We start from the raw sequence: 56077 nt of genomic DNA on the forward strand, positions 1-56077 counted from the left end.
GCTTTTCTCATTCCAAGCTGTTCATCGAACAGCTTGAAGAACTGTTACTTTACACCGATCTAATATTGCTTGATTTGAAACATATAAACAGGAAAAAACATATCCAGTTGACCGGTATGGCCAATGACCATATTCTCGAGTTTGCCAAGTTTTTGTCAGACCGAAATGTCCCGATTTGGGTTCGTCACGTTTTAGTTCCATCTGTAACTGATGAACCGGAAGACTTGAAGAATCTTGGCGAATTCATTGGAACACTTGAAAACGTTCGAAAAATTGAAATTCTTCCTTACCACAAACTGGGCGTTTATAAATGGGAAGCGCTCGGCCACGAATACCCTTTAAAGGATGTGGAACCGCCAAGCGAAGAGAAAGTTGATTTTGCCTATTCGATGTTAACTGCACATTGGCAAAAACCTAAAGAACACTAATTCCTTCCGGGAGTAAGTGTTCTTTACTTTTCATGAACATTTAGACCCAAACATTAACATCACAACAATAATTGATTATTTGGCTATTCTCTTATATACTCATATCATTGGTTACCTGATGCGAGGTGAAATGTTTGTTTCAATTATTAATCGATCATTCGGATATTAATACCTTAACAGCCCTTTATATGAGTCTTTATCTAGGACTGGTTTTAAAAAATTTGTGGGCTTTGGGTGTAGATTCCTCATCAATTGGTTCGCTTTCGAACCCATACGGCTCAAAAATTATTCACCCGCTGTTTTTTTATAAGAAAAAAAGCAGTTTAACAATTAGTATTATTTTAATAAGAATCGTTAAATTTATCCGAAGAAAAGCGTGTTTCCGGGACGATGATTCTGAAAAGCCAATTTCCTTCTTATTCTCTACTTTATACTAAATCATACTTTTAGGAGGAAATATGAAAAAATATAAATCATCGTTACTATTAATTATTCTATCTTTTTCTGTATTACTATTATCTGCATGCTCTTCCCAGCAAAGCGGGAAAAATGATGGTTTCTTCCATACGTACTTTGTTGAACCATTTGCAAAAATTATTCACTTCTTCGCAGAAGTTTTTGGCGGAAACTATGGACTAGCAATTATTTTCGTAACTTTGATCATCAGGCTTGTGTTAATGCCATTAATGCTAAGACAATATAAAAATCAAATGCATATGAAAGAAAAAATGGATGCCTTAAAGCCTGAGATGGATGCAATTCAAAAGAAGATGAAGGCCGAAAAGGATGCAAAGAAAAAACAAGAACTGCAAGCTGAAATGATGGGTCTATATCAAAAGCATGGTGTTAACCCATTAAATATGGGCTGCCTTCCAATTCTTATTCAGATGCCGATATTAACAGGCTTTTACTATGCAATTCGCGGCTCCCAAGAAATTGCTTCTCATAAATTTTTATGGTTTAGTTTGGGGCATCCTGATATCGTTATCACTATCATTGCAGGGGTTATTTATTATTTCCAATTTAGAGTTTCTCAGTCAACCATGCCAGAACAGCAGCGTCAACAAATGAAATTTATGGGGTTAATGTCCCCACTTATGATTGTCATGTTCTCTTTCAGTGCACCTGCCGCTCTGCCGCTTTACTGGGTTGTTGGGGGAACGTTCCTGACTGTTCAAACCTTGATTAGTCAAAAGCTCTATGCAAAAAAACCTGCAGAAGCGCAGGCAAAATAATCTATTCTCTAAAGGAAGCATCGACACAGATGCTTCCTTTTTTCATTGGATAGTTTATTTCCATGTTTGGCAACCTAATTTTGTACAACCTATAAAAAAGGAGTGCAAAAAAGTGAAATTGAGACTGTTCCTTACTGCTACTATCATGTTTAGTCTCTGCCTAGTTGGCTGTGCGCGAAATGATGTGAATGACGATACCGCCACCCGCAATGAGCTAAATCCAGCAAAAGCAAATTATAATATTCCAAATCACGGCGGGCCGGCCATTTCAGGTGTTGATGTCAGCGATCAAGAATTGGATAGAAATATTAACAAACAAGATATCCGTGGGACAAATGTGCAAAGTACTACGGGTTCCAAGATGCGTGTTGCAGAGGAAGCAGCCCGCAAGGTATCCGACCTGCCTGAGGTAAATCACGCCAATATTATCGTCTCGAATCATAATGCTTATGTTGCCGCAAAACTGAACCGTACGGCACGGAATGGACTTACAGCCAATGTCAAAGATACAATTTCTAGAACAGTTAAATTAGTGGATCCAGATATTGATAACGTCTATGTTTCCGTTAATCCAGATTTTTATGAACGAATGAATCGTTTTGAAAGAGACGTACGGAAAGGTCGGCCAGTTTCCGGTTTTTTTGACGAATTTACAGATACTATCCGACGTGTATTCCCGGATGCAAAATAGAAAAATGCCTGGCTTAAAGTGCCAGGCATTTTTTATGCGTCTTGAAAATAATCCTTGTAAAATCCGCCTACCTTGCCGGAGTTGTCAATAATGTAATAGAATTCTTCCGTTTCATTTTTTACATCGTACACTTTTCCAACAGTCAACATGTTTTTTACCATATATTTTTCAGCGTTTGTATGCACACATTTAACTTTCTTAACTGTTTCGCGTTCACGCCATGTCAGATGAATCATGCTTTCACCGCCCTTTTTCCTCAATTGTCCAAGTTTAAGTATAATCAAAAGGGCCGGTATCGTGCAACAACATTGAAAATATTATCTTTTCACTACTTCTTTTGCCTTCTCCCTTAACCTGTATTTTTGTATTTTTCCGGAGGCTGTCATTGGATAAGAGTCTGTAAATTCTACATATCGCGGGATTTTATGTTTCGAGATTTTTCCTTTGCAGAATTCCCTGAACTCCTCAGCATCCGCCGACTCCCCTTCTTTTAATATGATCCAGGCCATTACCTCTTCCCCATACACTTCATCAGGGATCCCTACCACCTGGACATCTAAAATTTTGGGATTTGTATATAAAAATTCTTCAATTTCACGGGGATAGATATTTTCTCCGCCTCTTATAATCATATCCTTCAATCGGCCGGTAATTTTGCAGTAGCCGTTTTCATCCATGACCGCCAAGTCTCCTGTATGCAGCCAGCCCTCTTGGTCAATCGCTTCTGTCGTTGCCTCAATATTTTTGTAGTAGCCTCTCATGACATGATAACCTCTGGTGCAAAGCTCCCCCTGAATACCGCGCGGCACTTCCCTACTCGTTCCCGGTTCAACAATTTTCACTTCGACATTTGGCAGAGCTTTTCCGACTGTTTCCACCCGTAATTCAATAGGGTCATCTGTCCGCGTCTGGGTAATGACCGGTGAGGACTCTGTTTGTCCATAGGCAATCGTAATTTCCGTGGCCCCCATCCTTTCGATAACGGCTTTCATGACTTCAATTGGACAATTTGATCCAGCCATGATACCGGTTCTTAAGGACGACAGGTTATACTTTTCAAACTCAGGATCATTCAATTCCGCGATAAACATGGTCGGAACACCGTGAAGTCCCGTGCATTTTTCATCTTGAACCGTCTGAAGTACCTTTTTCGGGCTGAATTCCTGTACCGGTACCATGGTAGCTCCTACAGTCATGCAAGCCATTGTACCAAGAACACATCCGAAGCAGTGAAAAAATGGAACTGGTATGCAAAGGCGGTCTTGAACTGTCAACTTCATGCAATTTGCAATATTTAAGGCATTATTGACAATATTATTATGGGTCAGCATAACCCCCTTGGGGAAACCTGTTGTCCCGGAAGTATACTGCATGTTAATCACATCATCGGGTTCAAGTGAGTTCATCCTGTTATCCAGTTCTTGATCTGAAACCAATTCACCTAAGCGAATAATATCTTCCCATGAAAAGGTACCTGGGTATCTCTTCTCCCCTAATACGATGACATTCTTAAGGAATGGCAGCTTGCTGCTTTTCAACCTGCCCGGTTCTGAAGTTTTTAATTCAGGTGCAATTTCGTAAAGCATATCGACATAGGAAGAATCCTTCATTTTATCCATTAAAATAATCGTAGTGGAGTCTGATTGTTTTAAAAGATATTCCAATTCTGCTGTTCGATAGTTTGTGTTTACCGTAACCAGTACTGCCCCCATCTTTCCTGTAGCAAATTGGGTAATCAGCCACTCAGGAGTGTTTGTCGACCATGCTGCAAGATGCTCTCCCTTTTCGATTCCAAGCTTCATTAAGCCTTTTGCAGCGGTCCGGCAAACTTGGTTGAACCTGCTATAGGTCCATCTCAGATTCCGGTCTGAATACACGACTGCTTCATGCTCTGGGTGTAATTTTGCTTTTTCTTCTAACAGCTCTCCAACTGTTACAGTTAATAATTCCGACATCCTTACAACCCCCTAAAACACTTTACAATCCAATAAAGTAAAACGCTTACAAAATGTATGTTAACATATTTTTGCGAATATTCAATATTTTTTAAATATAATATTTCCAATTATAGTAAACATAGCCCGTAATTAAGAATGACAAATTTGTGAAAATTTTATCAGTTAGGGTTCTCAAATCAATTGTAAACCATTACAATAGTAAAAACTGAATATTCAATCCACTTTCCGAGGAGGGCATTCTTAATTGAAGATTATGAGTAATGAACAGCTAATTCTTTCGTATCGGGATGCATTGAAGTCTGGTAAGGAAAAGGAATGGATAAAAATTCTTAAAGATGAAATTGAACGACGTGGATTAAGGCCATTAAAAAATCGCTAGACATTAAAAACCGCTGATCCGATTATCAGCGGTTTTCCTAATTTATTTTGACATATTATCCTTCAAGCAGTAACGTTTCCGGGTCCTCAAGGAGTTTCTTAATTGTACTTAAAAAGCTTACAGCCTCTTTGCCATCGACAATTCGGTGATCATAAGAAAGGGCAACATACATCATCGGACGATTCTCCATTTTGTCCTTGTCAACCGCAACAGGGCGAAGCTGGATTGTGTGCATGCCAAGAATCCCTACCTGAGGCCCGTTTAAAATTGGCGTTGAAAGTAATGACCCGAAAACCCCGCCGTTCGTGATCGTAAAGGTGCCTCCTTGTAAGTCCTTTAATGATAATTTATTTGTTCTTGCTTTTTCAGCAAGCTGCATAATATCACTTTCAATTTCAGCGAATGATTTTCGGTCGGCATCTCTAACAACCGGTACGACTAGACCCTCTTCTGCCGCTACAGCAATGCCAATATCATAAAACTTTTTAACTAAAATTTGGTCGCCTTGAATTTCGGCATTTAAATAAGGGTATTTTTTCAATGCAGCAACTACAGCTTTTGTGAAGAAGGACATAAAGCCCAGCCGAACATCATGCTCTTCGAAAAATTTATCCTTCCGGCGTTTTCGCAGGTCCATTACCGCTGTCATGTCAATTTCATTAAAAGTTGTTAACATGGCGGTTGACTGCTTTACCTCGAGCAACCGCTTTGCAATGGTCTGGCGGCGTCTGGACATTCTCTCATTGATAACTGGTTTTGCCGGATTTTCAACTTTCATCGGTTCCACTGATGCTTCCCTTTTAGGAACTGACGGCCCAGCCGGGTTCATACCAGGCTGAAATGATGAGACATCTTGTTTTCTTAATCTTCCTAAAGGGTCGGATGACGGAATTTCTTGTAAATTGATACCTTTCTCCCTTGCTAGTTTACGGGCAGCAGGCGAAGCGATTGGGCGCTTTCCTGATTCCTCTTTTCTATCCTGCTGTATACCAGCCGTCTCAACCGAACCTGTATTATTCGGCGGTGCAGGCGGAACCTCTGTTGGGACTGCAGCTGGAGGCTGTGGAGCCTGTTCTGAGACAGCAGCAGGAGCAGCTTGCCCCACGCCCTCTTCAACCACAGCAATCGTTTCTCCGACGCGTACGGTGTCTCCTTCAGAAAATTTCTGTTCTGTCAGTGTGCCGGAAAAATCGGATATGATTTCGATATTGACCTTATCCGTTTCCAACTCAACTAAATATTCACCCTTCTCAACCTGTTCCCCTGTGTTTTTTAGCCACTTAGCAATTGTTCCTTCTGTGATTGATTCGGCTAACTCTGGGACTTTAATTTCAGCCATGGCTAGATCCTCCTTCTTCAGCCCTTGAAAGTGCAGCACCAAGAATTTTTGATTGGATTAATTTATGAACGTTTGGTTCGCCCTCAGCAGGGCTTGACCGGCGCCTGCGGCCAATAAATTCAACCCTGATTCCAGCAGGGATTAGTTCATTAATCCGTGGTTCTACGAACGTCCAGGCACCCATATTTTTAGGCTCTTCCTGAACCCAAAGCACTTCATTTATATTCGGGTATTTTGCAAAAATAGTTTTCAAGTCCATTGTTGGAAACGGATAGATTTCCTCCAGCCTAATCACCTGAAGCCAGTCAAATCCGCTTGGATCCTTTGTTTGCTCGGCGATGTCAATGGCTATTTTTCCCGAACACATAACAATCCGCTCGACCTTTTGATGATCCCTGGAGTGTGTAAAGTGCTCGATTACCGGTCTAAATTCCCCTTCACTTAAATCATAGCCGGACGACGATACTACCGGATTCCTTAATAAGCTTTTTGGAGACATGACCACAAGGGGCCTTACTTCCTCCTTACCGAGCATGGCAGCCTGACGGCGTAAAAGATGGAAATACTGTGCTGCTGTGGTTAGATTGACAACGGACCAGTTTTTTTCAGAAGCAGACTGTAAATATCGCTCCAGCCTCGCACTAGAATGCTCCGGTCCTTGGCCTTCATATCCATGTGGAAGAAGGAGAACCAATCCAGATTTCTGTCCCCATTTTGCCCTCCCGGCCGCGATAAACTGATCAAACATAACCTGGGCCGCATTAGCAAAATCCCCATATTGGGCCTCCCAGATCACTAAAGTCTCCGGTGAAAAGACATTATAGCCATACTCAAAGCCAACCACCGCTGCCTCAGTTAATGGACTGTTATATACGGCGAAGGAAGCCTTTGCCATTGATAATTGATGAAGAGGAAGAAACATCCTACCTGATTGATAATCGTGCAGGACTAGATTTCTTTGAGCAAAGGTTCCGCGTTCAGTGTCTTGTCCTGATATGCGGATTGGGACCCCATCTGCCAAGATAGAGGCAAAAGCAAGTGACTCTGCTAAAGCCCAATCGACTTTCCCTGTTTCATCAAATGCTTCTATTCTTCTTTTTAAAATCTTTTCAAGTTTATTAAACACTTTAAAATCCTGCGGCCACTGCAGCAGCTCTTCGTTCATTTTTTTCAAAGTTTCAAGCGGCACCTTTGTTTCATATGTTGCTCTCTCTATATTGAATAATGGCGGTTCCGGTATCGTAATTTCTTCATCATGCTTAATTTTAGACACCTTATCATTTGCCTTAACAAGCCGTTCCTTAATATCCTTTTGAATTTTTGCTATGTCCTCTTCCGTTACAAGCCCTTCATTGCCAAGTTTCTTTCCGTAAAGTTCCTTCACGGTAGGATGCTTTTGAACAATGGTATACATTTGCGGGCTGGTTGTCATCGGCTCATCCATCTCGTTATGACCAAAACGACGATAACCAATTAAATCAATCAAGAAATCCTTTTTAAACTCCGACCTGTATTCGGCAGCTAAAACAGCGGCGGCGATGCAGGCATCCGGGTCATCAGCATTAACATGGATGATTGGAATCTCAAACCCCTTTGCCAAATCACTTGCATACCTTGTTGAACGTGAGTCATGGGATTCAGTTGTGAATCCAATCATATTGTTGGAGATAATATGAATCGTTCCGCCGGTACGATAACCTCTTAAACTGCTTAAGTTTAAGGTTTCAGCCACAATCCCTTCACCAGGAAAAGCAGCATCGCCATGAATTAGAATGGCCAAGGCAGCCTTATAATCTTCAGTTGGATATCCCGATGCACTTCTATCATCCTGTGCTGCTCTCGTGAACCCTTCTACCACAGCACCAACATATTCCAAGTGACTAGGATTATTAGCCAATGTAATTTTTGCCCTTACTGCATTTTCACCTGCAAGCTGCCGGTTTAACCCGAGGTGGTATTTAACATCACCGGTCCAGCCGAAGTTAATCCCAACTGACCCCTCAGAAGGAACAAGTTCCTTATTTGGCGCATGCTGAAATTCCGCGAAAATCATCTCATATGGTTTGCCTAGAACATGGGCAAGTACATTTAATCTGCCGCGGTGCGCCATTCCAATATTAATAGCTTCAGCTCCATCCCGTACGGTCTCGGCGATTATTTCATCGATTAAGGGAACCATTACGTCCAGTCCTTCAATGGAAAATCGCTTCTGACCTACGAAAGTTTTATGAAGGAATTTCTCAAATTCTTCCACTTCAGTTAGCCTTTTTAATATGTCTATTCGTTTTTCTTTTGGAAGCGGGGACTGGAGCCTTCCATTTTCAATCCTTTCGATTAGCCAGTTTCTTTCCGCAACATCATGGACATGATCGAATTCATATGCAATCGATTTTGTATACACTTCTTTTAGTTTCATATATGCATGAAATGCAGTTTGGCCCGATACCGGTCCATTTTCTGAAATAATCTGCCCGGGAAGACTCCTTAAATCTTCTTCTGTCAAACCATAGCTATTGAGATCCAGATGAGAAATATCAGGTGTATAATTTCCTAATGGATAAATATTGGCAGCCAAATGGCCAAATGTTCGGATATTTTCAGCAAGTTTTATGGCAGCATATATTTTTTCTGTTTGTAACGTTTTACCCTCATGAATATCAGGCTTAATAGCTGCGAAGGAGGAAAATTCCTCATCATTCATTTCTTCAAAAAACATTCTCATTTCCGGTTCAATTGCCGTTGGGTCCTCTTTATACCTTTCAAATTGGTCAATGACATAACCTAAATTTGGACCAAGGAATTCATCCAAAATAGCCTTTCTATTTTCATTAGGCCCCTTCATCCATCAATCCCCCTTAAAACATATGTAAATTTCACTTTGACAAAATACAGCATGAACCAAAATCACTATATCTTTATGTAATGTTTACATTTTAGTGTGTGTCATTCACGAGCAAAAAATTTCTTAATTAAAGAAAAAAGCACACGTTCGAAAACGTGTGCAAAGTTAAGACAATATACTTATGAATTAACGGAAATAACAGGAGAAAAAGATAACTCTTCCAGCTTTAGCGCAATTTTTTCAGCAGCATCCGAAGGATCTTCTGCAAAAATATCATAAAAATCCCCTATATAATCCTGTCTGGCATGAGTGTATCGGGGATCATAATAGTGCTCGAGCAAAATGGAGATCATATCCCGATAATTCCGTTCTTCTAAATATTCCAAAAGCGTGTTTTTAATTTCTATATCCTTGACACGCTTGATGACTTTTTCAATTCCAAGCGAGATTTTTTCATGGAACCAAGGCTCCTGCTTGTATGGTAAAACATACTCGGATACCAGATGTTTTACTCGCTGCTCGAGAGGGGAATGGATATAAATGTTTAGGCCTTTAAATTTAATATCCATCAATTCTTCAGGCTGTACAGCCTTTCCAATCCGCTTACTTTCAGCTTCAACCAGGAAGTAATCAGCACCCTGAATTTCCCAAAGCCCAGCAAATAATAAAGAATCAAAGGTCTTTTGATTATTTCCCTCATTAAGACCGATTGTTCCAAAAATAGAACCCCTGTGTGCAGCCATTTCTTCCAAATCCAAAATGGGATAGCCTCGTTTTTTCAATTGCTTTAAAACCTCAGTTTTACCAACACCGGTCATACCGTGAATGACGACAGCCTGATTCGGAACCATCGCTGGAATTTTCTCAAGGATAAAATGACGATGGGCTTTATAACCGCCAATTAAACGCCATGCATATATTCCTGCAAATTCCAAAAAGGTTGCGACGGCTTTACTGCGCATACCGCCGCGCCAACAGTAAACAACAAGTTCTCCTTTTTCGGAATAGGATTTAATTTCATTCAACATCCGGGGAAGCTTTGGCGAAACCAGTTCCATTGCTCGCCATTTTGCGGCTGCCTGGCCCTCGTGCTTATAAATCGTACCTATTTCCTGACGCTCCTCATTCGAAAACAAAGGCACATTAATCGCTCCAGCAATCGCTCCATCGTTAAATTCAATTGGTGAACGTACGTCAATAATGATTGGGTTAGATAAATTCAATAAATCTTCTACTGTAATTTCCTTCATGTTTACATTAAACTCCTAGCTACTGTTTTACTAAATTTTGATAAAAAACAAACAAAACTTCCTCAATGCGGGAAGTTTTTTGAAGTCAAGTTCATTAAAGTAATTATATACAAATTATATAGGAGTTAAGCAAGCCTATCAAGAAATTAAGATTTCCATCCAACATTTTACATTATACCAATTTACCAAACGGTACTCCAACCAACATCTCCAATGCCTTTAGAAACCTTCCCCAATTAGCCGGAAAGCTCTCCATTCCGCCAAATTCGTAGATTTTTTCCTGTGTTTTCAGGGTTACTGTCCAGAAGTTTCCGTCAAGAACAATTCCATTTTCCTTTTGATAGGTTTGTTCCCATTCCCAAATTCTCATTGAGTAAATTTTTCTTTTAAATTGCTCTAGGCTTCCTGGCTTAAACACGGGAAGGGGTGAAACCGGATGCTGCTTCGGTTGATTTCTCCATTCGGTATAAACAAACCTTTCTTTAAGAAAATTTATGCTGACATGATGAGAAATCCCTTCAAAACACTCCAAAGAAACGCTTAAAGAATATAATTGTTTGGTTGTTTCAGACACTCTCATACTTTTCTCATCCTCAAGAATATTAATTTCTTATACCCATTTGAGCAAATTATAATCAATATAAAAAAAAACGGATGTAACAATTGACACATTTTTACTTAAAAAGAGGAGGCATCTCGAGACGCCTCCTTCATTTTATGCGAGTGTTTGTTTATAAATGGACATGAATTCTTCCATCTCTTCCAGCTGGTCATTGGCAAAGTACTCGACAATTTTACTGCCAACTACTACTCCATCGCAATACTTCGTAATTTCCTTTATCTGCTCTTGATTTGAGATGCCAAAGCCCGCTAATACAGGAATCGGACTAACTTCCTTAACAGCTTGTAAAAATGAATGCAGTTCATTACCAAACTCGTTTCTTGTTCCTGTAATCCCTTTGACAGTAACGGTATATAAGAATCCCTTACCTTTATTAGAAATCTCTCTGATCCGTTCGATTGGTGTAGTCAGTGTTACGAGTCGAATCAATTCCACTTCCGCTTGTTCTAGCAGCGGGGCAATGATTTCCTCTTCCTCCACAGGCAGGTCCGGAATAATGCAGCCTGCGACACCTGCAGTTTGAACGTCATGGACAAATGTCTCGATTCCGTATGAATAAACTGGATTTAAATAGGTCATGAGAATAATAGGAGTAGTGACTGATTCACGTGCTTTGGTGATTTCTTTTAAAATCCCTTTTAATGTGGTTCCATTTTGTATTGCTCTAATACCCGCGCGCTGAATGGTAGGACCATCAGCAACCGGGTCAGAAAAAGGAACACCCACTTCAATCGCCGTTGCCCCGAATTTTTCTAACAGTGCCAGCCTTTCAGGCAGGTTCTCCAAACCGCCATCTCCAGCCATTATATAAGGCACAAAAGCTTTTTTGTTTTCCTTATTCAATTGTTGAAAAGCTTGTTCAATTCGGTTCATTTTCCGTTGCCCCCTTTAAGTCTTGATTTGACTGCATCCACATCTTTATCTCCACGCCCTGATAAGCAGACAACAATATTTTGGCCGGCTCCAAGCTGACCAGCCAATTTTACAGCGAACGCAATGGCATGGGAGCTTTCAAGTGCCGGTATAATTCCTTCAAGCTTCGATAATAGCTGAAAGGCATCAAGGGCTTCTTTATCAGTTATCGAGTGATAGCTAGCCCGCCCGCTGTCCTTTAGATAGCTGTGCTCCGGCCCCACACCCGGATAATCGAGCCCGGCAGAAATGGAATGTGCTTCTTGAATTTGGCCATCTTCGTTTTGCAAGACGTACATTAAGGCTCCATGCAAGACTCCCGGTCTCCCTTTTGTCAGCGACGCAGCATGAAATGGTGTATCAACGCCATGACCGGCGGCTTCCACACCAAAGAGTTTTACCTCTTCATCTTCGATAAAAGGATAGAACATTCCCATCGCATTACTTCCGCCCCCAATACAGGCTACGACCGCATTAGGAAAGCTCCCGTTCCTTGCTAAGAATTGTTGTTTTGTTTCCATGCCAATGACACTTTGAAAATCCCTGACAATGACCGGAAATGGGTGTGGGCCGGACACGGATCCCAATAAATAGTGGGTATCATCGACATTGGCGACCCAATACCTGAGGGCCTCATTTACGGCATCCTTTAAGGTCGCGCTGCCCGAAGTTACACTGACTACCTTCGCACCTAAAAGCTCCATCCGATACACGTTCAAGGCCTGCCGCCTGATGTCTTCCTCTCCCATAAAAATGATGCAATCAAGGTTTAACAGTGCACAAACGGTGGCTGTGGCAACTCCATGCTGGCCGGCGCCAGTTTCCGCTACAATTTTTCTTTTTCCCATACGGACAGCAAGCAGCGCCTGACCGATCGCGTTATTGATTTTATGGGCACCGGTATGGTTTAAATCTTCTCTTTTTAAATAAATATTGGCCCCCCCGGCATGCTTTGTCAGGTTTTCCGCAAAATAAAGCGGGGTTTCCCTGCCAACATATTCCTTTAGTAATCTATCAATCTCAGCTTGAAATTCCGGGTCATTTTTTGCCTCGTTGTATGCCTCATTCAGTTCTGTTACAGCCTTCATTAGTGTTTCAGGAACAAATTTCCCACCATATATGCCAAAATGACCTTTTTCATTCGGTAATGTATAAGTACTCATATAATATCCTCCTAGTGTTCGCTTTTTGCTTTTTCTAAAAATACTTTTATTTTCGCCAGATCTTTTACCCCATCGGTTTCTACCCCGGAACTCACATCGACCATATATGGTTGAATGGTGTTGATGGCAGCCTCTACATTTTCCTGATGCAGCCCTCCTGCCAGGATGACCTTTTTCCCCTCAAGGAGTCCGGTATTCACCTCACTCCATGTGAATGCTGTCCCATTTCCCCCGTGATATTTCCCTTTGGGGCCATCAAGAAGAATATACTCAGCAGGAAAATTCCTAAGTTCCGCTAATTTCTCATTTCCTTCAAAACTGGCAGCCTTGATCACCGGGAGCGAAAGGGATTCACTAAAGTTTTCCGATTCCTCTCCGTGCAGTTGAATATGAGTCAGGCCGGCAATTGCAGCAATCCGTTCAATTTCAGCTTGTGATTCATTGACAAAAACACCGACCTTATATACTTCCTTAGGCAATTCGGAAATGATTTCTTGTGCCTTCTCAGCGGTTATTCTCCGCTTGCTTTTTGCAAACACAAAGCCAAGTGCATCAGCACCATACTCCACTGCCGCAAGTCCAGTGTCCACATCCATAATCCCGCAGATTTTTACTTTCATGGCCGTGCACCTTCTATTAGCGGCAATTGGAAATCTGAAAAGGTTCGCTTGAGGTTTGCGCTTTTCATAAAGGCTTCCCCGACAAGAATGCTATTTGCTCCAGCATTCCTAACCCGGTTAACATCCTCCCGGCTATGAAGTCCACTTTCACTTATTAAGAAAGCACCTGATTGTTTCACCGCCGCTGCTAATTTTTCAGTAACTTCAAGTGATACTTGGAAGGTTTTTAAGTCACGGTTATTCACGCCAATCAGCTTTGCCCCGGTCTTTAGGGCCGTTTCCAATTCAGCCTGATTGTGAACCTCCACCAAAACCTCTAGACCTAAATTTGTGGCATATTGATATAATTCGGTTAATTTTTTTTCATCAAGCGCAGCGACAATCAATAGGATGATATCAGCCCCATGTGCGCTGGCGTTATTGATTTGCAGCGGATCGATAATAAAGTCTTTGCAAAGGATCGGCAGCTGCACTGTTTCCCTTACCGCTATTAAATCTTCAAAAGACCCTTTAAAAAAAGTTTGGTCAGTTAGAACGGAGATGGCGCTGGCACCGGATTGTTCGTAAATGGAAGCCTGTACAGCCGGTTCCACACCATTATTAATCATTCCTTTCGAAGGTGAAGCCCGCTTGAATTCAGCAATAATGGATATTTGCTGTGACTTTTGAAGCTTATCAAGCAACGATCTTTTTTCACGATCTATTGCCGGATAAAAATCACTCTGATTCTGCAGGAGAGCCAGTTCCTGTTTCTTTTGTTCAATAATTCGGTCTAATATCGTTGTCACTTATATCGCCTCTCTTTGCATTTTTCGTGATTTTTCAATTAATACTTCTAATTTGTGATGGGCCGCTCCAGAATCAATGACTTCTGCGGCTAGTTTTATACCCGCTTTAATGGTGTCTGCCTTTCCGGCTGTTAAAATACCAAGGCCAGCATTTAGGAGTACGGTATCTCGATAAGGACCCTTTGTACCTCTTAGCACATTCCGTAAGATTTCTCCGTTTTCCATCGCATCGCCGCCTTTTATGAAGCTATTATCATAGGTTGGCAGACCAACATCTTCAGGATAAAAGGATTGGCTTGTGATGACTCCATCTTCTAAAATAGTCAAATGGTTTTCTCCCTGCAGGGATGCCTCATCCATAAATCCGGCGCCATTTAGGACGATCGCCCGCTTGCGTCCAAGCTGATTTAACACCTCGGCAAAAACTGGCAAAAGATCTCGGCGATACACGCCTAGAAGTTGATAGTCCAATTCAATCGGATTTGTCAAAGGCCCGATAAAGTTAAAAATTGTCGGGATTTTCAACTGTCTCCTAACCGTCGTCACCTTTTTCAATTTTGGATGCACATGTGGGGCAAATAAAAAGGCAATCCCGATTTCGCTTAGGATCTCTTCCGTACTTTCTGCTGGTAAATTAAGATTGACGCCTAAGTATTCCAGAACGTCAGCGCTTCCTGTCTTACTGGAAACACTTCGATTTCCATGTTTAGCAACTGGTATTCCAGCCGCAGCGAGGACAAAAGCAGAAGTAGTACTTACATTAAAGCTTGAAGAACCGTCACCGCCAGTTCCGCAATTATCCAAAGCATTCGGAAACTTCTTTTTAAATGACAATGTCTTTCCTTTTAATGCTTTTACAATGCCAACGATTTCATCAACTGTTTCCCCTTTGGATTTAAGTCCCATTAAAAAAGCGGCAATTTCTGATTCCGATACCTCTTCACCTAAAATAAAATCAACTGCTTCCTTCATCTCGTTTTCCGAGAATGACCGTTGTTCAGCTAACTGTAGTAAATATTCCTTCATTTGTATCCATCCTTCCTATTTCAAGTAAGAAATTTTTAAGCATTTGTTTTCCTAATGGAGTCCCAATAGATTCTGGATGAAACTGGAGCCCGTAAACCGGGTAATCCTCGTGTTTAATCGCCATAACCTCGTTATCATCCATGGAATGAGCAATACACTCAAGTTCTGGCGGCATCGTATCTCTTTCAATTTTTAATGAATGGTAACGCATCACTTCCAATGGTGAGGATAAATAATTAAAAATGCCGCTGCCATTATGATTGATGAACGAAGTTTTGCCATGTTTAATTTGTTTTGCTCTATTAATCTCACTTCCGAAGGCTGCTCCAATTGCCTGGTGCCCAAGACAAATTCCTAAAATAGGAATTTTATTATAGAAGTTGTTAATGATCTCGATACAGATACCTGCGTCCTCCGGTTTACCAGGCCCTGGTGAGAGAATAATTGCTTTTGGATTCAATGCCTTGATTTCCTCTAGACTAATCTGGTTATTTCGATAAACTGCGGCTTCTTCCCCTAATTCTCCCAAATACTGATAAAGGTTGAAGGTAAATGAGTCAAAGTTATCAATGAGTAATATCATCCCGGGGTTCCCTCCAAAAATGCTTTTAATTTATTTAAGGTTTCTTCATATTCTGATTCAGGATCGGAATCATGGACAATGCCGGCCCCAGCTTGAATAAATGCCTTTCCGTCTTTTAATATCATCGTCCGAATCGCAAGGGCAAAATCCATGTTTCCATTCACTGAAAAGTAACCAATCGCTCCCGAATAGAGACCTCGTTTTGATTTTTCAAGTGTGTTAATGATTTCCATCGCCCTAACCTTTGGTGCTCCTGATACCGTCCCGGCCGGGAGGCAGGCAGCAAGCGCGTCAAGCGCGGTTTTATCTGACATGAGGGTTCCGCTGATTTCAGAAACGATGTGCATAACATGGCGGAACTTTTCAATGGCCATGTACCGGTCAACCTGAACGGTACCAAATTCGCAAACCTTCCCCAAGTCATTTCTGCCAAGATCGACGAGCATCTTATGTTCAGCCAATTCTTTTTCATCAGCCAATAATTCCTTTTGAATGGCTTCATCTTCAGCTGCGGTTTTTCCTCGTCTTTTTGTTCCGGCTATCGGATTGGCTATGACTGATTTACCTCTTGTCTTAATTAAGCTCTCAGGCGATGAACCAATCACGGTATAGCCATCAAAGTCGATATAGAACATATAGGGCGTCGGGTTGTTAGCCCGGTGTTTACGATAAAGCGATAATGGAGAGCCTTCAAAGGCTGCTTTCATCCTCCTCGATAGGACAACCTGGAAAATATCACCCTCTAAAATATGCTCTTTAGCAATTTCAACATTCTTGATAAAGGCTTCCTTGGAAATTTCCGATTCAAATCCCGATAAGCTAAAACTATTCTCCTCATCATTAACATTAGGTGTTTTTAATTCCTGAAGCCTTTTGTCGATTCTCATTTCAATACTTGCACCGTCTGAATCATCCTGAAGTGGAATACCGACGATAAATACCCTCTCCTTAAGATGATCAAAGACAATCACTTCCTCATACACCATTAGGTGGACATCTGGCATATTCAAACTGTTCGGGTATTCCTTACCAATCACTTCATACTGTCTGATGATATCGTAGCCGACATAGCCAATCGCCCCGCCGATAAACGGAAATGGCAGCTCATCAAGTTTTATCGAAGGCAGAAGATTATCGATAACCTCTAATGGATTTCCGCTTATTTCCTGCGTTTGCCCATTTCTTTTAATCAAGCGATTTTCCTTTCCTATGGAAACAAGCTCAATGGCTGGATCTGCGCCAATAAAGGAATAGCGGCCGGAATCATTATATTTATGGGAACTTTCCAATAAGAATTTCTTCTTTCCGCTGATTTTTTGCAAAATGGAAATGGGCGTTAGAGTATCACCGCTTATTTCTTTCATAAAAATAGCCATTTTAATGTTCATCGTTCAGACTCCCTTCAGAAAATAAAAAAAGTCCCCTATATCCATAACATGGTTATGAATATAGAGGACGAATCTCGGATCGTGGTGCCACCTCATTTTGAAGCAATTAGTTTGCTTCCTCGTTTCAGATACAGAGCAAATAACTCGATATCCTATCCTTTTAACGGTGGAACTCCGTACATCCCTACTCTAGTTCAAGATGTCTCTCGCAAGTCCATTCGGCAAATCCTTTCTTATCGGGCTCACACCATTCCCCGACTCTCTGGAAAGAAACAAATATGCGTACTCCTCTTGCTCATCGATTTCATTATTTTTTTGACAATAAAAAAGGGCCTCACGTCCATAAAAAGGACGGGAGACCCGTGGTGCCACCTTCATTAGCTAACTAATTAGCTCACTTTACCGATATCAAAGAAAAATACTTTAATATCTGTCTCATGTAACGATGAGATTTCGCCAAAGCCTACTGGTCCACTTATGGAAGGTTCGGTTTGGAGGCTCCGAAGTCCATTCACTTAAACGTCATCACTGATTTTCACCAACCATCAGCTCTCTTTTGAATCCGTAAAAGCTACTACTCTTCATCACTGCCGCAAGTTCATTTTGTTGTTTTTTATGTTATTACAATAACCAGTATATTGTCAAGGGATTAATTTTAGAATTATCTATTTTTTACAAAAGCAATCTAATTTCCCTTACCATTAAAAGGATTACTTCCTTAAGTTTTTTTAAATCAAAATAGTGAATATTAACAGTACAAAGAAAAAAGGCGGGATAGAGGATAAATGGAACACATTGAACAATTGTGGAATAATCCACGGACCGCTAAAAAGAAGCAATCAAAGGCTGGCCAAAATCGATCAAGTGAGATATCTAACAAGAAGTGGGCAATTCTATCTATATCTTCCATTCCATTGGTCATGACTTTAGGAAATTCCATGTTAATTCCGGTATTACCGGCATTGGAGAAGGAATTATCCATTTCTTCCTTTCAGTCGAGTTTAATTATAACTGTTTATTCAATCGTAGCCATTATCTTAATACCAGTTGCCGGCTACTTATCTGATCACATCGGCAGGAAAAAAGTAATTATCCCAAGTTTAATTATCGCCGCGCTCGGGGGATTGCTTTCGGGATGGGCTTCTTGGAAATTGGACGCTTATTGGCTGGTTTTAGTTGGCCGTGCGCTTCAGGGGGTTGGTGCAGCTGGGGCATTTCCGATTGTCCTGCCGCTAGTTGGTGATATGTTTAAAAATGAGGATGATGTGAGCACCTGCTTAGGAATCATCGAAACCTCCAATACATTTGGCAAGGTTCTAAGTCCGATTTTCGGAGCAATTTTAGCTGGGTTTATCTGGTTTTTGCCGTTTTTCTCGATCCCTGTATTTTGTCTTATTTCAGTACTAATGATGGTATTTCTTGTTAAATCACCACAAAAAAAGCAAAAAACAATCCCATTTAGGGATTTCTTTATGAATGTTAAAAAGACTTTTGCTGAAAGCGGTCGTTGGCTATATGCCATCTTTTTTATTGGCGGTATTCTTATGCTTGTTCTGTTTGGCATCTTATTTTACCTATCAGAAGTGTTTGAAAAAGAATATGGCATTAAAGATCTTAAGAAAGGGTTCTTTTTGGCATTACCTCTTGGAGCACTTTGCTTATCCTCCTTTATCGGCGGAAAGGTGATTAAAAAAAATAAAGTGTTAATGAAGTGGTTAACATTTGGCGGAATTCTTGCTGCAGGGCTTTCTATTGCGGCCTTATGGATTTCCATTAAGCTTTGGTTTATGATTTGCATGTTTCTGATTGCGGGGATTGGCATTGGTCTAGGCCTCCCCTCTCTTGATGCGCTTATTACAGAGGGAGTCGAAAAGAAAGAGCGGGGCACCATTACCTCACTTTACAGTTCTATGAGGTTTATTGGCGTTGCTGCCGGACCTCCGATTATCGCTTTATTGATGAAGTTTCCGAACCACTGGATTTTTATTTTAATGAGCAGTTTAAGCGTTTTGGCAGCCATTGTGGCTCTTTTCGCCATTAAACCGCCTCCTGAAAAAAGTTAAAAGCCGGCCAAAGATGCCGGCTTTTTCTATTATTTTACTGGTTTTTTCAGGAATCCGATTAATAACGCTGAAACAACCGCGCCAGCAAGAATTGCCAGGGCGTACATAAGAGCTCCGTTTTCTACTAATGGTACGACGAAGATTCCGCCATGAGGTGCCCTTAAGCCAATATGAAATGCCATGGATAGAGCACCGGCTACCGCAGAACCTGCCATAACGGATGGTATCACCCGGAATGGGTCTGCTGCCGCAAATGGAATCGCACCTTCTGTAATAAACGATAATCCCATTACATAGCAAGCCTTACCCGCATCTCGTTCCTCAGTCGTAAACTTATTCTTAAATAGTGTAGTGGCAATAGCAATTCCTAATGGCGGCACCATGCCTGCCGCCATAACCGCTGCCATTGGTTCGTAAACGCCACTCGCCAGCAAGCCTGTACCGAATACATAGGCCGCTTTATTAATAGGGCCGCCCATATCAAACGACATCATTAAACCTAATACAATCCCTAAAAGAACAGCGTTTCCAGTCCCGAGACCTGTCAGCCAATGAGTAATCTCTGTATTTAACCATGCTACTGGTTTGTTAACAACATAATGCATAATAAATCCAGTAATGGCGATCCCTAAAAGTGGATAAATTAAGATTGCTTTGATTCCTTCCAGCGACTTTGGAAGTCCGGCAAATACTTTCTTTAAAAACAGAACAATATAACCAGCCAAGAATCCGGCAATTAACCCGCCTAGGAAACCTGCGCCGCCGTTTGCCGCCATCATACCGCCAACCATACCGGCTGCAAAACCAGGGCGGTCTGCAATGCTGAGGGCAATAAATCCAGCTAGAACGGGTACAATCAGTTTAAATGCGTTGTCGCCGCCAATGGTCATTAATGCCGCAGCAATCGGATTATAGGATGGATCGTCCGGCTTAAAGGAGTTATAGCCAAACATAAAGCAGATTGCAATTAGGATTCCGCCCCCAACAACAAATGGAAGCATGTTTGACACACCGTTCATTAAGTGCTTGTAAAATCCCGTTTTTGAACCTTTTTGCTCTGATTTTTGAGTAACTTCAGTGCCGCTGCCTTTGTAGACTGGAGCGTCCTTTTTTAAAGCCCGTTCGATTAATTGCTCCGGGCGCCGGATGCCATCAGCGACCGCCGTCTGTATGACATGTTTTCCTTTAAACCGTTCCATTTCGACATTGATATCGGCAGCTACAATAACTGCTGTAGCATTTTCAATTTCCTCTTTAGTCAAAACATTTTTGGCTCCGCCAGAACCGTTGGTTTCAACCTTGATATTGACACCCAATTCGACAGCCTTGGCCTTTAAAGAATCTGCCGCCATATAAGTATGGGCGATTCCGGTTGGGCATCCAGTCACTGCTACAATTGAATTCTTTTTCGTATCAGATACTGCCTCCGCTTTCTCCTCTTTATCAAAACGGTTGATGGTACCTATTATTTCATCCGCAGATGCGGCCTTTAATAATTCATACCGTACTTCAGCTTTCATTAACAATCCGGACAGACGTGCCAAGGCTTCCAAATGAGTGTTATTAGCCCCTTCTGGTGCAGCGATCATGAAAAATAAATGGGCAGGCCTTCCGTCCAACGATTCATAGTCAACACCGGCAACGGATTTACCAAAGGCAATAGCCGCTTCTTTAACTGCCGCCGTTTTTGCGTGTGGAATCGCAATTCCGTCGCCGATTCCTGTTGTACTTTGGCCTTCTCTTTTTAAAATGGCGGATTTAAAATCATTTTGGTTTGTTATTTTTCCCGCCTTCAGCAGTACATCGACAAGCTGATCAATTGCTTCTTCTTTTTGTTTACCATCAATATTTAAAAGGATTGTATCTTTTGTAAGCAATTCTGTAATTTTCATTTTGGTTGTCTCCTCTACCTGATTTCCTTAATCTGAACTTGTGGAATAAGCTCAGCCACTTGATCCTTAGTACAAAGTCCTAACGAGAAAGCGGTGGCACTTCCTGAGGCAACACTATATCGGAATGCTTCGATTAAATCTCCTGTTCTTTCGTAAGCGGCCAAAAACCCTGCCACCATAGAATCCCCGGCCCCAACCGAGTTTTTAACCTTACCTTTTGGAACATTAGCGAGCAGCGTACTATCCTTATTAATGAATACCGCTCCTTGATCAGCCAGTGAAACAATGACATTTTCAGCTCCCATCGAGACAAGCTTTTTCCCAAACGGGATGACTTCCTCAGGGCTTGATATTACGGTATCAAACAGTTCTCCTAGCTCATGATGGTTTGGTTTAATTAAAAACGGCTTAAATTTTAGAACTTTTTTCAATAAGTCCCCTTCCGCATCAACAACAAATTGCGCTCCAGTTTCTTTACTGATTTTAACTAGCTCTTCATAAGTAGTTTTGGGCAATGTGCCTGGTATACTTCCCGCCAAGACTAATAAATCGGTCGCATTTAGTTGGCAAATTTTATCCTTCAACAAGCCGAAAGCAGTCTCTGATATATCCGGTCCTTTTGCATTAATTTCTGTTTCCTGGCCTGTTTTAAGCTTTATATTAATCCTAGAGTCCTCTACGACCTTCACAAAATCTGTTTCTATATTTTCTTTTCCAAGAAATTGCTCAATATATGCTCCGGTAAAGCCTCCGATAAAACCAAGCGCTTTACTGTTTGTTTCCATTTGCTTTAAAACTCTTGAAACATTAATTCCCTTTCCTCCAGGAAATTTTGCTTCGCTCTCAGTGCGATGTAATTCTCCCAACTGAAAGCTATCAAGTTTCACAATATAGTCAACGGAAGGGTTTAACGTTAATGTGTAAATCATGCTGTCACGACCTTTATTGTGGTTCTATTTAAATATTGATGTTCAATTTCTTCTTCTAGTTCATTTGTAATAATCGAGGCTTCATGAATATCGGCAATTTTGGCAAATGATATTTCCGAAAACTTAGTACTGTCTGCCAGTACAAAAGCCTCCCTTGATAAGAAAACCGCTTTTTGCTTTACCATTGCTTCTTCTTGGTCTGGGGTGGTAAAGCCGAATTGAGGATGGATGCCATTAACACCCATAAAGCATTTATCAAAACGGTAGAACTCAAGGCTTTCTAGGGCCCCCCGGCCAATTAATGCATTTGTTTTTTGTTTTGCAAACCCGCCAATTAAAAAAGTAGAAATACCTTTATTTAATAACCCCGGTAAATGCATAAAACCATTTGTTACCACGACAATATCGTTTGGCAGGCTATCAATCATTTCAAAAATAGTTGACCCTGCATCTAAATAAATGCAATCCCCTTCTTCCACTAAACCAGCCGCGTATTTTGCAATCAACTGTTTTTCATGAAGGTTTTTGGAGGATTTCTCCATCATGCTAGGCTCCTGGAGTTTTCCCTGCAGCCTTGATGCACCACCATGGATTCTTTTTAAAAACTTTTGTTCCTCAAGTTGAGACAAGTCCCTGCGAATCGTTGATTCGGAGGAACACGTTAGCTCCATGATTTCCTGGATTTTAATAATACCCTTTTCCTTTAATAATTGTAGAATAAGCCGATGACGTTCAGGAGTTAACAAGTCATCACCACCTATTTTTTTTTGTTATGTTTATATAATACTGTAACCGATTGCAAATATCAATCGTTTTCAGTCAAAAACATTCAAGTTTTTGACTGATTTTGAGCAAAAAATAAAAAACCCTTCCAAAACCATTCATGTTTTTACATACATTAAATTTTTTTCTACCACTCTTATTAGTATTATGCTATAATTATCTTGTCTTTAATTATGCGGGTGTGGTTTAATGGTAGAATTTCAGCTTCCCAAGCTGACGGCGGGGGTTCGATTCCCCTCACCCGCTCCAAATGATTTGGAGGAGTACCCAAGTGGTTATAAGGGGGCGCACTCGAAATGCGTTAGGACGGGCAACCGTTGCGTGAGTTCGAATCTCACCTTCTCCGCCATACATAGAACTAAAAACGCCAGAGATTTCTGGCGTTTTCTTATTGAAACAAAATATGTCATAATAATAAAGTCAATAATTTATGCAAAGGATGATATAGTTGAATATTACGGGTCATACATTAGAAAAATTGGAAGATCCATTTGGTTTATTATCGGGGGACCGTTACGAGATTTTTCTTGACCTTGATATAGATGAAGAGGATGAACTTTTTTCTGATAATGGGGTTGGGTTAAGGGTCCTTTTTGTAGTGGACGAGAACGGATCAAAAATCTCCAATTATCACTTTTTTGAAAAAGGGAGCGATAAAGTATTTGATTTTGCTCTTGAAGTTGATGAAGAGCAAATAGTTTTTGATTACTGCCAGAGCAGAATAAGAGCAGAATAAAAAGCAGGGGAACGACTCCCCTGCTTTTTGCCTGTTGTTACGCTTCTTTTTTGACTTTTGTCGCTGTCTTCTTTCTTGGAGGAGCTGCAGCAGTCTTTTTCGGCTTAGTACGATCAATTGAGGCCTGAAGGGCCGCCATTAAATCAGTCACATTCGTCGCAACTTCCTTCGTTGCGGCGGTTACTGTGTCTTTTCCTTGTCGTTTTGATTCGATTAATTCCAGCAAGGCTGTTCGATATTCATCTGTGTATTTTTCCGGCTCAAATTTGGATGTTAATTGGTCAATTAGCAAAATAGCTGTATCCAATTCCTTTTTCGTTACCTTATCTTCTGAAGGCACATTCGGAACATCCGCAGCCTTACGAACTTCATCGGGAAAATGAATGGTTTCCATGACTAAGGTGTTCTCATAGACGCGAATAACCGCAAGCTGTTCCTTCGATCTTATCACGATTTTAGCTATCCCAACCTTTTGGGATTCCTCTAATGCCTTTCGCAAAAGAGAATAGGCCTTACCTCCTCCCTCATTTGGTGACATATAATAACTTCTCTCAAAGTAAATTGGGTCAATTTCTTCAATTTTGACAAAGTCAATAATTTCAACAGCCTTTTCTTCATTTTCCTTCCGCAGTTTTTCTAGATCTTCCTCATCAAGAACAACAAATTTTCCTTTCGTATATTCATACGCCCTTACAATCTCTTCTGGTTTAACCTCTTCTTCACAAACAGTACAAACTTTTTCATATTTAATCGGGGCGTGACATTTCTTATGCAGTGTACGCAGCTTGATATCCTTATCTTCAGTTGCCGTATGAAGCTTGATGGGAATGTTAACAAGCCCGAAGCTGATACTACCTTTCCACATTGTATGCATAAACGTTTCTCCAATCTTTTTGTTATTAGTTTTTGTTCTCTTTGAGCTAACATTCCTAAAAACAAATGGAAATGGATGAAAGGCTTGTTTTTCAGCCAATATAATAAATGAAAACTCGCCGATTGGCGAGTCCGTTAGGACGGTTCATAAGGCGTAGTTGAATTTATGCGTTAAGAAAGGGCATTTTCCATGAAACCGATGCTCCCCACGCTGACTTTTGATCAGCCTGTTCAGAAAGACTGGCTCTTCGAAGTAAAATATGATGGATTTCGAGCCATACTCGATTGGGATTCAAACGGGATCGAATTGATAAGCCGAAATGGGAAATCCCTATTACCACAATTTCCGGAAATAGAGGATTTTTTATTACAGCATGAAAATGAATTTAAACCATTTCTGCCGCTTCGGCTCGATAGTGAACTTGTTTCCCTTGAAAATCCCTATAAAGCTAATTTTTCAGCCATTCAAATACGCGGCCGCTTAAAAGCAGCGAAAAAAATAGGTGAGCAAGCCAAAAATTCCCCCTGCCGCTTGATGATTTTTGATTTATTAGTCCAAAATGGGAAGCCGATGTATGGCCTTGAATTTTTAAAAAGAAAAGAAGAACTGAACAGATTATTTAAAAAAACAGGACTGGAATTAAATGCTGACCCATATAATAAGCAGCTTCTGCAGCCTGTTATGGCCTATGAGGATTTTAATGAAATATGGGAAAAAGTGGTGCTTTACGACGGTGAAGGGATCGTAGCTAAACAGGCCTCAAGTATTTGGGAGGAAGGAAAGCGGTCTTTACATTGGCTAAAGTATAAGAATTGGAAATATGTCAGCTGCTTTGTCACCTCCTATGATAAAACAAATGGCTATTTTTATGTGGGGGTCTATAAGGATGACTCCATTTACGGGGTAGGACAAGTTTTGTTCGGCTTTAAACCGGATGAAAAACAGGCCCTTGGGCAAATCTTAAAACAAAATATGGTCAAAGAGGATAACCAATTTATTTTTGTAGAGCCTGCCATCTGCCTGGAAGTGAAATATTTGGAGCTTTATGAAAACCAGCTTCGCGAGCCTCATTTTGACCATTTCAGATTTGATTTGGTACCTGAGGACTGCACCTATGATAAATTTATTTTTCAGCAAAAAAATCTGCCTGAAGACCTTGAAATCACTCATCCTGATAAGCCGCTGTGGGACAAGTTCAATATCAGGAAAGCTGATTATATTTTGTATTTAAGGGAAATTTCCCCGTATATGCTGCCATTTTTAAAAAATCGCTTACTTACCGTCATTCGCTTTCCGCACGGGATGTTTGGGGAAGCATTTTATCAAAAGAATTGTCCTGATTATGCTCCGGATTTTGTCCATACCCATACAGCTGATGACATTGATTATATTCTCTGCAATAACTTAAAAACCTTGATATGGCTTGGAAACCAGCTTGCCATTGAGTTTCATGTGCCATTTCAAACTACCATAAGCAAGGGGCCAAGTGAAATTGTGTTTGACTTAGATCCTCCATCACAGGATGAATTTCATTTGGCAATAAAGGCCGCTTTATTAATAAAAGAGGTTCTTGATCAGTTAAACTTGATCGGGTTTATCAAAACCTCCGGTAATAAGGGACTGCAAGTTTATCTTCCATTGCCAGAAGATGAATTCAGCTATGATGACACAAGATTGTTTACGAGCTTCATCGCCGAATATTTGATTTCAAAAGATCCCGATTCCTTTACGATCGAAAGAATGAAAAAGAAACGAGGAAACAGGTTATATGTGGATTATGTCCAGCATGGGGAAGGAAAAACGATTGTTGCGCCGTATTCGATGCGAGGGAACGAGCATGGCGGGGTTGCTACACCACTTTTTTGGGAGGAAGTAGACGAAAAGCTTAACCCTAGGATGTTTACATTAGACTATGCTTTAGAACGAATTAAGCAGTTTGGGGACCCATTTAAAAACTATTTCCAAACGAAATCAATTCAGCCCTTCGCACCAGTACTGGAAGTGTTAAAACAAAATGCACGAAAAACAGGAAATTAATATATTGGCCTTTCAAAAAGTCTGTTGATTGGCGCTCCAGGCACTTCGCTTTCCGCGCCAATCAACAGGTGTTAAATCTTTCTCGACAATTTGAGGATAAGGGGATTCCTTATCCTTTTAGCGTTGTACTTAAATACTCCTGCACTTCTCCTTGCAGCTTTTCGTAGGTTTGCTGCTCTGAGAGCTCCTCTTTGCGTGAAACTGTGAAGGTTTCGCCGCTTAGGTCAACACTTATAGCGGCTTTATATAGATATGTGGCATTGCCGATTAGATCAATCCGGTACTTGCCATCCTGCTGGTGAACAATGCAGTGAACCTTTCCGCCATTGTTATAAACCTGAATACTTGTTTCAAGTTCATTTAACCCCTGCAGGCAGGTTACTAAGGAAGAAGCAGACATCGCCGTTCCGCAGGCATCTGTAAAGCCAACTCCGCGCTCAAATGTCCGCACATAAATGGCGCCAGATTCAAGCGGCTTTACAAAACTCACATTCACCCCATCAGGGAATAATTCATTTGGTCCGTTGACTTTTTCACTTAATTCTTTTTGAAGGTTACCTTCCAGCTGTCCAGCAGTAACAATCGCCACTAAATGGGGATTTGGAACCGCCAGGGCTGTAAACATTAGATCATCCGAAAGCTCTTCAATTTTTTGATTCAGAAGCGTTGGCTGATCTAAATTCAGAGGCAAAGCACTTAATTCAAATAATACTGGTGAAATTTCTACCTGATAGGTGGGGACACCGTCATAAATTTCCGGTTTCCGGCTTACTTTGAGATTCGCCTTCATGGTTTCGATTACGGCTTCATCCAGCCCTTTTAGCTCGCAGACATGGCGGGCAACCAAGCGAAGCCCGTTTCCGCACATCGAAGCCTCAGAGCCGTCTGCATTAAAAACCCGCATTCTGCCATCCGCGTTTTCACTATTTATCACATACAATATTCCATCGGCACCAAGCTCGCCTTCCCGATTGCAAAGCAGCTTAGCAAGTTCAGCCCTTTCACTTTCGGAAAAAGAATAGCCATTCGTAATTTCATCAATAATTAGAAAATCGTTACCAGAGCCATGTCCTTTAATTAATGTTATGTCCACAAAAAAACCCCCGTCTAGCTGTTTGGTAAATTTATTATATATCATACCAAACAATAAGAAAGAGGGGAAACAAGTTGAATTTTATCTTTCAATAAAGTATTCATTTATTAAAAATGACAGCCTTAACAGCTTGTCCTCCTCTGATAATCTATCCGTGAAGGTGAGTACCGGGGTATTGGGATCCGGAAACAGGCCGCTCCATTCCATCGGCATCCAGCCTCTTCTAAGCCTTCCCACCATTTTTTCTCCTTTGTTTAAAACCTGCTCATCCATATACAACGCGGTGCCCTCAACGGCGCCAATATATTTACCGTTGGCATCCAGTAATTCTTTCTTGTATTTGTTCCAGGAAATTTTCCTTTTCTCCATGCACCCCAAGTAATTCCAATTCCTATCAAACACTTCAATTTTAAGAATTTTGCTTTCGTTTACCTTATAAAAACCAATCATCTCATCATGTGAGTTGCAGAGAGTAAAGGTTTTGTTGCGGTTAAAGTTGAAATAACCTCCGCCTGATTTTTTCACTATCGAGGCCGCTAAATGTCCGTTTGAAAAAAAAAGCTGTAACCTGGGAGAAAAGGTTTGGACATGAAGAAGTAACAAGTGACGGGCCTCAAAAAAAGACCGGGCAGGTTTTTCTTCTTTAATCAAGATCATATTTCGCTGAATCGACTGCGATTGCTTCATTCTAAAAAGATAGAGTTGAAACGCAAAGAAACTATAGAGGATAAACGGAATGGTTAAAAACATAATTTCATTTGTTTTAAAAAAGGAAAAATTCCCTGAAACAATCAGCATGGCCGGCAGTATGGCAGCAATGCTGCCGTTTAAACTAAGATTGGCGGAAGCCCGATAATGTTGGTCTATTCTCATTAAGAAAACTCCTTATCATTTCCTTTCTATATTAATCTATTTTTGCTTCCACTAAAAAATGATAGAAGTTTTTCTAGCAATCAAAAAATAGAAAAAGAAGATTCAATGTTGACCTCTTCTTTTACTCGTTTATATATTTTATGATAGAGTCTTTTAATGCTTTTGCATCCTCATAGCCTTGATTATAAAGTATTTCTAGTTTACGTGGATTACGTTCAATTCTTCCTACTTGAAGCGGTACTGTAGGGCGGATGACAAAGCTGCTCCCATTTTTCTCTTCTTCATCCAAGTAATTGAGCGTATCATTATATTGTTGATAGCGATTCCGAAGTGCTGTTAACAAACCACTATATTCAGGGTACCTTCTGTCAGCCAGAAAATGAAATTTAGATGGCTTTTTTTGATAACCGGCATTACGGGTTAAGATGACAATATTTTTTTCATAGCCATCCTGTTTTGCCTTTTTGATCGGAATGGGGTCGCTGATTCCGCCATCGAGCAGAATTTTTTCCTTAAAGCGGATTTCAGGTGCAATAAACGGCAATGAACTGGAGGCCCTTAAAACAGTCAGAAGATCTTTCCCATAATCCTTTTTATTATAATAAACAGGTTCACCAGTCATGCAATCAGTCGTCCCGATGACAAATTCTGAAGGATTTTGATAAAACCTGTCAAAGTCGTAAGGAATATGTTTGTTGGGAATTTCATCAAAAATAAAATCCATTCCAAAAATTTGCCGATTCTTAAAATAGTTTTTCCACGAAATATATCGCGGGTCAGAAGCATATTCAATCGTGACGGTTTTATTTCTGCCTTTTTGTTTCGATAAATAGGAGGCTGCATTGCATGCCCCTGCAGATACGCCAATAACATAGGGGAAGAACATTTCCTGCTCTAAAAAGTATTCGAGGACACCCGCAGTATAAACACCGCGCATCCCTCCGCCTTCCAAAACCAAACCGACTCGATGATTCATGCAGATCCGTCCCTTCTTTGCCAATTAAACAATAGAAATTATAGTTTATCTCTACCCATTTGCAAAATGAAAAGACTTTTTCAGCTATAAAAAATAGACTGTCAAAGACAGCCTATCATCCCTCACTTATTTTATTAACCGGAAAATCCATGGGAAACGGTATTCCTTTCCTTCATAAGCTTTCACCGCCGCAATGATATTAAATACTGCGGCCGCGATACCGACCACCCAAATTAGGAACAGCCCGACGAGTAGAACAATAAGGATACTGCTAATGACAAAGTAAACAATATAAGAAATTGTGAAATTAAAATATTCCTTCCCATGATAATCAATAAATGCTGATTCTTCCTTCTTTAACAGCCAAATAATCAGCGGTCCGATTACAGGCACAAAAAAATTCAACACATACATGACAGCAGCCATTGTTCTTTCCTCATTACTAACCAAACGCGGTCCCCCCTAATAAATACTCCTATATACTATTACGCAAAGCATATTTAAATGTGTCATTAGTACCAAAAAACACCGGAAAAATAATGAAAAAGCCTTTAATAACCACTTTTCCCTTGTTAAAATGGATAAAATACTATAAACCCATTCAGAAAGGTTTTACTTATGAAAAAATTACTTTTAAAAAACGCGGCCATTTACCCGGTTACAACTGCACCGATCCGCTGCGGTGATGTATTAATTGAAAATGGAAAAATAATAAAAGTAGAAGAAAGCATCACCTATGACGCAGACATCCAAATAATCGATTGCGAAGGGCACTGCCTCTTTCCTGGATTTATCGACGTTCACACCCATTTGGGTTTGTATGACGAAGGTACAGGCTGGGCCGGCAACGATGCCAACGAAACGCATGAGCCTATGACGCCGCACATCAGGGCCATTGATGGGGTTCATCCACTAGATCCTGCTTTTACAGATGCGGTAAAAAGTGGGATCACCACAGTCCATATTATGCCGGGAAGTGCCAATGTAATTGGCGGTACCACCGCCATCATCAAAACTACCGGAAAAAACATCAAAAAAATGATTGTCGAGGAGACGGCAGGGCTAAAGATTGCCCTAGGGGAAAACCCGAAGCGAATTCACAGTCATGGAAACAGTAATTCCATAACAAGAATGGGAATCATGGGGATGCTCAGAGAAGCTTTCTTTCAAGCCATTAACACGGAGAATCCTGATGATTTCCGGATTAAACCCCTCGTTATGGCACTGAAAAGAGAAATACCTGTAAGAATCCATGCCCATCGTGCAGATGACATTATTACTGCATTACGGCTCGCTGAAGAGTTTAATCTTGATTTGCGAATTGAACACTGTACGGAAGGGCATTTAATAGCGAATGAGCTTTCCGGTCTTGGCTTACAGGTATCGGTTGGCCCGACTTTAACGCGAAGATCGAAAATCGAACTAAAAAACAAAACATGGAAAACCTATCAGGAGCTTACCAAGCATGGTATTGATGTATCGATTACGACTGACCATCCATATGTACCCATTCAATATTTAAATATTTGCGCAAGTCTTGCCATCAGGGAAGGCTTGCCGGAACAAAAGGCGCTTGAAGGCATCACAATCCTGCCGGCCAAAAATCTGAAAATCGACCACAGAGTAGGAAGTATTGAAGCTGGAAAAGAGGCGGATTTGGTCCTATGGAGCCAACACCCTTTTCATTATTTGGCGAAACCATTATGGACAATGATTGGCGGTGAATTCATCTATCAGGATTCGTAGAAATTTGTTGAAAATTGGTAAAAAATTTCACCAAAAATCCTACAAATAACTATTTATTTTTTGAAATTTTTCTTGTATGATTTTCTAGGTGAAACTGATTTCATTAGCGTAATTCCATTGGGGGTTTACAATCAAAATCTGCTTTACACAAACAATTGAAAATTGGGAAGGCAAATGGTGCGCCACCAGTTTTGACTGGTTCTAGTGGGTTCGATTCCCACCCCGAAATTTTTTTTCAACTTAAAAAAATTTCGAGGGTGGACCGCTTCTTTTGACATGGGATCGGAATGCCCTAAATGGAGGGATAATCATGTTAAAAAAACGCGATGTACATGACAGCCACGAATTATACAATCTAATTACGCATCCAGATGTCTTCCCTTTTGTGCGCCAAAAAGCCGCTTCCTATGAGGAATTTTTATTTATGACAAAACAAACCATTGAAGCCGAAGAGCGCGGGGAGATCATATCCCGGACGATCCTTGATGAATGGGGATCACCAATCGGGACCATCAGCTTATTTGATGTTGAGGGCAACGCCGGATTTCTGGGAACCTGGCTCGGAAAACCATATCATGGTAAAGGCTACAATAGTTTAGCTAAAGACGCATTTTTTCAAGAGTTATTTTATGAATTAGGCATCGAAACAGTTTTTATGAGAATCCGTAAAGTTAATATTCGCTCCATAAAAGCTGCGGAAAAACTCCCCTATGTTATGAAAGCAAATGAATCTAGAAAATCGTTGTATGAACAATTAAACGCAAATGGTGACATTTTTGATTTATATGAAATTCCTAAAGACCTTTATACCTTAAATTTGCTGCGAAACGGCTCAAATTCAGAAGAATCTCAGCGTCTCGAAGCATAAAGTTGATTGCAAAAGAAAAGGCAGTCGTGGTTAATAAAACCTCGATTGCCTTTTTTAGTAAGATAAAAAATTATTCCGTTACGTTTTGTTCCATTGATTCATTTATATCACTAAGACCCATATGGAGCAAAAATTCTTCTAGTTCCTCATTTGTCAGCGTTTCAAAGCGGCCATCATGAAAAAACACTTGGGTTTGATTAGGATTAATTCGATTGAGGTTAAAACTCATACTCTTTGCTCCTTTCATCGATGATTACTTACTATTATTAACAAAAGGAGCTGCTATCATACTTGACTATCAAATAGTTCAAAAAATTATAAATCATTTTCCAGTGTCTATATTAACTTTTAAAAACCTTTCCTAAAACATCACAACCCCCGGTAACAGGAATAATGCTACCCGTAATAAAATCAGACTTTTCCTCTACGATAAAACCGATCACACGAGCGATATCTTCGCCAGTTCCCTGTCTTTCGAATGCTGCTGCACTGATTTTCGCTTCTGTGGCTTCGATAATATTCTTTTCTTTCCATTCATTTGTGATATCCCCTGGACAGACCATATTTGCTGTAATGCCGTATTCTCTTTCCTCTAACGCAATGGTCCGAGTTAAGGAGGCTAGGCCAGTTTTCGCAGATGCAAAGGCAGAACGGTAAATCCAGCCAGGAGCAGTTTCTGCCCTGTCAAAGCCTAATGTAATAATTCTTCCCCATTTTTGTTTTCGCATTAAAGGGATAATCTCTTTCGATAAATAAAAAAAAGAACTTAAATTTCCTTGAAGGATATAATTCCATTCGTCAAAGGTGTATTCCGCAAGCTTTTTTCGCTCATGTACATAAGGCCCTGCATTATGTATAAACACGTCGATGCTCCCATATGCTGATACGGCTTCCTTTACAATGCGGTGACAATCCCCTTCATTGGCGACATCACCTTGAATGGCAAGATTTTTTGTTCCAAATTGCCTGTCTAATTGCTTTGCTAAAGAATTTGCTTCCACTTCACTATTACGATAGTTGATTACAAGCTGATACCCTTTATCTGCAAGGTGGAAGGCTGTTGCCTTTCCTATTCCAGATACCCCTCCTGTAATCAAAGCTGTTCGTTTTCCCACAAACAATTACCTCTCTAAATATATTTTCACCTTATACTATATGTTAAAAAGAATCCTCTATTTATGCAAATATTTACTTTGCACTGGACAATATCCTTGGATGGTAATCCCAAGATTTAATAACCTATGGGCATTCATCTGCATACTATACCGTAACAATGTGTAAAGGATGTGACAGCATGCAGACTGTTATCAACATTTTCAGCTTTAAAATCAACAGTGTCTCAAACAATGGGTCTGTCAACATCGGTGACGCACTTCATAATGCGCACACGGCCAATACTAAATCCCAGGGACAAAATGCATCCTATGGAGATTTCGCACCGCCGACTGCTGCTATGGAGAATGTCTTTATTGATCCGGACATCAATGATATGGGAGATATCGCGAATCCATCTAACGTCTTTTCAAATCCCATATAAAGGACTGAAAAATTATCATGCCTTTTCAAATTAATATATTTAACATTAAAACAAATGCCATGAATAATAATGCCAACATTGATTTTGGCCCAATTGTCCAAAACAGCCATACCTCTAACCAAAAATTAATCGGTACGAATATGGCTTTTGGTGATTTATCTCCTTCATCCTCCGGTCATGTCAATGTTTATACCGATATTGATATTACTGATCAGGACCAAATTGCTAACCCTTCAGCCCCGATTTTGAATCAAATATAATTTTTAGCAATCGAAAGGATGTAATGTTATGTTCCCATGGAATATGTTCCCTTTTAACAAAGACGTGAGGGAATCTCTTCAAAAAATGAAACCAGAGGAGATTGACAAATACGTTCAGGATATCATTGGCAAGGTTTTACCCGGAAATATGAAAGGAATGATGAACCCGCAGGAAATGTTCAGTGGCTTTGGGCCGCAATCCTCCACTTCTCAGCCTGGAACCGGGGCATTAAACTCCTCAGCCTTTGAGACACACGATTACGTATTTGTAAGGATCCCCATTAAAGATGAAGAATGGATCAAAAAACTTCGCCTGTATCATACGTCAAATCAGCTTATTCTCGAACACATCCCCGAACCCGGAGATAAACACACCATCACCCTCCCAGCCATTGTCAAAAAGAAAGGTGCAGCAGCAAACTATAAAGATGGCACCCTTGAAGTGAAAATCCCGAAAAATATCGATATGCAGTTTTCACAGATTGATGTAACGGAAATTTTATAATACTAATTTCTTGCATGTTTTTTTATCAAATTAATAAGATGAAATAACTGGCCATTTTCAAGGGGTGATATGATGGAGATTGATAAATTAAAAAAATGGATGGATGCAGCGCATAGCTTCCAATCTGAGGATTTTTGGAACAATATTTTCGATTCCAAGCAAACTTCTGCAGCCCCTTTCAATCCACAAACCATCAGCGATTTTTTTCCAAAATGTGATTTATTCGAGGAGGATAATATGCTGATCCTTGAAGCCGAGGTCCCCGGATTGGAACGGGATCATCTCAATATATCCATCCAGCAGCAGGTGCTTACCATCAAAGGGGAATTTAAATCACTGCAGACTAATCGCAAGTATCATATTAAAGAACGGGCTAATCGGAAGTTTAAGAAGGAATTAATACTTCCGTATCCAACGGTCAGCCAACAAATAAAGACAGATATTAAAAACGGGATTTTAATGATTTTTATGCCCATTAATCTAGAAGAAGTTGAAGACATTCCTATTACCTTTAATTCTGCCGATCCTGAATAAAGTACTATGATGCAAATTTTGTCAGGAAAATTCACCAAGAAGCAAGGGCATAAAAAAATTTCCGAGTTAGAGAAAAGAATTGCTGTTCTTAAGGCGGCCATACAGGAATTTAAACAAGAAACAGAGTCAACAAAACCGAATGTAAAAAATGTTAATTTAAATTGGCATAATCTAAATAAATCTTTGATTGAAAAATTGACAGTGGGAAAGCAGGATAGCACCATCAATTTTGGTCAGTTAGATATTAATGAACTATCAGGACATTTAACAGTAGGAACGTCTTATGAAGGAGATTTTTCTGAAGAAATAAGAGCTAAGATAAAAGAAAAGCTTGAAAAGAAAGGTATAAAAGATGCTAAAGTTAAATGAAAACTCTAAAAAGGACAGCCAAAGGCTGTCTTTTTTAATGTCCATTAGTAGAATTGTCGTGACCTTTCATATCCATATTTGAGTGGCTTGCATTTGGGTCTTCGGGTTCACTTGGTGTACCGACAACGAAATCCTTTTTGGGCATGCTGTGCATGTCTCTTGCAGTCACATGGGAAATTACATAGTAGGTACCTTCGGTTGGAAAGGATTTTTCTAAGCGGTAAATTCCATTTTCCGCATGTTTAACATTGATTTTTTCATGTTTTTCGTCTTTTGACCGCCAAATCTCAAACGTCACTTCATCTGCGTCCTCAACTGCTTCTTTTCCTTGAGTTACCTTTGCCTCAAATATAACCGGCTTATTTGGTTCTGCTTTTTCCGGTTTAATAGTAAGAGCTACCTCTATTATTTGCGGAGGCTCATTGGTTGCGTTATGATTTTCCTGTTTACCGCAAGAGGCTGCCAAAATTAAAAAAAGAATAGACAGCACACACCAAAGAAATTTTTTCATTTATTTTCCCCTCCTATCTCTTCACTTGAATTGTACATACTTACCAATATTATTGCAAAAAATAGATTTTAACAAGTCAATGAAAGGAGAAACCTATGACAACACCATACAGATGTCCAAATTGTAAAACCAATCGAAGCCGTTTTAATATTATTCAACAAGTATCTCATTCCGTAAAAATGGACCCTCAGTCGGGCTCTGTCATTCGAGAATACGCCAGTAATGAGTTAGAACCGTTTCATCTTCCGTACAACGGACCTGATTATCGAGTTCAATGCGGGGCCTGCGGATTAATTGAAGATGAACGAACATTTATCAAACATGGCGAACAGCCAATCTAGTATTTCACTAAAAAAACACCTTATGGAGGAAATCTCCTCTCATTAAGGTGTTTTTTGTTTATAGGTTATTTACTTTAATAAATTGTTTCGAATCAATCTTCCAAGCATCTGCAGGAGAAAAGCGCACCAAATGAATAGCCCCTTTATAGATCTGTCGGCCGCGATTTTTTATCACCCAATCAATTTCAACGGGAACCTCCAAGCTAATTTCTTCTAATAAATCCTCTGGTGGCAATAACTCCATGCGTGAAATTCTAACATTTTCAATATTCTTTAGAATTGGCTTCAAACGGATATTTTGCACCGAAGCCTCTGAAATAATGCTTGCATCCTGTTGTTTAAAGCCAGTTATGTAAGCATTGATTACCTCGTAAGGATTGGCTTCACCCAGATAATCGTCCAATTTTCCAGCTGATTTGAGAATCATCAGCTTATGGGATAAATCCATGGAATTTGTCCGATGCGTTGTGCTCCCATAAAAATGAATACAAAAATGGCCCGGAAAATTATTTTTTAAAGCACCGGCCCCGTGGGGCATTCCATGCATGGATGCAGCAATCCAATTGTCTTTTTGATCCATAACGATTATCGCCCTGCGTTTCCAGCTCCATTTTCCGCCATAAATTTTTTTCATGATTTTCGTATCTTTTACGGTTAATGGTTGAACATCAGCATGATTGCTGCCAGCACGCCGCTGCACCTTAAATCGTTTCCCCGTTTCCAGATCGATGACGGTAAATTTAGAATACCGCGGCAATATTACATCGACCTGTTTCCAATCAAGCATTTCGATTTTATAACTGATATCGCTATCGGCCTGAACCCTTTGCCCAACGAGGAGGATGCCGATCAATAGCCAAATGATGGATATCTTCTTCATTAAATCCCCCCCTTTAAATACAAAAAATACACTATTTAAAGAGTTACCTGAAGAAGTCATGTTCATTCATTAAATTTAATAAGCCTGCCCCCGCTGCTTAACTTAAGCAGATTGGTGGCAGGCCCTTCGTTTATTGCATTTTTTCTTTTAAGACTTCGACTGCTTTTTGAACTTGGGTATCGTCAGATTTGATTTTTTCCCTTAATAGTTCCATCAGTTTCATGGTAGAGTCGCCTTTTAGGATTCCATCAGCCGGCAGGTTATTGGCGGTCTGGAATGCAGTTACAGCCTCTTTTGTCTTTTCATCAAAGAATCCGTCTTCACGGCCCGGGTCAAAACCAATGGCTTTTAACATTTTCTGAGCGGTTTGGACTTCAGCTGAAGATGAAGAGAATGACAGCTCTTTATCAGGATTAATGATTGACAAGGATGCATAATCCGGTAATGCCACTTCCACATCAGGCTTAATCCCTTTTTTATGAATCCAATTACCATTAGGTGTCAGCCACTTGGCAATCGTAAATTTCAGGTTGGAGCCGTCTGTGAAATTGGAAGCAGTCTGCACGGTTCCTTTCCCGAACGATTTTTCGCCAACCAATGTAACACCAGCTGATTCTTTAACCGCAGAAGCAAGGATCTCAGATGCACTGGCGCTGCCTTTATCAATAAGAACAACTAAAGGAAGATTAGGACTGCCGGCATTTTGTGATGCAATTTCTTTTATCTTGCCATTACGGTCTTCTTCCTTAACAATTACTTTTCCTTTTGGAACAAACATACTCGATATACTTACAGCCTGGTCCAAAAGACCGCCTGGGTTCTGTCTAAGGTCTAATACAAGACCTTTCATCCCTTTCTTCTGCAAGTCATTTAATGTACTTGTCAATTCTTTTGCGGTATTAGTTGAAAAGCTTGTAATTTGCACTTTTGCGATTTTGTCATCAACCATTTCCCCATAGACCGTTTCAATCGGGATTTGATCGCGAATAATCGGTACAGAAATCGGGGTATCTTGTCCTGTTCTCTTAATGGACAATTCGACCTTCGATCCCTTCTTGCCCCTGATAATGGTTACAGCCTGAGTAGATGTCATGCCCTGAAGGGTTTTTCCATCAACTGAAAGAATAATGTCATTAGGCTGTAAACCGGCTTTTTCCGCCGGGGACCCTTTTATCGGCGAGACAATCATAATATGACCGTCTTTTTCTTGAATCTCAGCGCCAATTCCTTCGAACGATGAAGAAATGCTGTTATTAAAATTTTTGGCCTCATCTTTGCTCATATAATCAGAATAAGGATCGTCCAAGGATTCCACCATTCCGTTAATGGCTCCATTAATCAGTTTTTGATCATTTACCTTTTTGTAATAATCCTTATTTAAGGTGTCAAATGCTTCATACAGTTTTGCAAATTCTTTTCGGTCGTTGTTAACTGTCACTACTTTTTCATCACCAAATGAAAGGGCAACTGTAGTGATTCCTGCTGATAAAAAAACAATCAAAAAAAGCAGCATAATAAAGTGAAATCTTTTTAAACGAATATATCCCGGCTTATTGTTATCCGACATTTGCTCCTGCTCAACTTTTTCCTGATCCATTTTCTCTTCTTCCAAAGCCTTCACCACTTTCATTAACCATCAAAATAAGAAGCGGACTTGCTTTCGTGACTAGCAAAGTCAAGACTCGCTATAATTTTTGAAGCACTTTATAAATCTAAAAAATTACCCTTAGTGTTTAGAATAACATCTTTTTAATAAATTTAACAAAGAAAAGTTAATGAAAAAATTATTAAATATTAATTAAAAATAGTAACCCCCTTCTTTCCGGAAGGGGGTTATGTCGATTATTCCTTAATAGCTGCTTCCAATGCGACTTCTATCATATCATTAAAGGTCAATTGTCTTTCTTCGGCCGTTGTCTCTTCCCCGGTTAAAATATGGTCACTGACAGTTAAAATAGAAAGGGCCCGACGGCCAAACTTGGCAGCAAGAGTATAAAGCGCTGTTGTTTCCATTTCAATAGCAAGGATTTGATATTTCGCCCACTTTTCAAGTTCGGCATTATCGTTATAAAAGGAATCCGCTGTAAAAACGCTGCCTACTTTTAGGTTAAGCCCCTTCTGCACCCCTGCATCATAGGCATTTTTCAACAAATCAAAATTTGCCGCAGGAGCATAGTCAACATGTCCAAACGTCAGCCGATTGATATTAGAATCAGTTGAGCTTGTCATCGCCAATATGACATCACGGACCTTTACATCCTTTTGGATAGCACCGCAAGTACCGACCCGAATTAAGTTTTTTACATTATAACTTTGGATTAATTCATTCACATATATAGAAATGGACGGAACTCCCATTCCTGTTCCTTGAACGGATATTTTTTTCCCTTTATATGTACCAGTAAATCCAAACATATTCCGAACTTCGTTATAGCACACTGCCCCCTCTAAAAACGTATCAGCAATGTATTTGGCACGAAGCGGATCTCCCGGAAGAAGTACTGTTTCAGCAATTTCATGCTCTTTTGCGCCGATATGTACACTCATCAATGGAACCCTCCTTATTATGTATGTGCAATAACATGTTGCACCATAGTCACTATAACATACAGCATTTTTTAATAAAAACCAAAATGAGAAAAAACATGATTTTTTATTTTTTGTGGGGAATTATATTTGTAGGCCCAAATTTATATTTTGAAAATTACCTATTGGAGGTTTGAAAATGGGAAAAAAACATCGAAACCGAATTCGTGGGCAGAAAAAAAATAATCACGTGCCGCCGGAAGCCATCATTGCTGAACATGAGGCACACGCAAAAGAGGATAGTGCTACCGGAGGCAGAAAGCACTAATGCATTAAAAGAGGCTGACAAAACGGGTCAGCCTTCTCTATCTGTTTAAAAGAATTATTCTATTTATAGGGAACCAGCCGCCAGGCTGAAGTTGAAAATAATATTGACCTCCGCGCCCCTCATCAATTAAAACAATATCCCATGTGGATAGAAATCTTCCTTTATAATTGGGAGGGATTCTATCTGTAACATTAAATTGGCTAAAGGTTTCCTGAAGACATTTTTCTCTGCTGCCCGCTTGAATGGTTGTCCGGTAAACCTGTTTATGCCCTTTCCTTTCGCGATGTTTTGGAGTTTGAAAGAGCGTCACATCATATTGAATACAGGTCCTTCTTGTCAGCATTTTGATCATAATACCCCTCCAATTATTTGAATAATTTGTCTATTTTAATAATTAAAGACGGGTATTGTCGATTCCTTCAAAGAAACAACACTATTTTTGTCGAAAAAAGTTTTTTATAAAAAAACAATGGTGATTTTCTCTGCTAACGGGCCTGTTGATTTCCGCTCCGGGCACTCGCTTTCCGCGGGGAGATCCTGGAGCCTCCTCGGCGCTATAGCGCCTGTGGGGTCTCCAGTGACCTCTATATCCCGCAGGAGTCGAGTGCCCTCCACTCCAATCAACAGGGAGGCAAATTAATTTAAACTTTGCCACACACATTTTTCGAACCTTGCTATGTGTGTCACCTTTATCAGGGACATTTCACTCTTAGATTCCTTTGATTTTGTCCTTCATCGGCTTTATGAAGAACATTTTATTCTTGGGTTCATTCGATTTTGTCCCTCATCGACTTTATGACGGACATTTCCTTCTTGCGTTCCTAAGCGAAGTGGCTGGAGCGCCAATCAACAGACTTGTTGCAAAGCCTTTAATTAACGCGGTGAATTATTATAAAAGGTGGGCAAAATAAAAGGCTATCGATTGTTTCGACAGCCTGACAATGGCACCATTGTTTAATATTTATAAATTATTAAGAATATCTGCCAATCACATTTTGGATTTGCTGTCTTAGAGAAGGGATATCGGAATTGGTAACGGTCATTCTTACGTTTGTTTCATCCGTTCCGAGTGCTTCTGAGAATAAACCAGAAAGTCCTCTTGTCTTGCGGTCGACCTGGAACATTAGGTCAAGACCGCCATTTCCAGCAGGGAAGAACACAACTTCAAGCTCATCTAAGCGTCCACGGAATGATCCGGATACTGGAACAAACTCAAATTCTTGAACAAATGGCAGGCGTCCGCGCAATCTTCTCGGCGCTTCTTCACAATCGGCCTCACGAATTCTAAATCCAAGGCTGTCGACCGCATCAAAGACCGCAGACATTAACGGGTTGGGGACAACCTTGAGATAGTCTTTGTCCCCCGGATCCACTGCTCCTTTAATATCTAATCCAGTGGAAACCCACACTTTAGACCGTCCAATAGATAAGGGAGTATCATATGGCAGCTGGAACGTAAACGGGATTTCCCTCTTCTCATTAACATTTATTGTAAACGGTGTAGTAATCCGGAAACGGTCGATGGTGGCAGTGACCGTATACTTACGGTCATCCGATTCTTTTAAGTAGGTTGTATTTAAAGCAAGGTAAATTTCTTCAATCTGTTGATCCACTTTACCCCCTTTTATTTCTACAACCCCTTTCACTGTTTCTCCCGGCATGTAAGTGTCCTTTTCAAGCTTCGTGTCCACGGTCGCAGCGCCAATTCCAACACTGGCAAACATTTTGTTAAAGAGTGACATCGTTTATTCCTCCTAAATCATTCATAAGATTTTGTATATCTTTTTTTACTTGCACGCAATTGTCATAAGGAGTCTCAAGCATGAGCAATTTTCGTAAAATGTGTTTAGCATTGTCTGTTATATCTAATTCCTCTTCCCAGCTCATTTCCTTCTTATTTTCAGGAAATGAGAAGTTTGAATATATCAAAAACAGCAGAAAGTGACCCAGACCATAAAAATCAGCCTGGAAATTCAGCTCTTTCCGGGGGTTCGATTCCTTGGATTTTTCACCTCCGACGTTACCCAAAGATCTGGCCAACCCCAGATCAATTAACTTAATCGCTGACCCGTCAAAAATTACATTTGGTATCCGGATATCCCTATGAACAATATTTCGCTCATGAAGATAGCCGATCATCTCAAGCAGCTCATAGCCAATGGAAAAAGCTTTTCTTTCGGTTAACTTCCATCCCTCAGAGAAAATAAGTTGCTCGTAATTCTTACCCTTGATATATTCCATTGTAAAATACGGTATATGTTTATATGTACCCCCCTCATAGTAATGTGGGAAACCCGGATGGTGAATGGAGTTCAGCAATTCTTTTTCAAATTCAAACCCTTTCAGGCCAGTCCTGGTGATTCTTTTATGAAGCCTTAATGCTTTTAAAACTTTGTAATCTTGGGAGGAAAGATCAAGTACTAAATAGCTATGTCCGTAACTCCCCATCCCAAGATGCTCCATCACCTTATAGCGGCCAGAAATTATTTCTTCTTTGGAAAACGGTTTTTCAATGAAACTTGATAAACCTAATATTAATCTTTTATACATTTCGGCAGACCCTTTTTTTCACAGTTAACTGCTAAAGAAACTAGACAGGAAGCTGCCGCTTTTATGCTTCTTTTTATAGTGATAATGCCCCATCTGGCTGTGCTTATAATGGTTCTTTTTTTTCCAATGGTCACTTGAAGACCCATACTTTTGATGATGAAGCTGGTTCTTAAAAATTGATTTAAGGATTTTTTTGAACATCAATATCCCCCCAATCTTTCGTATTCATATATACGAGAGGGACAAAAAAAGGTTTCGCGATTTTTAAAATTTTTAGGACGTTTTACCCGTTTAAAACAAAAAGCGAGCATGGACTGCTCGTCTTTCGTTTTCATCTATATAATAGTCATTTTTTTAGGAAAGCAGTTATAACTTAATCATCCTGTACTTCTTCATCAATAATGCTTTTTTCAATTAAATATTCGAACGTAATGTCTGCGATTTCCTCTAATTCCTCTTCGCTAGGAACGTATCCTCTTTTGACAAGTTCGTGAAAGAAAAATTCAGCAATTTCTTCTGTATCAATAAATACTTCAATTTCTCTCAAGTCATCGCCCCCTTTTTACAGAATGTATGACCGTTAAAGCTTTTTCATGCTAGTTACTTTGGGATGTCTAATTGGTTCGAGGTGGAATTCTATTGAAGATTAAAATTTTTCAGTTCTGAAATTGCTGGACAAGCATAGGATGAATAACAAGATATCGACGAGGTGATTGTATGACGAATTTACTTTGGAAACTTGAGGCTTGGATGGAAGATGTAAATCGTGAGGATAGCGTCACCCTCCAATATTTCGAAAAAATCTTAGATTCCTTGTTTTCTCTTATTAAATGGGCTGGTATTCCATTTATTCTTTATCTATTGTTTGAAATATTAACTTGACAGCTAGACATGGCTTTTGCCATCGTTATTAACAAGACTTTCCAACTTCTTCAGGATAACCCGCATAACTTGATAATATTCTTGATCATGAAATAATTCATAAAGAATTCGGTAGTCATTAAATATGTCTAACAGATTATCAATTAATTCTTTTTTCTCCTTTTTGCGAGAAATTTCTTCAAATTCTGCTTTTCTCACCATGTTCTGTATATTTGGGCTTTTTGTGGTTTTATCTTGTTTGTTCACTAAGTATAAAAGACCAAGCTTTTGAATAAATGTATCAGCACTTTCTGCATCAGCGACAAGTGTCAATTCTTCTTCCCCGACTTCCAGCCATTCCCCGTCACTTATCCTTGACAATTCGTAAATGACATCTTCCCAGGCGTCTTCTTTATAGCGCCAAATTTCTGTCCGAAAGCCAATCACTTTAAAAAGATCCGCACCGTAGCCGCTAACTTGAACCAAATCGCCTATAAAAAACTTGTATTCTATATCAATTTGTTCCTGTTCTAAGACCTTGCCATCATATTCTGAGAGCAATTCCAATGCTGATTCATTAAATAAACCATGGCTTTTATTGACTTCATACACATAATCTCCGTCCAGCCATTTCACATCCGTCACTCTGCCTACAGTCCCGTAAATTGTAATCACAACCGTATCGCCTATTTTATACTTTGGTTTTTTCCTTTTTGTCATTTCCTCTCCTCCCCTTTAAAGATTAGCCGTGAATTTTGATTACAATAGTATATGCGAACATCTTTTTAAAAGCGCTAGACATTTTTAAAATGAAAAAATCGCCTCATCATGAAGGCGATTTATCGGTCTTTATACTCTGACAAAGTATATATCTGCCAGGCCTCATCAAAGGTTGACATAGAATCCAAATAATGGCCGTTAAGTTCAAGATAGGCCGTTAGTTCATAATAATCCAGTGAATATTTAGGAAAGTCATGATCCAAATAGGCGTGATTGGCAAACCGGCTGATTGCGTCTTTTGGGGCCGGATGCCGGTATTTCATTAAAAAATGGTAAAATGATTTATTCATTGATAAAACGCCTTTCTAAAAAGACTTCTTTTTATCAATAAATATTAATCCAACCACTCTCACGTGTCCAGTACTTATGAAAAATCAAAGTAGTTTCTTTTTAATAAGCGAGGGATGCTCATAAGCTCCTTAAAAGTAATGATCTTCCCCACCTTCTTACTGTCAATTAAAAATAATTGATCTTCTATTTCTTTAATGGTCGCCTCGCTTTGATATACCATGGAACAATCAGGACAGTCGAAAGCAGGTGTCTCCGTGATTTCAATTGCCCGCGAGCCATCAGGCAATTCCCAATAAACTGTACTGGAAACACTTTTTACGTTTTCACTGCTGCACCATTCACAAACCAAGACCATCAACTCCTTTCCCTACTCTGTTGGCGAGTCTGCCTTTACTTCGGTATTTTGCTCCGCTTCATTCTCCTTTTGGATTAACGCTTGATACTTTTTCTCCTTCAATTCATCCCGCTTGCTTCGCTTATCCTTTAATGTGGAGTGGGCAGGATCTTCGGTGTATCCCTTACGGCGATTTAATCTCGACAAACCTTCCGGAACAAGATTAAAGTGCTGGTCATTCATAATTCCAGCGATGCCATTGAGCGATTTTTTCTCATCTATATCTGGATAAACCTCTTTAAAATAGGCATCTGCTCTGCCAGGCAGATAATTTTCCGGCTCTGGATAAGAGGTAATCACTCCTTCAAAATTGCGGAGGACAACTTTCTCAGGGCTTTGGGAAATCAGATAATTCGGCTGCAGAGCAATTTTTCCGCCGCCGCCGGGAGCGTCTACCACAAAGGTAGGTACCGCATACCCAGAAGTATGGCCGCGAAGTCCCTCAATGATTTCAAGCCCCTTGGAAACTGGGGCACGGAAATGGCCAATCCCTTCTGACAAATCACATTGGTAAATATAATATGGCCGTACCCGAATTTTCACGAGGTCATGCATTAATTTTTTCATAATCGGAACACTGTCGTTGATTCCGGCAAGGATAACGGACTGATTGCCAACAGGAACACCGGCATTTGCTAGCATTTCACACGCACGTTTCGAATCTTCTGTTATTTCAATTGAAGTATTGAAATGTGTATTTAGCCAAATAGGGTGGTATTTTTTTAAAATGTTGCAAAGGTTTTCCGTAATTCTTTGTGGAAAAACAACAGGTGCTCTTGTCCCGATACGAATAATTTCGATATGGTCGATTTCGCGCAAATTCTTCAAGATATATTCCAAAATATTATCATTGATTAACAGCCCGTCTCCGCCGGAAATAAGAACATCCCTTACCTGCGGGGTCTGCCGTATATAGGAAATGGCTGCATCAAGCTGCTTTTTTGGAACGCCCATACCAATCTGCCCGGAGAACCGCCGTCTTGTACAATAGCGGCAATACATCGAGCACTGATTCGTGACCAGAAATAAAACCCTGTCTGGATAACGGTGTGTTAATCCAGAAACCGGCGAATCCTCGTCTTCATATAAGGGATCTTCAAGATCGTATTTTGTCTTATAAATTTCCTTTCCGACTGGGACAGATTGCATTCTGATTGGACAGCGTGGATCATCAGGATTCATTAGGGATGCGTAATAAGGTGTAATGTTTAAGGGGATGGTTTTAGTTGAGATTCTTACCCCCTCTTCTTCATCGGGGGTAAGATTGATTACCTTTTTTAAATCGTCAAGGGTACGAATTGTATTGGTTAACTGCCAAAGCCAATCGTTCCACTGATCTTCCGTTACATTTTTCCAAAGCTCTATGTCTTTCCAATGCCGGTTAGGCTTATATAAAAATTGTTTCATTCATTATTCCTCCTACTCCTTGCTTACTTTAATATTATGCAAGTATCGTGCCAAAGCGAAAAACAAAGGTGCCCGTTTGTGTTCTGCCGGTCAGAAGGAGGAATTGAATACTTTTTTTCATTTTTAGAAAATGAAAAGGTGCCGAAAAGTCGGCACCAATTAACATTACATCAATTTTTTTAATTTATATTGTAAAGTCTGTCTTGGGATTTCCAAAAGCTCGGCAGCCTGTTTTACATTGCCGCCGGATTGTTCCAACGCCTCGATGATCAGTTTTCTTTCAAGGTCATCGACATGTTGACGCAGTGATAGATTTACACATTCCCTGACATTCCTTCTTATAAGGGATGAATGCTGCTTTAACATTATTGGCAAGTCTTCAGTGGTTAATAAACTGCCATTGCAGACATTCATCATATATTCCAATGTATGTTTTAATTCACGGACATTTCCAGGCCATTGATAATCCATGAAGAGGATTTCTAGGTTTCCTTCCATTCCTAGGATATTTTTTTTGAGTTTATGATTATATTCTTGTATGAAGAATTTGCATAAATAAATAATATCTTCCTTTCTTTCCCGAAGCGGCAACAAAGAAAAGGTAAATACATTTAAGCGATAATAAAGGTCAGAGCGCAGTTTTTCTTCTTGAAGTAATTTATTTGGATGAACATTTATCGCAGCGATGACACGGACATCCACGGCACTGGTTTCAGAACTCCCCACTCTTCTGACCATCCCCTCCTCTAAAACCCTAAGGAGCTTCGCCTGCAATTCAATTGGCATCGCGTGAAGTTCATCAAGAAACAGGGTGCCCCCATCAGCAAGCTCAAATAACCCTTTTCTGTCAACGGCCCCCGTATAGCTTCCTTTGGCCGTTCCAAACAGCATACTTTCAAGCAGGGTTTCAGGGATGGCAGCGCAATTTTGCGCAATAAAGGGCCCGTTTGACCGTCTTGATTCATGATGAATTCCTTGTATAAATAATTCTTTACCGGTACCAGATTCACCGTATACAAGGATGGGAGAATCCGATTTTGCCAGTTTCCTGGCTTCCTCCTTCATTCTATTGAAGATTGGGTTTACCGTTTTTAAATCATTTAACGTATAGCGGACCTGCGGAGGGGTCTTTTTCCGTTTGCTTTTGTTCAGTCCTTTTTGCAGGTCTAGCAGCCTTTCCGCAAGCAGTTTCATCCGCGAATAATCTTTTGCAATTTCAACTGCACCGATAATTTCATCATTCAGCAGAATTGGCAAGGTAGTATTCATGGTGTCAATTCTGGTGCCATGTAAATTAACGTATTCTTGGGTCTGGTTATAGATTGGCTTAGCTGTTTTGATAACCTTTAACAAGGTGCTTGAATCTTCTGTTAGGGAAGGGAAAGCCTCTAACAGGTGCTTCCCAAGAACCTCTGTCACCTCCATTCCATCATGCCTTGCCGCTACTTCATTATAAAAAATGGTCTTCCCTTCGATATTAACCACATGGATTCCTTCATCAATACTTTTTAAAATGGCACTTAGAACTTCCTGTGTTAAAGCAGTTAATTGGCCCATTATTTCACCTGCCCCTCCGGCCAGTATACCTGGTGCCGAAAAACGGGCACCATCTGCCAAAAAGCTAGCAGCCTGCCAAATTCTTTACCCACATATTCATATCCTCCAGCTTGTCATAGATATAGACATTATTCATGAGCCTTCCGCGGTAAGAATAGCCGAGCTGATATAGGGCTGCATTCATCCCAAATGACAATGCCCTGGCGATTGAATAGCTGCAAAAAATCCCTTTTTTAATTAATTCACCCTCAAGTTCATTCAGGAGAATCTTCATCAGTCCATATTTCCGGTGCTCCGGAAGCGTTGCACAATCTGTTAATTCCGCATTTTTATAAAAATCGTTTATTTCCGCAGAAGCTGCACTGACGATGTCCCCCTGATGTAAAAAAACATAATAGATTGTCCCATCCCGCATTGTCTTTTTTATATATTCCGGGTCATTTAATGGAGTTGGATAGATTTGAAACACCTGCCGGTAAAGAGCAGATAGCTTGGCTGCCTGGTCTTCATCAGCTTTTTTAATCTCGTAATCTTTTGGCGGGGTTAAATTTTGCTGGACATGATCCAATTGATAAATACTGTGAATGATTGCGTCTTCGGTAATCCAATGGTCGTTTTTCTTCCGATTAGAAATATAATATTTTGTATAAAAATATGCATCCGAACCCCGGAAATAATGGTCTACGATCGCTTCCGGCTGAAGACCAAATTCAAAAAGGGAAATCGTATCTTCCATTCGAGCTTTGATGATTAGCTTTTCCACCTGATGCTGTTTGACGAGTTCCTCTGCCCTTACCAGGATTTTCTTTATATTCCCGCGATAGTCGTCGACTCGGATTCGTTTATTAAATGAGTCAATACAGACTTCCATATAGAAGGTGGAATGATTTTCAAAAATTGTCGTTGGTAAATGATTCATCATCATCACCCCTTTTTTCAAAAAAGTTACTTATTTTCCAGGAAAATGTCTGGCTTTTCCAAGCCAGACATTTCGCCGGCAGTATTCTGATTTTACAACACTATTCCTGTACTCCGCACCATTTTAAAATGGTTAGAGCGATTATCTCGCTTGCGGCAAACATTTCATCGAGAATAATATATTCATTGGCATCATGGGCAATTTCCGTAGTCCCCGGGCCGAACACAACAACTGGTGTATTCCCCACGGCTGATAGAATTCCGCCATCGGTTCCCCATGGGCTTGCCTCCACCACTGGTTCCTCCCCATTAACCTCTCTAAAACTTGCAGAAAGCTTCTTCATTAATGGATGGCTGCTTTCCATATTACCGGGCAGCCATCTGCCGCCAAACCATTCGATGGTTAAAGGATGATCCTTAAACCAAGAATCCTGCTCATTAAGCTCGTTAAGACAAGCTTCCATTTCAGCCTGAGCAGATTGCATTGTTTCATTCGGGGCAACCCCCATCCTGCCTTCAATCACAGCAGTGTCAGGCACCGATGACGGCCATTCACCGCTTGTGATTTTTCCAATATTAATAGGAATTGGGATTGGGATTTTCTGATAAAGCGGGTCTGAAATTTTGGCATTCCGGTCTTTCTCTAATTGCTGCAATCTTTGAATGACTTTTACCGATTTCTCAATTGCACTAACGCCTTCGTAGCGAGTTCCTCCGTGTGCTGCCTTGCCTTTTACGGTAATTCTAAACCACATAGAGCCCTGCTGCTTCGGGAAAATTTTCATATTCGTCGGTTCTGGGATTATCGCTCCGTCGGCACTGTATCCTCTTAGTACAGCCGCAAGCGTTCCCGCGCCGCCGCTTTCCTCTTCTATAACACTCTGAAAAATGACGTCGCCTTTAAGCTTTATTCCAGAGGCAATAATGGACTCAAGCGCCATTAAAAGGGCGGCGGTTCCCCCTTTCATATCGGTGGCCCCCCTGCCGTACAGCTTTCCGCATTCGATATGCCCGCTAAAGGGATCCCGTTCCCAGCTTGACTCATTGCCAACCGGAACCACATCAATATGACCATTGAGAATGAGAGATTTTCCTCCACCTGTGCCCTTTAACACAGCAACTAGGTTAGGGTTTCCCTCGAAGTTATGTCGATCACAGCAGTAGGCTGGGTGATTTTTTAATTCCTCACTGCCAATTTCCCAAATATCAAGTGTTAATCCAAGCTGGCGGCACTTTTCAATGAGAATCGCCTGAGCACTGCTTTCGTTCCCTCTTGTGGAGTTTTCCCTGACAAGGATTTGCAAGAGCCTTGCCCCTCTTGCACGGTTCTCCTTCAACCAGGTGTTGATTTGAGCTTCATGATTTTGCATTTGCACCACTCCCTTTATTAACTATGCTGCATTTAATAGGGGATTTCTTTCAAATTCTCACTAATAGCAAATTCACATTGGGTTTTATTGACTACATCTTCAAGATTACCTTGGGCAAATATTTCTGTTAAAAGCAGTCCTTCGTCTGTCACTTGAAAAACAGCTAATTCCGTAATAATCAAATCCACACATTCCCTGGAAGTAAGGGGCATCGTACACTCCTTGACGATTTTTGAGCGGCCTAGTTTATCACAGTGGTTCATCAGGACAATAACTTTCTTTGCCTTTTGGGCAAGCTCCATTGCCCCGCCCATCCCCGGGACCTTCTTGCCAGGTACAATCCAGTTCGCTAAATCTCCCTTCTGGCTTACCTGAAGGGAGCCTAAAATCGTGATATCTATTTTGCCGCTGCGGATCATGCCAAACGAAACCGCACTATCACAATAGGAACCGCCGATGTTTAACGTGACAGGAAAGCCCCCTGCATTGCAAAGGTTTTCGTCCTCCTCACCTTTTATCGGACTTTGGCCCATTCCAGTAATGCCATTTTCCGCATGAAAAATAACGTTTACCCCTTTCTTGAGGTGATTAGGAACGAGGGAAGGGATGCCGATACCAAGATTCACTACCATCCCATTTTGAATTTCTTCTGCTGCACGTTTCGCTAGTTTATTACGTATATCTACTCCCATGCCCATTTCCAGTTCACCCCTTTAGTTGGAATGATATAATCCACGAATACTCCGGGTGTAATAATTTCTTCCGCATTAAGAGCGCCGAGGGGAACAATTTCTTCTACTTCGGCAATCGTGATCGCACCCGCCATGGCCACAAGCGGATTGGTATTGCGGGCACTCTTGTCATAAATTAAATTTCCATATTCATCAGCCTTTTTCGCAAATACGATGGAAACCTCCGCTGTTAATGCTTCCTCAACTAAATATTCTTCACCGTTCAGCAAGACCCTCTGTTTACCTCCCGCTACCAGCTCAATGTCCTTGCCGATATCGGATAAAATTCCAGGGAGTCCTACACCGCCCGCACGAATTCTTTCAGCGAGAATGCCTTGTGGGGAAAACTCCACCTCAAGCTTTCCCTCATGCATGAACTGACCGGCAAATGGATTTGACCCTATATGTGAGGCAATCACTTTTTTCGCCCTTTCCTGGCTGACCAATTTTCCAATTCCAATATGGGGAAAACCAGTGTCATTTCCGATTAGTGTCAAATTGCGAATACCTTTTTCGAGAATCCCATCGATTAAACCCGGCGGAGTCCCTACACCGCCAAAGCCGCCAAACATTAACGTCATTCCGTCATGAAAAAGCTCCATTACCTTCTCCAAGGTTGTGATTTTCCCAAATGGGTTTTTCATCCTTTTACACCACCCAGTCATTCCGATAAATTGATTTCCTTTGAAAAGGCTGAAAATGCTTCCTTTAATAAGTGAATTAATTCATTCATTTCTACTTCGGTAATAGTTAATGGAGGTGAAATTATAATCGAGTCACCATTTACCCCATCTATTCCTGCACCTGCAGGATATACAATCAGCCCTTTTTCCTTGGCAAGCTCCACCATTCTTTGCGTAACTTGCGCATTTCTAGGAAACGGTCTTCTTGATGTTTGGTCCTCTACAAATTCAATTCCGAGTAGAAGGCCCATCCCTCTGACATCCCCTATAAACCAAAATTGGCTCTTTAGTTTTTCAAGTTCCTTTCGTAAAAACTCACCCTTGCTTCCTACTGTTCTCATAATCTGATTTTTTTCCAAATATTCTAGGACCGCTAAAGCGGCAGCACAGCTTTGCGGATTGGCACTTAATGTATGACCACTCATGACCACTTTGGAGCCTGCGAGAATCGGCTCGATGATTTTATCACTGGCAACAGCAGCGGCAATCGGTGCATACCCTGCTCCAAGCCCCTTTCCTAAGGCGACAATATCTGGAATGACGCCCCAATGCTCAGATGCCAGCATCGCACCAGTCCGGCCAGCTCCTGTCATTACTTCGTCTGCAATAAACAGAATGTCATGGTCATCACAAATTTTCTTTATCACTTTTAAATAATCCTTTGGCGGGGAAATGGCTCCGCCAGCAGCACCTATGACAGGCTCTGCGATAAAGGCGGCAATTTTATCTGCCCCGATTCTGTTGATGGCAGTTTCTAGCTCACGGGCGCAAAGATATTGACAGGCAGGTGCTTCAAGATGGTATGGACAGCGGTAGCAATAAGGGGGATGGATGACTGGAAACTCCTCTAAAAGTGGAACAAATCTTGCCCTTCTTCCAGGATGGCCGGACATCGAAAGCGCTCCCAAAGTTATCCCATGGTAACTAACCCATCTGGACAAAATCTTATTTTTCGTGGTAATTCCTTTTTCCTGCCAATATTGGATTGCCATTTTCATGGCAGTTTCCGTGGCTTCGGAACCGCTGTTGACGAAAAAGCTCCAATTCAAATCTTCCGGCAATAGCTTAGCAATCTTTTTAGCTAGTTTTTCAGCTGCTTCACTGGTAAACTGCGAACGGTACACGAACGAGACCTTTTGGGCCTGCTCTTCCATCGCCTTAATAATCTCTTTTTCTCCATGACCGATATTGGCTGTGACAGCCCCAGAAGCGGCATCTAAGTACTTCTTTCCGTTCTTGTCATATAAATAGACGCCTTTTCCATAATCGATGACGGGATATGACCCATCAAGCATGGGCTTAATTAAATACGACTGTTCCACCCTATAAACCACTTCCCTCTGCATAATGCAAAATTAAGAAGCTAATAGATTCATTTCCTTATTGAAATTGTATGATTCACCATTTTGTTTCTTTCCGGCCTTTTACAATTTGCAAAGCTTATTATAGAATAACAGGGAGATTATATAAGGAATGAATTTAAATGGACTCTATGAAGAAGCTACGGTCGAAGACGAGGGAACTTTCGACATTTCAATTGATTTTTATCTTTTATTTATCTGCACTTATTATTTCGACATTTCTATTGAAATTACCTTTGGTGCACCTTCCCAATGTAAAAATTAGCTTTATTGATGCGATGTTTACAGCTGCAAGCGCCATCAGCGTTACCGGCTTAAGCGTCATTTCCTTGAAGGATACGTTTAATAATTTTGGGATTTTTCTACTTTGCGCCATTCTTCAAGTGGGCGGGCTTGGCGTTATGTCTTTAAGTACGTTTCTTTGGGTGATGCTGGGAAAAAAAGTGGGATTAAAGGAAAGGCAATTGCTCATGATTGACCACAACCAATCAAACCTTTCGGGATTGGTCCATTTGGCTAAGAGAATATTTATTTTTATCATTACAATTGAATTTATCGGAGGAATTATATTAGGTATTCATTTACTAAAATATTATGACAGGGCCTTACCCGCGTTTAAACATGGTTTTTTTATCTCTATCAGTGCAACAACGAATGCTGGATTCGATCTTACGGGGGCATCCCTAATTCCTTATGACCATGACTACTTTGTTCAATTTATGGTTATGCTCTTAATTATCATTGGAGCAATCGGGTTTCCTGTAATTGTAGAGGTACTTGATTTCTTCTTAAATTTAAAGAGCAAAAAAAAATTTCACTTTACCCTGTTTACAAAATTAACAACCTTGACCTTTGTAATCCTTACTCTACTTGGTGGAATCATTATTTTCCTCCTGGACATTCATCATTTTTTTGCGGATAAAAATTGGCACCAATCCTTTTTTTATTCCTTTTTCCACTCTGTTACAACCAAGAGTGCAGGCCTTGCGACTACAGATTTAAGTGAATTCACGCAAAGCAATCAGCTATTTATGTCGCTGTTAATGTTTATTGGCGGTTCACCGAGCAGTGCAAGCGGAGGAATCAGAACAACTACTTTTGCCATTATTATTTTAACGATATTTTTCTATGCCCAAGGCAAAGGGACTATTAAAATATTTAAAAGGGAACTACACCACGACGATGTAATAAAGTCTTTTATAGTCATGACAACAGGAGCATTCCTGTGTTTGATGTCAATCATCATCTTATCCATTACTGAAAACAGCAGCGTGATTCCTGTGATCGTTGAGGTCACTTCTGCGTTCGGAACGAACGGATTGTCGCTGGGGTTAACACCTAATTTATCAACGTTCGGTAAAATACTGATTATTATATTAATGTTTATCGGAAGAGTTGGAATTGTTACCTGCCTTCTGATGTTAAGAGGCAAGGGAAGGGAAGAAACATTCCATTATCCAAAGGAAAAGGTTATTATCGGATAAAAAAACGGCTGACCCCGGTTTAGGAGTCAGCCGCACTTTTTAGTAGGCCCAGCTTGCGCCAATAATAATCAAGAGAATAAACAACACGACAATTAGCGCAAAGCCGCCATATCCAAATCCGAATCCTCCGCCATAGCCACCATAGCCGAATCCTCCGCCATAGCCGCCGCAGCAGCCGTCCATACCATATCCACCATAATACATTCGCATTCACTCCTCCAAAAATTATATCTTTTCAAGATTACTTTATGTAGTGGGTGCTTGACCTGTATGTGCATTCGCCTATATTATGAAAGACGATATTAGTTTGGCAGGTGAGATGAATGAAAGCAATTTTAAAAAGTTTTATTAACGGGATTTTGACGATTGTTCCGATTATACTGGTCATTTATGTAATATACAAAACGTTTTTATTTTTGGATGGGCTGCTTGGTGACCGGTTACGACCGTACTTAAAGGAAGATTATATACCAGGCATCGGCTTGTTGACGACCATTATCCTGATTACCCTTTTGGGCTGGCTATCGACAAAGTACATATCAGGAAAAATCATCCGGCTAATTGATCGGCTGCTGGAAAAAATCCCTGTAGTAAAAACGATTTATTCAGTCATAAAGGACACTATACAATCCTTTTTGGGGGATAAGAAATCTTTTTCAAAGGTGGCTTTGGTTGTCATTCCCGGAACCGAGATGAAAAGTATGGGGTTCATTACATCCGAGCAGGTAGAGGATTTTTACAGTCCATTAAAGGACCATGTGGCGGTATATATTCCACAGACCTTTCAGGTGGCGGGCTTTACCTTTCTCATTCCAAAGGAGCAGATTGAAATTATTGATGTAAAACCGGAGGATGCCATGAAATTTATCCTATCCGGCGGGATGACGTCCAGTTCAAAGCAGAAGGAAAAAAATCAAATGTAAAAAAAGCCGCACACTTGCGGCTTTTTTTAATCGAAAAGTTTGTTAAATTGTCCGTAGCCTTCTTCTTCGAGTTTTTCTTTCGGGATAAATCGCAATGCGGCAGAGTTGATGCAGTATCTCAGGCCGGTTGGTTCAGGTCCATCGTTAAAAACGTGGCCTAGGTGGGAATCGGCTGAATTGCTCCGAACCTCTGTTCGAATCATAAAATGGCTGTGATCCGCTTTTTCTGTGATTTCCTCTTCTTCAATCGGCTTTGTAAAACTTGGCCAGCCGCAGCCGGCATCGAATTTATCGCGCGAACTAAAGAGTGGTTTTCCTGAGACAATATCTACGTAGATGCCCTCTCTTGTTTCATTCCAATATTCATTTCTAAATGGCGGTTCAGTGCCGTTATTTTGCGTAACCTCAAATTGCATCGGTGTAAGCCTCTTCTTTAATTCTTCCTTGTTATGATTCGTCATTCTTTATCTCCCCAGTGCTTTTGAATAAACCCAGATCTTCCTGATCCAATATGATACCTTTGATAATGAGCTGGATTTTTCTTGTAGTAATGCTGATGGTACTCCTCGGCCGGATAGAAAGGCAAAGCCTGCAAAACCGGGGTCACAATCGGCCTGTTAAAACGGCCACTTTCCTCGAGTGCCTGCTTTGATTCTTCTGCAAGTCTTTTTTGTGTTTCATTGTGGTAAAATATAGCGGTTTGATAGGATTGACCGCGGTCATAAAACTGGCCGCCGGGGTCCGTTGGGTCTATTTGCTGCCAAAATAATTCAAGCAGTTTTTCATATGGAAAAATTTCCGGGTCGAAAGTAATTTGAACCGCTTCATAATGTCCAGTTGTGTCAGAGCAAACCTGCTGATAGGTTGGATTTTCTATCGTCC

64 protein-coding genes, 2 tRNA genes and 2 other annotated features (2 of these 68 only partly in view) are annotated in these 56077 nt (G+C 40.5%); of the genes, 21 read left to right on the forward strand and 45 right to left on the reverse strand.

Annotated features, from left to right (window positions below; genetic code table 11):
- From pflA to ACNQGS_RS07450, 3 genes are all read left to right on the forward strand, one after another.
- Positions 1–428, forward strand: the 3' portion of a protein-coding gene (gene pflA, locus ACNQGS_RS07440; RefSeq protein WP_491486775.1) for a pyruvate formate-lyase-activating protein. It extends 322 nt beyond the left edge of the window; 428 of the gene's 750 nt are visible here — the last part of the coding sequence; the start codon falls outside the window, past its left edge; the stop codon is at positions 426–428.
- Between the two features lie 458 nt (positions 429–886).
- On the forward strand, positions 887–1663 hold the full coding sequence (gene yidC / locus ACNQGS_RS07445) for a membrane protein insertase YidC (RefSeq protein ID WP_491486776.1): 777 nt from the start codon (positions 887–889) through the stop codon (positions 1661–1663).
- A gap of 112 nt (positions 1664–1775) precedes the next feature.
- Positions 1776–2354, forward strand: a complete 579-nt coding sequence (locus ACNQGS_RS07450) for a YhcN/YlaJ family sporulation lipoprotein (RefSeq protein ID WP_491486777.1) — start codon at positions 1776–1778, stop codon at positions 2352–2354.
- A gap of 32 nt (positions 2355–2386) precedes the next feature.
- On the opposite strand, the gene ACNQGS_RS07455 is transcribed toward ACNQGS_RS07450, so the two are convergent.
- Both ACNQGS_RS07455 and ACNQGS_RS07460 read right to left on the reverse strand, forming a co-directional pair.
- A complete protein-coding gene (locus ACNQGS_RS07455) occupies positions 2387–2590 on the reverse strand; it encodes a DUF6501 family protein (RefSeq protein WP_213145171.1) in 204 nt (67 codons plus the stop codon).
- An 81-nt stretch (positions 2591–2671) separates the two neighbouring features.
- Positions 2672–4309 carry an AMP-binding protein gene (locus tag ACNQGS_RS07460; RefSeq protein ID WP_491486778.1) on the reverse strand — a complete coding sequence of 546 codons (1638 nt, stop codon included), beginning with the start codon at positions 4307–4309 and terminating at the stop codon, positions 2672–2674.
- Between the two features lie 256 nt (positions 4310–4565).
- Here ACNQGS_RS07460 and sda point away from each other — a divergent pair, with 256 nt between their 5' ends.
- On the forward strand, positions 4566–4691 hold the full coding sequence (sda, locus tag ACNQGS_RS07465; protein WP_378583628.1) for a sporulation histidine kinase inhibitor Sda: 126 nt from the start codon (positions 4566–4568) through the stop codon (positions 4689–4691).
- Between the two features lie 55 nt (positions 4692–4746).
- Here sda and odhB read toward each other — a convergent pair whose 3' ends face one another.
- The 11 genes from odhB to trpE form a co-directional block, all read right to left on the reverse strand.
- Entirely contained in the window at positions 4747–6030 is a 1284-nt protein-coding gene (gene odhB / locus ACNQGS_RS07470) for a 2-oxoglutarate dehydrogenase complex dihydrolipoyllysine-residue succinyltransferase (protein WP_491486779.1), read from the reverse strand.
- Positions 6023–8872, reverse strand: a complete 2850-nt coding sequence (locus ACNQGS_RS07475; protein WP_491486780.1) for a 2-oxoglutarate dehydrogenase E1 component — start codon at positions 8870–8872, stop codon at positions 6023–6025. Before ACNQGS_RS07475 ends, odhB begins: the two co-directional genes overlap by 8 nt.
- Before the next feature lie 179 nt (positions 8873–9051).
- Positions 9052–10122 carry a tRNA 2-selenouridine(34) synthase MnmH gene (gene mnmH, locus ACNQGS_RS07480; protein WP_491486781.1) on the reverse strand — a complete coding sequence of 357 codons (1071 nt, stop codon included), beginning with the start codon at positions 10120–10122 and terminating at the stop codon, positions 9052–9054.
- A gap of 172 nt (positions 10123–10294) precedes the next feature.
- A complete protein-coding gene (locus tag ACNQGS_RS07485) occupies positions 10295–10702 on the reverse strand; it encodes a hypothetical protein (RefSeq protein ID WP_491486782.1) in 408 nt (135 codons plus the stop codon).
- A 135-nt stretch (positions 10703–10837) separates the two neighbouring features.
- Entirely contained in the window at positions 10838–11617 is a 780-nt protein-coding gene (gene trpA, locus ACNQGS_RS07490; RefSeq protein WP_491486783.1) for a tryptophan synthase subunit alpha, read from the reverse strand.
- Positions 11614–12819, reverse strand: a complete 1206-nt coding sequence (gene trpB / locus ACNQGS_RS07495; RefSeq protein ID WP_491486784.1) for a tryptophan synthase subunit beta — start codon at positions 12817–12819, stop codon at positions 11614–11616. The genes trpA and trpB overlap by 4 nt, the downstream gene beginning before the upstream one ends.
- 11 nt (positions 12820–12830) lie before the next feature.
- Positions 12831–13439, reverse strand: a complete 609-nt coding sequence (locus tag ACNQGS_RS07500) for a phosphoribosylanthranilate isomerase (RefSeq protein ID WP_491486785.1) — start codon at positions 13437–13439, stop codon at positions 12831–12833.
- Positions 13436–14227, reverse strand: a complete 792-nt coding sequence (gene trpC, locus ACNQGS_RS07505) for an indole-3-glycerol phosphate synthase TrpC (protein ID WP_491486786.1) — start codon at positions 14225–14227, stop codon at positions 13436–13438. Before trpC ends, ACNQGS_RS07500 begins: the two co-directional genes overlap by 4 nt.
- Positions 14228–15253 carry an anthranilate phosphoribosyltransferase gene (gene trpD / locus ACNQGS_RS07510; protein WP_491486787.1) on the reverse strand — a complete coding sequence of 342 codons (1026 nt, stop codon included), beginning with the start codon at positions 15251–15253 and terminating at the stop codon, positions 14228–14230.
- A complete protein-coding gene (locus tag ACNQGS_RS07515) occupies positions 15225–15836 on the reverse strand; it encodes an anthranilate synthase component II (protein WP_491486788.1) in 612 nt (203 codons plus the stop codon). Before ACNQGS_RS07515 ends, trpD begins: the two co-directional genes overlap by 29 nt.
- Positions 15833–17224 (reverse strand): anthranilate synthase component I, encoded by a 1392-nt coding sequence (trpE, locus tag ACNQGS_RS07520; protein WP_491486789.1) that lies wholly within the window; start codon positions 17222–17224, stop codon positions 15833–15835. Before trpE ends, ACNQGS_RS07515 begins: the two co-directional genes overlap by 4 nt.
- 60 nt (positions 17225–17284) lie before the next feature.
- Positions 17285–17532: a binding site (T-box leader), on the reverse strand.
- 36 nt (positions 17533–17568) lie between these two features.
- Positions 17569–17821 (reverse strand) — a binding site (T-box leader).
- Between the two features lie 188 nt (positions 17822–18009).
- Between trpE and bcbE the strand changes: the two genes are divergently transcribed.
- Entirely contained in the window at positions 18010–19287 is a 1278-nt protein-coding gene (gene bcbE, locus ACNQGS_RS07525) for a bacillibactin exporter BcbE (protein WP_213145157.1), read from the forward strand.
- A gap of 29 nt (positions 19288–19316) precedes the next feature.
- On the opposite strand, the gene ACNQGS_RS07530 is transcribed toward bcbE, so the two are convergent.
- The 3 genes from ACNQGS_RS07530 to ACNQGS_RS07540 are packed head-to-tail and all read right to left on the reverse strand — an operon-like array spanning position 19317 to position 22854.
- Positions 19317–21179 (reverse strand): PTS fructose transporter subunit IIABC, encoded by a 1863-nt coding sequence (locus ACNQGS_RS07530; RefSeq protein ID WP_491486790.1) that lies wholly within the window; start codon positions 21177–21179, stop codon positions 19317–19319.
- 14 nt (positions 21180–21193) lie between these two features.
- Complete coding sequence (gene pfkB, locus ACNQGS_RS07535; protein ID WP_491486791.1) at positions 21194–22108, reverse strand: 1-phosphofructokinase; 915 nt, start codon at positions 22106–22108, stop codon at positions 21194–21196.
- A complete protein-coding gene (locus ACNQGS_RS07540; protein WP_491486792.1) occupies positions 22105–22854 on the reverse strand; it encodes a DeoR/GlpR family DNA-binding transcription regulator in 750 nt (249 codons plus the stop codon). The genes pfkB and ACNQGS_RS07540 overlap by 4 nt, the downstream gene beginning before the upstream one ends.
- 212 nt (positions 22855–23066) lie before the next feature.
- Between ACNQGS_RS07540 and ACNQGS_RS07545 the strand changes: the two genes are divergently transcribed.
- The 3 genes from ACNQGS_RS07545 to ACNQGS_RS07555 all read left to right on the forward strand — a co-directional run bounded on the left by ACNQGS_RS07545 (position 23067) and on the right by ACNQGS_RS07555 (position 23627).
- Positions 23067–23140, forward strand: a tRNA-Gly gene (locus ACNQGS_RS07545).
- A gap of 8 nt (positions 23141–23148) precedes the next feature.
- Positions 23149–23240, forward strand: a tRNA-Ser gene (locus ACNQGS_RS07550).
- Positions 23241–23339: 99 nt separating this feature from the next.
- Positions 23340–23627, forward strand: coding sequence for a DUF6509 family protein (locus ACNQGS_RS07555; protein WP_491486793.1), 288 nt, complete (start codon positions 23340–23342; stop codon positions 23625–23627).
- Between the two features lie 37 nt (positions 23628–23664).
- Here ACNQGS_RS07555 and ku read toward each other — a convergent pair whose 3' ends face one another.
- Positions 23665–24501: a non-homologous end joining protein Ku gene (gene ku, locus ACNQGS_RS07560; protein WP_491486794.1), complete on the reverse strand. Its 837-nt coding sequence runs from the start codon at positions 24499–24501 to the stop codon at positions 23665–23667.
- Between the two features lie 189 nt (positions 24502–24690).
- Between ku and ACNQGS_RS07565 the strand changes: the two genes are divergently transcribed.
- The gene (locus tag ACNQGS_RS07565) at positions 24691–26538 is read left to right on the forward strand and encodes a DNA ligase D (protein WP_491486795.1); all 1848 of its coding nucleotides are present in this window, start codon (positions 24691–24693) and stop codon (positions 26536–26538) included.
- A gap of 109 nt (positions 26539–26647) precedes the next feature.
- On the opposite strand, the gene dapF is transcribed toward ACNQGS_RS07565, so the two are convergent.
- The 4 genes from dapF to ACNQGS_RS07585 all read right to left on the reverse strand — a co-directional run bounded on the left by dapF (position 26648) and on the right by ACNQGS_RS07585 (position 29930).
- Positions 26648–27631 (reverse strand): diaminopimelate epimerase, encoded by a 984-nt coding sequence (dapF, locus tag ACNQGS_RS07570; protein ID WP_491486796.1) that lies wholly within the window; start codon positions 27629–27631, stop codon positions 26648–26650.
- A gap of 81 nt (positions 27632–27712) precedes the next feature.
- The gene (locus tag ACNQGS_RS07575; protein ID WP_491486797.1) at positions 27713–28504 is read right to left on the reverse strand and encodes a hypothetical protein; all 792 of its coding nucleotides are present in this window, start codon (positions 28502–28504) and stop codon (positions 27713–27715) included.
- Positions 28505–28625: 121 nt separating this feature from the next.
- Entirely contained in the window at positions 28626–29480 is an 855-nt protein-coding gene (locus ACNQGS_RS07580) for a patatin-like phospholipase family protein (protein WP_491486798.1), read from the reverse strand.
- 126 nt (positions 29481–29606) lie between these two features.
- Complete coding sequence (locus tag ACNQGS_RS07585) at positions 29607–29930, reverse strand: DUF4870 domain-containing protein (protein ID WP_249366902.1); 324 nt, start codon at positions 29928–29930, stop codon at positions 29607–29609.
- A gap of 168 nt (positions 29931–30098) precedes the next feature.
- On the opposite strand from ACNQGS_RS07585, the gene ACNQGS_RS07590 reads away from it, so the two are divergent.
- Both ACNQGS_RS07590 and ACNQGS_RS07595 read left to right on the forward strand, forming a co-directional pair.
- The gene (locus ACNQGS_RS07590) at positions 30099–31226 is read left to right on the forward strand and encodes an amidohydrolase (RefSeq protein ID WP_491486799.1); all 1128 of its coding nucleotides are present in this window, start codon (positions 30099–30101) and stop codon (positions 31224–31226) included.
- 310 nt (positions 31227–31536) lie between these two features.
- A complete protein-coding gene (locus ACNQGS_RS07595) occupies positions 31537–32094 on the forward strand; it encodes a GNAT family N-acetyltransferase (protein ID WP_491486800.1) in 558 nt (185 codons plus the stop codon).
- 70 nt (positions 32095–32164) lie between these two features.
- On the opposite strand, the gene ACNQGS_RS07600 is transcribed toward ACNQGS_RS07595, so the two are convergent.
- Together ACNQGS_RS07600 and ACNQGS_RS07605 are read right to left on the reverse strand one after the other, a co-directional pair.
- A complete protein-coding gene (locus tag ACNQGS_RS07600; protein ID WP_213120507.1) occupies positions 32165–32323 on the reverse strand; it encodes a hypothetical protein in 159 nt (52 codons plus the stop codon).
- Positions 32324–32435: 112 nt separating this feature from the next.
- Positions 32436–33209 (reverse strand): SDR family oxidoreductase, encoded by a 774-nt coding sequence (locus ACNQGS_RS07605; RefSeq protein ID WP_491486801.1) that lies wholly within the window; start codon positions 33207–33209, stop codon positions 32436–32438.
- A gap of 179 nt (positions 33210–33388) precedes the next feature.
- On the opposite strand from ACNQGS_RS07605, the gene ACNQGS_RS07610 reads away from it, so the two are divergent.
- The 5 genes from ACNQGS_RS07610 to ACNQGS_RS07630 all read left to right on the forward strand — a co-directional run bounded on the left by ACNQGS_RS07610 (position 33389) and on the right by ACNQGS_RS07630 (position 35299).
- Complete coding sequence (locus tag ACNQGS_RS07610) at positions 33389–33631, forward strand: spore germination protein (RefSeq protein ID WP_213120505.1); 243 nt, start codon at positions 33389–33391, stop codon at positions 33629–33631.
- A 17-nt stretch (positions 33632–33648) separates the two neighbouring features.
- Complete coding sequence (locus ACNQGS_RS07615) at positions 33649–33891, forward strand: spore germination protein (RefSeq protein WP_213120504.1); 243 nt, start codon at positions 33649–33651, stop codon at positions 33889–33891.
- A gap of 28 nt (positions 33892–33919) precedes the next feature.
- Positions 33920–34396: an Hsp20/alpha crystallin family protein gene (locus ACNQGS_RS07620; protein ID WP_491486802.1), complete on the forward strand. Its 477-nt coding sequence runs from the start codon at positions 33920–33922 to the stop codon at positions 34394–34396.
- 72 nt (positions 34397–34468) lie between these two features.
- Positions 34469–34930, forward strand: coding sequence for an Hsp20/alpha crystallin family protein (locus ACNQGS_RS07625; RefSeq protein WP_491486803.1), 462 nt, complete (start codon positions 34469–34471; stop codon positions 34928–34930).
- Positions 34931–34939: 9 nt separating this feature from the next.
- Positions 34940–35299 (forward strand): hypothetical protein, encoded by a 360-nt coding sequence (locus tag ACNQGS_RS07630; protein WP_491486804.1) that lies wholly within the window; start codon positions 34940–34942, stop codon positions 35297–35299.
- 34 nt (positions 35300–35333) lie between these two features.
- Here ACNQGS_RS07630 and ACNQGS_RS07635 read toward each other — a convergent pair whose 3' ends face one another.
- Positions 35334–35810, reverse strand: a complete 477-nt coding sequence (locus ACNQGS_RS07635) for a FixH family protein (RefSeq protein WP_491486805.1) — start codon at positions 35808–35810, stop codon at positions 35334–35336.
- Between the two features lie 95 nt (positions 35811–35905).
- Here ACNQGS_RS07635 and ACNQGS_RS07640 point away from each other — a divergent pair, with 95 nt between their 5' ends.
- The gene (locus ACNQGS_RS07640; protein ID WP_241114009.1) at positions 35906–36151 is read left to right on the forward strand and encodes a DNA alkylation repair protein; all 246 of its coding nucleotides are present in this window, start codon (positions 35906–35908) and stop codon (positions 36149–36151) included.
- A gap of 58 nt (positions 36152–36209) precedes the next feature.
- Here the strand turns inward: ACNQGS_RS07640 and ACNQGS_RS07645 are convergent, their stop codons facing one another.
- From ACNQGS_RS07645 to deoD, 3 genes are all read right to left on the reverse strand, one after another.
- Entirely contained in the window at positions 36210–37031 is an 822-nt protein-coding gene (locus ACNQGS_RS07645; protein ID WP_491486806.1) for a hypothetical protein, read from the reverse strand.
- Positions 37032–37161: 130 nt separating this feature from the next.
- Entirely contained in the window at positions 37162–38661 is a 1500-nt protein-coding gene (locus ACNQGS_RS07650) for a lmo1851 family serine protease (protein ID WP_491486807.1), read from the reverse strand.
- Between the two features lie 212 nt (positions 38662–38873).
- The gene (deoD, locus tag ACNQGS_RS07655; RefSeq protein ID WP_491486808.1) at positions 38874–39578 is read right to left on the reverse strand and encodes a purine-nucleoside phosphorylase; all 705 of its coding nucleotides are present in this window, start codon (positions 39576–39578) and stop codon (positions 38874–38876) included.
- A gap of 178 nt (positions 39579–39756) precedes the next feature.
- Here deoD and ACNQGS_RS07660 point away from each other — a divergent pair, with 178 nt between their 5' ends.
- Positions 39757–39885, forward strand: coding sequence for a hypothetical protein (locus ACNQGS_RS07660; protein ID WP_213120496.1), 129 nt, complete (start codon positions 39757–39759; stop codon positions 39883–39885).
- A gap of 37 nt (positions 39886–39922) precedes the next feature.
- Here ACNQGS_RS07660 and ACNQGS_RS07665 read toward each other — a convergent pair whose 3' ends face one another.
- The 5 genes from ACNQGS_RS07665 to ACNQGS_RS07685 all read right to left on the reverse strand — a co-directional run bounded on the left by ACNQGS_RS07665 (position 39923) and on the right by ACNQGS_RS07685 (position 42982).
- The gene (locus ACNQGS_RS07665; protein ID WP_491486809.1) at positions 39923–40237 is read right to left on the reverse strand and encodes a YodL domain-containing protein; all 315 of its coding nucleotides are present in this window, start codon (positions 40235–40237) and stop codon (positions 39923–39925) included.
- Positions 40238–40856: 619 nt separating this feature from the next.
- Positions 40857–41627: a sporulation protein gene (locus tag ACNQGS_RS07670; RefSeq protein WP_491486810.1), complete on the reverse strand. Its 771-nt coding sequence runs from the start codon at positions 41625–41627 to the stop codon at positions 40857–40859.
- Positions 41614–42435: a serine/threonine protein kinase gene (locus ACNQGS_RS07675; protein WP_491486811.1), complete on the reverse strand. Its 822-nt coding sequence runs from the start codon at positions 42433–42435 to the stop codon at positions 41614–41616. The genes ACNQGS_RS07670 and ACNQGS_RS07675 overlap by 14 nt, the downstream gene beginning before the upstream one ends.
- A gap of 24 nt (positions 42436–42459) precedes the next feature.
- Positions 42460–42636, reverse strand: a complete 177-nt coding sequence (locus ACNQGS_RS07680) for a hypothetical protein (protein WP_241114008.1) — start codon at positions 42634–42636, stop codon at positions 42460–42462.
- Between the two features lie 172 nt (positions 42637–42808).
- Positions 42809–42982: a YozD family protein gene (locus ACNQGS_RS07685; RefSeq protein ID WP_213120491.1), complete on the reverse strand. Its 174-nt coding sequence runs from the start codon at positions 42980–42982 to the stop codon at positions 42809–42811.
- A 170-nt stretch (positions 42983–43152) separates the two neighbouring features.
- On the opposite strand from ACNQGS_RS07685, the gene ACNQGS_RS07690 reads away from it, so the two are divergent.
- Positions 43153–43317, forward strand: coding sequence for a hypothetical protein (locus ACNQGS_RS07690; protein ID WP_491486812.1), 165 nt, complete (start codon positions 43153–43155; stop codon positions 43315–43317).
- A 3-nt stretch (positions 43318–43320) separates the two neighbouring features.
- Here the strand turns inward: ACNQGS_RS07690 and yodN are convergent, their stop codons facing one another.
- From yodN to ACNQGS_RS07740, 10 genes are all read right to left on the reverse strand, one after another.
- Positions 43321–44016, reverse strand: coding sequence for a germination protein YodN (gene yodN / locus ACNQGS_RS07695; protein ID WP_491486813.1), 696 nt, complete (start codon positions 44014–44016; stop codon positions 43321–43323).
- Positions 44017–44135: 119 nt separating this feature from the next.
- Positions 44136–44366, reverse strand: coding sequence for a YozE family protein (locus ACNQGS_RS07700; RefSeq protein ID WP_213145133.1), 231 nt, complete (start codon positions 44364–44366; stop codon positions 44136–44138).
- Positions 44367–44440: 74 nt separating this feature from the next.
- Complete coding sequence (locus ACNQGS_RS07705) at positions 44441–44722, reverse strand: YokU family protein (protein ID WP_213145325.1); 282 nt, start codon at positions 44720–44722, stop codon at positions 44441–44443.
- A gap of 12 nt (positions 44723–44734) precedes the next feature.
- Positions 44735–46168 (reverse strand): lysine 2,3-aminomutase, encoded by a 1434-nt coding sequence (gene kamA, locus ACNQGS_RS07710; RefSeq protein ID WP_491486814.1) that lies wholly within the window; start codon positions 46166–46168, stop codon positions 44735–44737.
- 165 nt (positions 46169–46333) lie between these two features.
- Positions 46334–47725 carry a sigma-54 interaction domain-containing protein gene (locus ACNQGS_RS07715; protein WP_491486855.1) on the reverse strand — a complete coding sequence of 464 codons (1392 nt, stop codon included), beginning with the start codon at positions 47723–47725 and terminating at the stop codon, positions 46334–46336.
- A gap of 64 nt (positions 47726–47789) precedes the next feature.
- On the reverse strand, positions 47790–48644 hold the full coding sequence (ablB, locus tag ACNQGS_RS07720; RefSeq protein ID WP_491486815.1) for a putative beta-lysine N-acetyltransferase: 855 nt from the start codon (positions 48642–48644) through the stop codon (positions 47790–47792).
- Positions 48645–48744: 100 nt separating this feature from the next.
- Positions 48745–50013, reverse strand: coding sequence for a peptidase (locus ACNQGS_RS07725; protein ID WP_491486816.1), 1269 nt, complete (start codon positions 50011–50013; stop codon positions 48745–48747).
- A 32-nt stretch (positions 50014–50045) separates the two neighbouring features.
- Positions 50046–50711 carry a 3-oxoacid CoA-transferase subunit B gene (locus tag ACNQGS_RS07730; protein WP_491486817.1) on the reverse strand — a complete coding sequence of 222 codons (666 nt, stop codon included), beginning with the start codon at positions 50709–50711 and terminating at the stop codon, positions 50046–50048.
- Positions 50696–51388, reverse strand: coding sequence for a CoA transferase subunit A (locus tag ACNQGS_RS07735; protein ID WP_491486818.1), 693 nt, complete (start codon positions 51386–51388; stop codon positions 50696–50698). Before ACNQGS_RS07735 ends, ACNQGS_RS07730 begins: the two co-directional genes overlap by 16 nt.
- Before the next feature lie 17 nt (positions 51389–51405).
- A complete protein-coding gene (locus ACNQGS_RS07740; protein ID WP_491486820.1) occupies positions 51406–52749 on the reverse strand; it encodes an aspartate aminotransferase family protein in 1344 nt (447 codons plus the stop codon).
- 170 nt (positions 52750–52919) lie between these two features.
- On the opposite strand from ACNQGS_RS07740, the gene ACNQGS_RS07745 reads away from it, so the two are divergent.
- On the forward strand, positions 52920–54272 hold the full coding sequence (locus tag ACNQGS_RS07745) for a TrkH family potassium uptake protein (protein WP_491486821.1): 1353 nt from the start codon (positions 52920–52922) through the stop codon (positions 54270–54272).
- A gap of 39 nt (positions 54273–54311) precedes the next feature.
- On the opposite strand, the gene ACNQGS_RS07750 is transcribed toward ACNQGS_RS07745, so the two are convergent.
- Positions 54312–54476 carry a YjcZ family sporulation protein gene (locus tag ACNQGS_RS07750; RefSeq protein WP_491486822.1) on the reverse strand — a complete coding sequence of 55 codons (165 nt, stop codon included), beginning with the start codon at positions 54474–54476 and terminating at the stop codon, positions 54312–54314.
- Between the two features lie 119 nt (positions 54477–54595).
- Between ACNQGS_RS07750 and ACNQGS_RS07755 the strand changes: the two genes are divergently transcribed.
- Positions 54596–55195, forward strand: a complete 600-nt coding sequence (locus ACNQGS_RS07755) for a DUF502 domain-containing protein (RefSeq protein ID WP_491486823.1) — start codon at positions 54596–54598, stop codon at positions 55193–55195.
- A gap of 26 nt (positions 55196–55221) precedes the next feature.
- On the opposite strand, the gene msrB is transcribed toward ACNQGS_RS07755, so the two are convergent.
- Positions 55222–55656, reverse strand: a complete 435-nt coding sequence (gene msrB / locus ACNQGS_RS07760; RefSeq protein WP_423798858.1) for a peptide-methionine (R)-S-oxide reductase MsrB — start codon at positions 55654–55656, stop codon at positions 55222–55224.
- Positions 55653–56077: the 3' portion of a peptide-methionine (S)-S-oxide reductase MsrA gene (msrA, locus tag ACNQGS_RS07765; protein ID WP_491486856.1), read on the reverse strand. It continues 61 nt past the right edge of the window; only the last 425 of its 486 coding nucleotides appear in the window; its start codon lies beyond the right edge, outside the window; it ends in the stop codon at positions 55653–55655. Before msrA ends, msrB begins: the two co-directional genes overlap by 4 nt.

It is taken from the genome of Neobacillus sp. PVCKKU3 (assembly GCF_058323225.1).

Coding starts and splice junctions, on each gene's coding strand:
- yidC (WP_491486776.1), top strand. CDS start 887: ATGAAAAAATATAAATCATCGTTACTATTAATTATTCTATCTTTTTCT.
- ACNQGS_RS07455 (WP_213145171.1), bottom strand. CDS start 2,590: ATGATTCATCTGACATGGCGTGAACGCGAAACAGTTAAGAAAGTTAAA.
- ACNQGS_RS07460 (WP_491486778.1), bottom strand. CDS start 4,309: ATGTCGGAATTATTAACTGTAACAGTTGGAGAGCTGTTAGAAGAAAAA.
- sda (WP_378583628.1), top strand. CDS start 4,566: ATGAGTAATGAACAGCTAATTCTTTCGTATCGGGATGCATTGAAGTCT.
- odhB (WP_491486779.1), bottom strand. CDS start 6,030: ATGGCTGAAATTAAAGTCCCAGAGTTAGCCGAATCAATCACAGAAGGA.
- ACNQGS_RS07475 (WP_491486780.1), bottom strand. CDS start 8,872: ATGAAGGGGCCTAATGAAAATAGAAAGGCTATTTTGGATGAATTCCTT.
- mnmH (WP_491486781.1), bottom strand. CDS start 10,122: ATGAAGGAAATTACAGTAGAAGATTTATTGAATTTATCTAACCCAATC.
- ACNQGS_RS07485 (WP_491486782.1), bottom strand. CDS start 10,702: ATGAGAGTGTCTGAAACAACCAAACAATTATATTCTTTAAGCGTTTCT.
- trpA (WP_491486783.1), bottom strand. CDS start 11,617: ATGAACCGAATTGAACAAGCTTTTCAACAATTGAATAAGGAAAACAAA.
- trpB (WP_491486784.1), bottom strand. CDS start 12,819: ATGAGTACTTATACATTACCGAATGAAAAAGGTCATTTTGGCATATAT.
- ACNQGS_RS07500 (WP_491486785.1), bottom strand. CDS start 13,439: ATGAAAGTAAAAATCTGCGGGATTATGGATGTGGACACTGGACTTGCG.
- trpD (WP_491486787.1), bottom strand. CDS start 15,253: ATGAAGGAATATTTACTACAGTTAGCTGAACAACGGTCATTCTCGGAA.
- ACNQGS_RS07515 (WP_491486788.1), bottom strand. CDS start 15,836: ATGATATTACTCATTGATAACTTTGACTCATTTACCTTCAACCTTTAT.
- trpE (WP_491486789.1), bottom strand. CDS start 17,224: ATGAACATTAAAATGGCTATTTTTATGAAAGAAATAAGCGGTGATACT.
- bcbE (WP_213145157.1), top strand. CDS start 18,010: ATGGAACACATTGAACAATTGTGGAATAATCCACGGACCGCTAAAAAG.
- ACNQGS_RS07530 (WP_491486790.1), bottom strand. CDS start 21,179: ATGAAAATTACAGAATTGCTTACAAAAGATACAATCCTTTTAAATATT.
- pfkB (WP_491486791.1), bottom strand. CDS start 22,108: ATGATTTACACATTAACGTTAAACCCTTCCGTTGACTATATTGTGAAA.
- ku (WP_491486794.1), bottom strand. CDS start 24,501: ATGCATACAATGTGGAAAGGTAGTATCAGCTTCGGGCTTGTTAACATT.
- ACNQGS_RS07565 (WP_491486795.1), top strand. CDS start 24,691: ATGAAACCGATGCTCCCCACGCTGACTTTTGATCAGCCTGTTCAGAAA.
- ACNQGS_RS07575 (WP_491486797.1), bottom strand. CDS start 28,504: ATGAGAATAGACCAACATTATCGGGCTTCCGCCAATCTTAGTTTAAAC.
- ACNQGS_RS07580 (WP_491486798.1), bottom strand. CDS start 29,480: ATGAATCATCGAGTCGGTTTGGTTTTGGAAGGCGGAGGGATGCGCGGT.
- ACNQGS_RS07590 (WP_491486799.1), top strand. CDS start 30,099: ATGAAAAAATTACTTTTAAAAAACGCGGCCATTTACCCGGTTACAACT.
- ACNQGS_RS07595 (WP_491486800.1), top strand. CDS start 31,537: ATGTTAAAAAAACGCGATGTACATGACAGCCACGAATTATACAATCTA.
- ACNQGS_RS07600 (WP_213120507.1), bottom strand. CDS start 32,323: ATGAGTTTTAACCTCAATCGAATTAATCCTAATCAAACCCAAGTGTTT.
- ACNQGS_RS07610 (WP_213120505.1), top strand. CDS start 33,389: ATGCAGACTGTTATCAACATTTTCAGCTTTAAAATCAACAGTGTCTCA.
- ACNQGS_RS07615 (WP_213120504.1), top strand. CDS start 33,649: ATGCCTTTTCAAATTAATATATTTAACATTAAAACAAATGCCATGAAT.
- ACNQGS_RS07620 (WP_491486802.1), top strand. CDS start 33,920: ATGTTCCCATGGAATATGTTCCCTTTTAACAAAGACGTGAGGGAATCT.
- ACNQGS_RS07625 (WP_491486803.1), top strand. CDS start 34,469: ATGGAGATTGATAAATTAAAAAAATGGATGGATGCAGCGCATAGCTTC.
- ACNQGS_RS07630 (WP_491486804.1), top strand. CDS start 34,940: ATGCAAATTTTGTCAGGAAAATTCACCAAGAAGCAAGGGCATAAAAAA.
- ACNQGS_RS07635 (WP_491486805.1), bottom strand. CDS start 35,810: ATGAAAAAATTTCTTTGGTGTGTGCTGTCTATTCTTTTTTTAATTTTG.
- ACNQGS_RS07640 (WP_241114009.1), top strand. CDS start 35,906: ATGACAACACCATACAGATGTCCAAATTGTAAAACCAATCGAAGCCGT.
- ACNQGS_RS07645 (WP_491486806.1), bottom strand. CDS start 37,031: ATGAAGAAGATATCCATCATTTGGCTATTGATCGGCATCCTCCTCGTT.
- ACNQGS_RS07650 (WP_491486807.1), bottom strand. CDS start 38,661: ATGAAAGTGGTGAAGGCTTTGGAAGAAGAGAAAATGGATCAGGAAAAA.
- deoD (WP_491486808.1), bottom strand. CDS start 39,578: ATGAGTGTACATATCGGCGCAAAAGAGCATGAAATTGCTGAAACAGTA.
- ACNQGS_RS07660 (WP_213120496.1), top strand. CDS start 39,757: ATGGGAAAAAAACATCGAAACCGAATTCGTGGGCAGAAAAAAAATAAT.
- ACNQGS_RS07665 (WP_491486809.1), bottom strand. CDS start 40,237: ATGATCAAAATGCTGACAAGAAGGACCTGTATTCAATATGATGTGACG.
- ACNQGS_RS07670 (WP_491486810.1), bottom strand. CDS start 41,627: ATGTCACTCTTTAACAAAATGTTTGCCAGTGTTGGAATTGGCGCTGCG.
- ACNQGS_RS07675 (WP_491486811.1), bottom strand. CDS start 42,435: ATGTATAAAAGATTAATATTAGGTTTATCAAGTTTCATTGAAAAACCG.
- ACNQGS_RS07680 (WP_241114008.1), bottom strand. CDS start 42,636: ATGTTCAAAAAAATCCTTAAATCAATTTTTAAGAACCAGCTTCATCAT.
- ACNQGS_RS07690 (WP_491486812.1), top strand. CDS start 43,153: ATGACGAATTTACTTTGGAAACTTGAGGCTTGGATGGAAGATGTAAAT.
- yodN (WP_491486813.1), bottom strand. CDS start 44,016: ATGACAAAAAGGAAAAAACCAAAGTATAAAATAGGCGATACGGTTGTG.
- ACNQGS_RS07700 (WP_213145133.1), bottom strand. CDS start 44,366: ATGAATAAATCATTTTACCATTTTTTAATGAAATACCGGCATCCGGCC.
- ACNQGS_RS07705 (WP_213145325.1), bottom strand. CDS start 44,722: ATGGTCTTGGTTTGTGAATGGTGCAGCAGTGAAAACGTAAAAAGTGTT.
- kamA (WP_491486814.1), bottom strand. CDS start 46,168: ATGAAACAATTTTTATATAAGCCTAACCGGCATTGGAAAGACATAGAG.
- ACNQGS_RS07715 (WP_491486855.1), bottom strand. CDS start 47,725: ATGGGCCAATTAACTGCTTTAACACAGGAAGTTCTAAGTGCCATTTTA.
- ablB (WP_491486815.1), bottom strand. CDS start 48,644: ATGAATCATTTACCAACGACAATTTTTGAAAATCATTCCACCTTCTAT.
- ACNQGS_RS07725 (WP_491486816.1), bottom strand. CDS start 50,013: ATGCAAAATCATGAAGCTCAAATCAACACCTGGTTGAAGGAGAACCGT.
- ACNQGS_RS07730 (WP_491486817.1), bottom strand. CDS start 50,711: ATGGGCATGGGAGTAGATATACGTAATAAACTAGCGAAACGTGCAGCA.
- ACNQGS_RS07735 (WP_491486818.1), bottom strand. CDS start 51,388: ATGAAAAACCCATTTGGGAAAATCACAACCTTGGAGAAGGTAATGGAG.
- ACNQGS_RS07745 (WP_491486821.1), top strand. CDS start 52,920: ATGAAGAAGCTACGGTCGAAGACGAGGGAACTTTCGACATTTCAATTG.
- ACNQGS_RS07750 (WP_491486822.1), bottom strand. CDS start 54,476: ATGTATTATGGTGGATATGGTATGGACGGCTGCTGCGGCGGCTATGGC.
- ACNQGS_RS07755 (WP_491486823.1), top strand. CDS start 54,596: ATGAAAGCAATTTTAAAAAGTTTTATTAACGGGATTTTGACGATTGTT.
- msrB (WP_423798858.1), bottom strand. CDS start 55,656: ATGACGAATCATAACAAGGAAGAATTAAAGAAGAGGCTTACACCGATG.